This is a genomic window from Castellaniella sp. UC4447_H14, from assembly GCF_052978285.1.
In genome coordinates this window covers 2,538,617-2,596,287 of record NZ_CM129666.1, presented here as the reverse complement: position 1 = coordinate 2,596,287, position 57,671 = coordinate 2,538,617, and the positions used below count along the sequence as shown (strand labels likewise).

The window sequence follows — 57,671 nt, the reverse complement described above, 5'->3', positions numbered from 1 at the left end:
ATACTGGTGCCAGCGGATTACTTCCGAATACACTCGGTCGCTCGTCGACGATCTCGATTAACCCCTCCATCTCATAGGTCCGCAGCATAGTCATCATAGATCGATTATAGTCATTTAATTCAGCGTATCTTCTCCATAGCATCTGCAGCAACGAATCATTTGACCAATGCTCATAAATCGGCTCAATATGCACAACTGCGGCTGGCTGACGCCGAATAATCTCCTCCATCGTCCTGCGCGGGAACCCCTTCACGTAGGCCATGGCCCAGCATGTCAAAAAAATGGCATTTTCGGGTATTGCGAAGGCACTTAAGTTGAGGTCATTTAGATCGCAGTGGCCAGCCTGAACGGTAAGCCCTTGATTGGCAGCCAAAAGCTTGATACAAGAGACCCCAGCATCCGTGTATTCGCCAGCCGTATACGCAACTCGAGTAAAGCCACGGAGACTACATAATTTAAAAAGTAATGCTCCATAACCGGCGCCGAGTTCCACTAGGTGTCCGGTCTCCCCAACCACCGTCTGGAGCTCATCTCGAATCAATTGGAAATACTTATTCTGAACAACATCCGAATCCGCCACATAAAGGCCGCCGTTGGCGTAGAACGAGACCGACCTCCTTTCTCCACTACTTAGCCGATCGGCGTCCGCAATACTCGCATCTTTGATACGACGGAGCTGCCCAAGCAAAATACCCCATTTATTCCTTTCGTACTCCCTAAGCACGCTGTCGGCAGTCTTTCTCAGAGTGTGGGGGAAGGCCTCAAGACCTAATAAGTACGGAATCCAAGTTGTGTAGCGTGGTAGCTCGTCTAATCCTAGGATCCGGGGCTCGGACCGAACGTTCATAGCGTTGTTTCTCGAAATGACGTTATGAGATCACCTAAATTCGCCCAAACCTTTCTGATTGCCCGCACCACGAGGTCAATTTCTCCGTCATCAAGCTCGTGCATGCACATGGCAAAGCCAATATAAGTTTTCTCGTGCAATTCTTCCGCAACTGGGCAGATCCCTTTGGCATAGCTTACCTCACGTCGACAAATATCTGAACTCCAGGGAAAGCCACCCGGGCCATATGCAATCTTCTCCTGATACATCGGCAACATATGGATATTCGCGTATCCGCCGACGAGTCCTGCCACTCCTTCAGCCTCAAGAGCCTTGATAATTACAGATCTCGGCAATCCTAATGCGTCTGTATCCACTACCAACGGGTACATGTAATATGCGTGTGTGCAACCCGATTCGACCTCAGGTGTACGCAACCCATAAAGGCCCTTCAATCCTGCACTCAATCGCTCAGCAGCATGCTGACGCCCCGCTACGAAACTCCCGAGCTTCTTGAGCTGCTCAATGCCGATCGCGCTCTCAATCTCACCCATACGAAAGTTGTAGCCGATCATGTTAACCAAGTTGTTCTCGCCCTTGGCTCCCACAACGGCCTCAGCATGGTTTCTAATTAACCTAAGTCGCTCTGCGATCTGATCGTCATTGGTAATAAGGACGCCGCCCTCACCGGTGTGAACATGCTTATGATAATTTAGGCTATAGCTGCCGACGTCAGCCCAAGTTCCAGTCATCTTCTTCTTGTAATAGGTTCCGGGCGCCTGTGCAGCGTCGGATATTACCTTAAGACCATATCTTTTCGCTATCGCCATCAGACGTTCCATATCGGCAGAGTGTCCCAGAATATCCACCGCCATGATCGCCTTCGTATAGGGCGTGATGTTTGCCTCGACCGAGTCCGGATCTAGACAAAACGTGACTGGCTCGATATCTGCAAATACTGGGATCGCATTCCAGTGGAGTATTGCTGTAGCGCTTGCGCACATGGTCCAGGGCGTCACGATAATTTCATCGCCCGGCGCTATTCCCAAGGCGCCGACAGCCGCAATCAGGCCCGATGTCGCGGAATTGACAGTGACTGCATGCTTGACACCAAAATATGTCTCACATAGACGCTCGAACTCCTGGACCTTTGGGCCGCCGTAGAAATCAGCATGCCATGAACCCAAAAAACGTGATAGCACTCCACTCTCCATCACTGCCTTGGCCGCCTCGACCTCCTCAACGCCAATAGAGTTATATCTTTTGAACGCAGAGGTGATAGTCTTCTCGCCCCCTAAGATCGCCAATTTGCTATTGTTCATTTTCTGCTCTTTAGTATAGAACCCATTGCCTCAATTGTCCGTAGACCGTCACTCCCACTGCATAAATCTGCTCTGCTTCCTCGCAAGGCATTCTCTAATTGCTCCACGACATGCCATTGGTAATGGTCAAACATAGAGGGAACCTCCTCTGGATGCGAATCCAAGAATATATAGTCTGGGAGATTCCTGTCGGCCCTAGCTCCGTTCCATTCGATATACCGTCCGCCGTTTTCATAACGAAGTCGGCCATTCGCTGCAATCAGTTCTATTGCATTATGTGAGAACCTCCGATCTTCCGCCGCCAGAAACACAATTTCACCTCGTGCAAATCTTACGCGCACGTCTGGTTCTGCATCGTGGGCTGATAACGTCCTCCCCCGACTCAGCAACTCGAAGTGTTGCATTTCGCCCAGCCAATACTCCAACAAATTGAAGAAGTGTGATCCGTTATGAATAAACCCCTTTGAATACCATGTTACGCCCTTTATGGGCCCCGAAATTCGGTTGTTCTCAATACGTCGCTTTACTTCGATTGCGCCAGGCTCAGAACGACGCATGTAATTCACATATAAGGTCACTCTGTTTTCAACGCACAGTTCAAGTATCTTGCGCGATTCTTTGATGCCGTAAGACAGGGGCTTCTCACAGAGTATCACTTTAGGATTCTGATAAGCCAATAACCTGCCAATTAGCTCACCGTGCGTCACGGTGGGCGTTGCAATGACAACAAGATCAACGGGATGCGCCTCGAGCGCCTGTTCGATAGTCTTATAGGCTGGTGCGTTATAGGTGTTCTGAAAGGTATTTCTCTCATTTTGACTCTGGTCTACCGCCCCGACCAAATTGAACTCTCTGTGCAAACTCAGAGCCCTGGCATGAGAATACACGAAGTCCACCGGGGCTAGAGCGAGGTCATAGCCCATACCAATTCGACCTAAGCCAACTATCAGCGCATTCCAACTCATTACTCTTGCACCCCACCTTTGAACTATTCACTGGACTGTCGCAGTGTCCCGAAGCCTGGCGACCTTTAGCAATTTGCCGATTAAGCAATCGGTACGATCAAGGGCGAACCACATGCCGGGGCGCATACGACAGCATCTTGCCGCCCAACAGGCATGCCGACCGGAAGACATTTTGATAAAACAGTTGGCCGACGAAACGCCGTGCTACGCCCTGCCGCGTTCTGTTGGGAGGTTCCGCCTGCTCTGATGCGAAACCGAGCTTCTCGGGTCTTATTGCACGAACGCTCTGGCCCGTCGGGTCCACGCAGAGTCTCGCAGCCGGGACTGTTGTCTTCGCGGCTTACGGTAAGGCGCTTCTCAGCAGCCACTGCGCCGACAGCAATACCAGCGACCGAGACCGAAGTGCCACACGTATGATCGGACAAGGCAGCCACGACGGGGAATCGTTGAACCAATTCAGATATCTGACGCAAGTGTGCTTGATCCACTGGTGTCGAGTGACTGCTGACACGGTGCAGCAATAGAAGCTTCTTCCCGCCGGTCTCATGCTTCGCCGAAAAAGGATTCTTTAAGTTAGGTTTGCTGGATGGGGCGGTCTTCGGACTCAGACGATTGTCAGTATCCGCGACATGGCAGATTGATTGCATGTCAGTTGCTTCTAATGAGGTCATCTTATGCGCAAAGCAACTCACACTAAAATCTCCGCTTAGAATTCGGATTCCTCTGTCGGACGTTCGTTCATTTAAGCGGGCTTCGCCAAAGACAAATTAGATCTATCTAGCGCTGCCTCCGCCCAGACCAGATTTGTTGGCTTTTGCGACCCGCACGGGATGCATCTGGGCACAGCTCTCTAGCTGGAACATGGGTTGATCGGCAGCCTACCCATAACCCTAGACAACCCGCTTCATCGATCCAACTAACAGCTCGTAGTTGTCGATTCAACCGGTAGATGCAACATACTAGCAGCTGGGGTCGAGGCAAAGGACTGGCTGATCACAAGCGATTCACGCTGGCCACGGATATCAAGGTCTACTTCTGTGATCGACAGAACCCCCGGCAACGTGGGACGAACGAGAACACCAACGGCCTTGTGCGACAGTACCTGCCAAAGGGAATCGATCTATTCGGTTACTCACAGGCCAAGCTCAATGCTATCGCGGGGCGACCAAATGAGTGTCCGAGAAAAGCCCTAAACCACGAGACACCGGCGCAACGGTTCAACCAAACTCTTGCATCCACCGGTTGAATCCACAGTCAATTCCTATGTTCAATGCTATCAATCAGGAGTGCTATGCAGATTGTCGCCAAGCGACTTATAAATTAGTTCAGCTCTCGCCCAATCCTCGGTTGTATCTATATCCACAACACGCCAACTTGGAACAACGAGACCAGCCCCTCCACTATGCAGCCGAGTTTTTGTCAACCAAGCACGCATATCTCCCCAATAGAATTGGCCGGCGTCGTAATAGGCCGGCTCCAGGTCCTGCGTACGCGTCAATTCATATTTTGGATTCAGAGGGGTTGTACGTCCATCCTCTTCTCTCTTGAATGCTCGCTGAATAGCAGATGGAAACTCGGTGACCGGAAAGCAATAATCCGCCCCAGAATCCTTCAGCAATTGACGTGCTGCATTGAGATCAGCCATCTGAATGAACGGCACACCCGGATAAATACAGCATGCTAGGTCGATTTTCCAATCTAACGACTGGCAGACCTTGATGGCATGGGCGATTACGGGAACCGTAGGTGTATAGTCGTCCGCCAACGCAGGCGGGCGTACGAAGGGCGTTTCAGCTCCTAACAGGCGTGAGATGCTAGCAATTTCCTCGTCGTCGGTGGTGACGATTACGTGCTCGAATAAGCCAGAAGTCCTGGCTGCTTCAATAGCATAGGCGATGAGCGGCTTACCAGCAAAGGGCTTGATATTTTTGCGTGGAATGCGTTTGCTGCCACCACGAGCCGGAATAATTGCGATATCCATTATATGAGTACCTCCCGCGGAGTCCGGGCTAGCTGATCGTGTTGGGCATCCATTGGTCTGGGATACAACGCCAGTGTAGTAACCTCGTTGACGCAGCCCCTAGCTGCAGGACAGTGAGCAGAGAACAAGCCGAACTCCCCATAATAGCGTTGTAAATAGACTTGGATATAGTGAAAGGCTACGCCTACAGCACGATGGCGTAGCTCGTCAGACATGTGGCGGTGCATCCCAGATATTCTCCGCGGCTTTAAACGGTCCACATAGAGATTCTTAGGCGAATAGGTACTTGTCAGAGTTGCCGTAGCGGTTGTCGCACATTTACGAGTGCCCGCTCGTAGGGGCCGGCCAATGTATTATGCCGCGCCACAAGAGCGTGCAGGCGGCCCACCTGGCCACGGGCCGAGGCAGCATCAAGCTCAGTCATCCCCGCATCCGCGGGGCATCCGGCCTGTATGTACACGGGACACGCCTCAACTTGGCCAGCGAGCCCGACACCGTTTTCCTACCGGCGAGACCCTCAGTACCTGAGGTCAAGCCCCGGAGTCGGGATTATTATTGCGCTAATCATTCTGAATGGAAGTGTAAGCATCAGTCGGTTTGGACGCTACGGAGTTCGCCACTTTCTTTGGCCTTAGTTTGTTACCTCAATAGAGAGTGACAGGGTCTACTGTTGTAACCTTTCGAAGCTGGCAGCACTAGCTTGTTCCGCGCCTTCCGCTCGCGACGGTAGCGATCAACACGTTTGTGATTGGCCCCCTATTCTTATCGACTGATCAGCACCAGGTTACGCTAGAAACCGTACCGCACACGGATACCGGAAACTGCACAGGACAGCGAAAGGGTGACCATTGGACGGGCTCAATGGACCTACAAAGAACCACCAACCACGAAACGAGATCAGCCCTCCAGAACCTGCCATGTCACAGCGTCGCCTCGAGTGATAGGGCTAACGACCGTCTTTCCCACCACATCATCATAGTACTTGGGCGATAGGCCCATACCTGGTCGGATCCGCCTGACATCGCCTGGCCCAATCACCGCACCTACTGGCAGGTCTCTGACAAAATATAAGGATCGGCGAAATACCCGACTTCCAACCTCAGCTGCCTGGCGCTGAAAGCCGCCTTGCCCCAGTGCTGCCCAAGCAGCTTGCGTCTCCGCGCATAGGCGCCGCAGATCCTCTGGTTCCAACGAAAAGGTACTATCTGGCCCTTTGTCCTGGCGGCTCAAGGTGAAGTGCTTCTCAATCATGCAGGCACCTAAGGCAACTGATGCCACTGCAGCTGCCGTTCCCAACGTGTGATCAGAGAGTCCAACCACCACCCCGAACCGATCGGCCAATTCAGGGATGTGGCGCAGGTTCGCTTGGTCAATGGGCGCTGGATAGCTGCTGAGGCAGTGCAAAAGGATGAGACCTTTACATCCGCCAGCTTTGGCGGCCTCCACAGCCTCGGCAATCTCATCTTCGGACGCCATGCCAGTGGACATGATGATAGGTTTTCCGGTACTGGCCACATATCGGATTAACGGCAAATCCACAATCTCAAAGGAGGCGATCTTGTAGGCGGGTGCCTCCAAGTCCTCCAACAAATCCACAGCTGATTCATCGAACGGAGTCGAGAAAATGGTGATCCCCAAGCTGCGTGCGTGAGCAAACAATGGCTTATGCCACTCATAGGGCGTCTGAGCTTCCTTGTATAGATCGTAAAGCTTGTATCCATCCCATAACCCACCCTTAACCAGGAAATCCGGCCGATCACAATCGATGGTCATGGTGTCGGGGGTGTAGGTCTGCAACTTAATAGCATCAGCACCACATCGATGTGCAGCGCTGATCGTCTCGAGGGCGCGATCAAGGGAGCCATTGTGATTGGCTGAGAGCTCAGCGACGATGAATGGGCGCACACCCATACCAATTCGACAAGAATCTAATGACACTACTTTCGTTATCATCCTCGCCACACCCTATAGGCCGATTCGATCATCGGCGAAAAATACCCACTTCTGCAGGAGATGAGACATGTTCTGGCCCCAGATGCCACTCATGAAGCCTCATCTGTCCGCCGAACTCCAATCCAGCGTGCAATTCGAAATTGCCTTATATCCGCCACCGAGCCTGTCTGCACTGACAACAGGACCTACAGACGCATAATCCACCTTCGTACTCCAGCGATTCGATTCAGGAGGCATGTACCAATACCATCACGGCCCGATCTGAATCGATATCGCCATTAGACGCATAGCAAATGTCTTGAGCATGCTATTTCGCAGCATCAATTTTTACTATGTATTTCCTACCTCTATGAAAAAAAAATGCTGGATAACGCTCATTATCAACAACGCGAAGCAGGTTAAACTGCTCAGCAATACCCTTGTTTGGATCCAGTTCACTATCATCGGGGGTTCTTCGGGCATAATAACTAGCAGACCCCACCTGCGGTCTTGCGGCGGTGAGCACGTCGGGATATGTTCTAACCCATTCCTTACAAAGAAAAATAGTCCGGTCTCCGATGAGGCGCCGCCAATCGTCTACCAATTCGTTTCCCATGAGCTGTACTCGGCTTTGCAGATATATGTCGCCAGAATCAACTTGTTCAGCAGCCTCAAGCAGTTTGATTGGGATCTCGTCCGCTCCTTCTAATATCTGCCACACCATCGGTGACCAGCCCCTGCCATGAGGAAGGGCACTCGCATGAACTACGAGAGTATTCTTAAAATTCTGAAGAACCTTCGAAGATAGTATGTGTCCAAAAGACAGACAAAAGCAGAAATCGGAATGATGATTTTCATCGGGGACATGGGCGACGGCCACACGATGCCCTTCGTCCCGCCAATCGCTAGCCAAACGGCGCGCGTACGGGGTCATCCAATTGTCCCGCTCCGCCAAGATGGTGATGTCATAGCACACTTGTTGCAATATCCTTAATCAGCGATGTTTCTACCGCAGTAATGACCTGTCATCCAGCCGGTAACTCTCTTCGTACCGATTCCATCCACTATCCCCGAAGAGTTTGAAGTCAACTGGACTGTGGACATCCTAGCCTCACGGAGACACCTGAGCAAACGTTTAACGAAACCTTTGGAGCAGTCCAAGCAGATCGCCGCATGAGCGTCCTGCATCGCCAACGCGGCCGCTCGCTGGTTCTCTGCCAAGACAATCATCACCGTTGGCAATCCCAAGCAGCAGCGCTCCCAAGTGGTGCCGCCTCCTGCCCCTATCGACAGATCGCTATCGGTCATCAAACGCGCCATATCTGACACATCCACCAACACTTCGGCCGACCACGGCAGCGCGGCTGCCTGCCTGCGTACCGCATCCAACCAAGGCGCCTTCGGTCCCATCACTATAGTCAAGCGACAATCAGCAGGGAGGTCACTACTACGTAGTGCCCGCAACACTCTGCCAGTCACATTGTTCTCATCTATGCCGCCCAAACTGACCAATACGCGCTTCAATTCTGGCACTAGGCGTCGGGATAGGCTCTCGACCCGGCACCGCGCGAACTCTGGCCGCAGCAGTGCATACATCGGTCCGATCAATTTCGTGCACGCCTGCGGCAAAAAACGAAGATAATCCGACTCCTGCCGCCCCAGATTTTGGTCGAGTAGCACGTCGCAATTGTGCACCCTATCCGCCAAATCATCGATGACCATTAACCGCCGCGACGTCGACCGCAATAGTCCCTCCCATCGCTCATCCAACGCGTAGTGATCGACGATCAGCCAATCGTGGGGCGCCGAGCCGGCCAGCGCCGCGATCGTCTGCGCAGCATCTGTCTGCCAGTCGGCACCCAGCCATCGCTCATGGCGGACCGTATGATGCTCTTGCCGACCAACAGAGTCCAGTCCATGCACTGGCGATAGCAAACTTACGGCATAGCCTCGCGCCTCAATCGTCCGAGCTAGATGGCCATCATGCGCCCGGCAGACGAATCGACAATTTGCTCCCCGTTCACGCAAAGCGTCCGCCAGTGTAAGGCAACGAATGACGTGGCCCGTGCCAATTTGCAGAGAGGCATCCGCACGAAAAGCGACTTCCAAGAATCAAGCCCCCGCCAACTGTCGTGCCTTTAAAATCCACTCTAGCGGAACCCAGGCTTCTAGTGTATCGATGTTCTGGACTCGATAGCGTGGCGGTGTCACTAGAGCCGAGCGCGCTGAGAAGATAGACTGCCTCAACAGCCAAGCTCGGGCAAGGCCCCAATAGAACCAGCCAGCGTCATGCCATGCAACTTCTGGGCATTGAGGGCGAACATCAAACAATTTTAGGGGGAACATCTCTATCCTACAATCACCGACAATACGAAGTGCGCGCTGGATGGGAAATGGGAAATCGTACCTGAAAAGGAAAGATCTGCACCACTATTGATCTGCATATCCTGGCCCTTACAAACGCCTGCACGCTGCACGGCGCAGTTGCATATACCAGCAAAGCAGTAGCAGACCTCCGCAGCTTTGCATCTCCCTGATCCCCTGGGCAATCATGAGAACAGCGCCGGTATGATCCTCAGCCAGATTCGTCGGTCGCATGAACGGAATCAATGCACCGCACAGACGGGCAGTCGAGCGATCTCGTGATATCCGTCGATACGATGATCTAATCGAAACCGAAGACCTTTGCTGCCTCGCTCGACCAGGCGCTCATGGCCTCCTAACCACTGCCGCCAGATGATTGGCGGCATCCATATTGACTCTACCCTATGGATTTTTGATTTTGGTATAAAACTTGAAGCACACGCCCGTTCATGCCAGTGGTCGCGCCGAACACAATGCAGCATCTATCCCGCCTGCGTTTCTCAGTGCTCGAAAAAAGAAGCCAACGCTGGAATCCCGCGACTGAGGCCGCGTGTTGCGCAATATATATTCACAGCCAAAATCACCCGCCCCGGGGGGCATCTTGGCTGTTTTTTCATCGCCTTCTGTTCAACGATTTCGAGGATAGAAGGTGCTCACAGACGGCCCGACGAACCAGCCTTATGCCAGAGTGGTAATCAACGCTCCAACCACCTGATCTTGCATCTCCTCCGTCAGTCCCACATACATGGGCAAGCTGATGACCTCTACATAATACCGCTCTGCCTGCGGGAAATTTCCAGACGCGAATCCCATCGCTTGGTAATAAGGCTGAGTAGGCACCGGAATGTAGTGAACGTTCACTCCAACCCCCCGTTCCCTCAGCGCTTCGAAGACCTGCCGGCGGGTCGCCCCGATCCTGTTCAGGCATAGGCGGATCACATATAGATGCAGCCCCGAATAGCCGTCCGGGTGTTGCCACGGAGTAATCACAGGAAGATCGGCCATCCGTGCATCGTAGCGCGTGGCAATCGCGTGGCGCCGGGCCACGTACTCGTCCAGACGCGACAACTGGCTCAAACCCAAGGCGCCCTGCAATTCTGTCATCCGGTAATTAAAACCCAACGCCACCTGCTGGTAATACCATGGTCCATCCGGCGCATGGCTCATGAGCGCAGGATCGCGCGTCACGCCATGGCTGCGATATAGCGACATCCGCTCGGCCAGGGCCGCGTCATTCGTGACCGCCATCCCGCCTTCGGCGGTGGTGATGATCTTCACCGGATGGAAGCTGAAAACCGTAATGTCGCTATAGCGGCAGTTGCCGATGTATTCACCCCGATACTTTCCTCCGATGGCGTGTGAGGCATCTTCGATCACCTTGAAGCCGTAGCGCTGGGCGAGCTGATGGATAGCCACCATGTCGCAGGGCTGCCCGCACAGGTGGACCGGGACGACGATCTTGGGTAGCCGCCCTTCGCGCTCCGCCTGTTCCAGCTTTGCAGCCAGCGCCGCCGGGTCCAGGTTGTAGGTGCGCGGATCGATGTCCACGAAATCGACCTTTGCACCGCAATATAGAGCGCAATTGGCGGAAGCCACGAACGTGATGGGCGTCGTCCACAGCCAATCACCCGGCCCAAGTTCCAACGCCAGGCAGGCGATGTGCAAGGCAGAGGTCGCGCTGTTGACCGCCACGGCATGGCGGGCACCCACCTTTGCGGCAACGGCCTGCTCGAACGCCGGTACCTGGGGTCCCTGAGTCAGAAAATCCGACTTCAGCACCGCCAGCACGGCATCCACGTCCGCCTGGGTAATATCCTGATGACCGTAGGGAATCATGATGGTTCAGATCCGGCCGATCTTGGCCGCGTTCGCCGCCATCCAGGCCTGCAGCGCCTCGGGCAGCATCCACTCGGGGTTGGTGTCGCTGGCGTAGATGAAGCCCTCTGGCACCTTCTTGCCGTCCTTGATGCGCTCGGGGGAATTCGACCACCCGTTGATAGCCGGCAGAATCTTGTAGTGTTCGGGATACTCGTAGGTATGGAAGGAATCCTCAGCACCGATCATCTGCTCGTGCAGCTTTTCACCGGGCCGGATGCCAATGATCTTGTGCCGGGCCTGCGGGGCGACGACCCGCGCCAGATCCACCACCTTCATCGACGGAATCTTCTTCACGTAGATCTCGCCACCCACCATGTCGAGGAAGGCATGCCAGACCAGCTCGACGCCCTGCTCCAGCGAGATCATGAAGCGCGTCATGCGTTCGTCTGTGATGGGCAATTCGCCACGATCCTTGATCGACATGAAGAACGGGATGACCGAGCCTCGCGAACCCATGACATTCCCATAGCGCACTACAGCAAACCGTGTGCCATGAGCGCCTGAATAGGAATTACCTGCCACGAATAGCTTATCCGACGCAAGTTTGGTCGCGCCGTACAGGTTGACGGGGCTGCTAGCCTTATCCGTGGACAAGGCTACAACCCGCTTAACTCCGTGGTCTATACAGGCATCCACCAGATTCATGGCGCCCATGATGTTGGTCTTTACGCATTCGAATGGGTTATATTCCGCGGTCGGCACGATCTTGGTCGCGGCCGCATGCACCACGTAATCGACACCGTCAAGAGCCCGATACAGGCGATCCTTGTCGCGCACGTCGCCAATAAAAAACCGCACTCTGGGGTCATCACCGTAGAGCTTAGCCATCTCCCATTGCTTCATTTCGTCACGCGAGAGGATGATGAGGCGCTTGGGGTTGTAGCGCGTCAGCGTCATGGGTACGAAGGTATGGCCAAAGGAGCCAGTACCGCCGGTAATCAATATGGATTGATTGTCTAGCATATTCAAGAGTCTTGAGTTTTCATGTTGGAGCGCTCGGTGGGGGTTCATTAGGCGGCCGCCACGATCTGCGAGTAAGAGCCGATTCGATGGATTCGGCCATGCTGCAGCTCAATGATCTGGTCGCAGCGCTGCAGCGTCGTCAACCGGTGCGCGATCATCAGGACAGTCAAATTGGCACCCAGGCCATCGATGGCGTCCATGACGGCGCGCTCCGTCGCGTTATCCAGCGCGCTGGTCGCCTCATCAAAGATGATGACCTCGGCACGTTTGTAGAGCGCGCGCGCAATGCCGATGCGCTGGCGCTGACCCCCCGATAGCCGCACACCGCGTTCACCCACGTGCGCGCTGTATTGCTGCGGCAGCGACTCCACGTAATCCGCAATCTGTGCCTGCCGTGCCGCCTGCTCCACCCGATCGGTATCGATGCGGTCGGGCGGCAGGCCGAAGGCGATGTTTTCGGCAATGCTGGCGTCGGCCAGATAGATGGACTGGGGGACATGGGCGAGGCGGTGCTGCCAGGCGCGCTGTGTCGCGGGCTCCAGCAGCACGCCATCCACGAGGATCTGCCCGTCGGTGGGCGTGAGCAACCCCATGACCAGATCAAGCAGCGTACTTTTGCCGCTTCCAGTAGCGCCGATGAAACCTACGCGGCTACCGCGTGGGATGATCAGGTTCAGGTCGTGCAATACCTGCGGCGCCTGAGGCGCATAGTGAAAGCCCAGGTTGCGCAGTTCGATCGACTGGCGAAAAGGCAGCGGCCTGTGCGTGCTGCCGTAGACACTGAGGTCTATAGGCTGTGCCAACAATACCAGTGCGTCGTTCAGTGAATGCCGACCGGACTTCAACTGTACGAAGGACAGGTACCCCTGCTGGAGCACAGGCAGCAGGCGCTGCGCGCCCATGGCCAGCACACCCAGTAGCGTGATCGCTTTGGCCACGCCACCGTCTTGCTGGGAAATCGCATACGCCAGGATGGCGATCAATGCCATGCCCAGCGCCTCGGCGGCGAAGCGTGGCGAGCCTCCGATGAAGGAACTGCCGGCCTGTGCATGCCGCAGCGGAATATCTGCTTGGCGGTACTGCTGACAGTATGTTTCCTGAGTACCATCGATGAGCACGTCCCGGATGCCTCCCAAGCCTTCCTGTAGAACTTTTACGACTTTTGTGGATTCGGATGACATTTTCTGGCTGTACAGGGCCAGCCGCTTGCGGGTCATCAGGATCACTGCGCCATAAATGAGGCCGAACCCCAGAAACGCCGCCAGCGACATCCTGGGATCAACCGCCAGCAACACTCCCAGGATCGCCACCAGCATGACGGCGCTCCCGAAAAGCGTCAGCACGGGGGTCAGGAAATAGTTAATCACCGCCGAAACCTTGCTGGTGACCCCGCTGATTACCTCACTGCTGTTGCGCGACACATGCACCGCATAGGGCTGATACAGGGTCCGACGGTAGATCTGGAAGCTGAAATCCGCACCCACGGCGAATGACAACTTGGTGCTGGCATAGAGCAGCAACAGCCGCATGGCGCCCGCCAGCAGCGCCGCGACGATGAAGGTGACGGTGACCGGCAGCAGGAGCTGGGCTGGGCTGGTAATCCCCATCCACCCCAGTGCCGCCTGCAGGCCGGGATGGCGAAAGACGCGATCTGGTTGGGTCAGCACGCCCAGAAACGGCAGCACCGCCCCCAGGCTCAGGATCTCGGCGAACGAGGCCAACACCATCAGCGCCATCAGCGCCGAGAACTGCCGCTTCCGGCGGCGGGCCAGGTGCGACCAGAAGCCTGTCGCCAGATACATCAGACTCGGGGAGGCGACCGGCTGGCCGCCTCTGCCTGCGAATTTGGAGCGAATCACGACTCCTGCACCTCTTTCTGCAAGCGCTCGATTTCCTGGCGCAGCATTTCGTATTCCTCCTGCTTCTTCACCAGAAAGCGTCGCGCGAGATCTGCCTTGGCCGTGATCCCGGCGGGCGTCAGCAGGTACGCATAGGCCAGCTTATTGTCGCTGTTCCTGAAGTTCTGCATCTTGATCAGCCCCTTGTCCAGCAAGGCGCGGATGCAGTAATTCGTCTTGCCCAGACTCACGCCCAGCGCCTGCGACAGCTCGCGCTGGCTCAGGCTGGGATCGGACTCCAGCAGGCGCAGGACTTTCAGGTGGCTTTCTTCGTGCAAGGCTTCGGACAATTCGGGCACGCTACCGCCGTGCTGTGACACGGTCAGCAAGCGCAGTAAGGGCGTTCATTGATTGAACGTCATGATACTACAGGGAGATAAGTTGGGCTGGGCGTCTCGAATGCAATCAGATCGGTTCTGGCTTAGGCGCGCCTGTTCCGGGAGTAATCACAACCTCGGCGATCCGCATCGCCGCCCACAGCACGGCCAGCGACACCAGGAAGAACATCACGCCGTTGTTGCGGCCAAGGATGACCTGGGTCAGCGCGTAGGTCACGAACGACGCCGGCAGGGCCGCCCCGCAACAGGCTAGAACACGGACTCGAAGATCGGGCGATCGCAGGCGGCGCGCAAAGAACCAGAAGCTCGCCGCCAGCAGCGCGACGATCGCCACCAGCCCCAGCGTGCCCTGATGCAGCCAGATCTCGATGAAATTATTGTGCGTGTTGGACAGCGTAGCCACGAACGGATCCACACGCCCCGCCGCGATCAGATCGCGCAGATGGGCGTCGTACGCCGGGTGTCCCCAGCCCAGGAACGGCCGCTGCGGAATGCTCATGAACGCGGCCTTCCACGCCTCCAGCCTGGGACCGACGGTGTTGTTGGCGACCTCTCCCTGGCCGCTGTACTCCTGCCACTCAGTGAACGCCCCGATGTAGCGGCCATCGGCAAATTTGCCGGCCGGCATCATGACGAGGACAATCGACAGCCCGACCAGAACGACGGCGCCGCCCGTGAGCAACGGCCCCAAATGGCGCCGGCGCAGCAGCGCGATGGCCGCCAGCACGGCCAGGAAAGGGATCGCGAGCAGGCTGCCCCGTGTCGCCGACGCAATCACGGCGTACCCGCCCGCCAATCCCGACAGCAGGAACACGACCGCCCAGGCCTTACGCCCGCGAATGGCCGCCCAGGCGGCCGCCATCAGGCACCAGAATCCCATGGTGAGCGCAATGTCGCTGAAGGGGATGGCGCTGGTGACGAAACCGCTGGCACGATTGAATTCCTGATAATTGATCTGCCACCAGGCGATGGCCGCCGCTCCGATCGTCCCGGGAACCAGCGACGCCACAATCCAGCTCAGGCGCAACGACACGCGACGCAGGCCATAGACGATGGGAATGGCCAGCAGATAACGGCTGCCCTGGTCCAGATATTTGCTTTCGTCTCCATGCCAGATGACGGCTGCGGCATTGACGACGAAGACGGCGAGCAGCAGCCAGCACAGCGCGCGATCTTCGCGGGACCAGGGGGCTGTCACGTCGGTGGCCGCTCCGCGCGGCGCACGATGGTCCGCGATCCACACCGCCAGCCCGCCCACAAACAGCAAGGCCGCCCCCACGGAATAACCGGAGAACACGGTCAGCATCAGCAGATAGAACAGTGCCGCGCTGGCGGACATCCAGATGGACAGCCATGCAGGCGGTGAAGCGGGAGCGGCGGGCATGGAACGGGCAGCAAACTGAGAAGGCGGAATTGTAACCGGTGAATGGGCATGCCCGCACGCCGAAATCAGATCGCCACGCTCACGCCCACCCACACACCATGCTGGCGCTGTTGGGTGCCGTATTGGCCTGTATAGGCGAGCCTGGCCTGGGCATGCCGGGTGATGGGCGCCCGGACGCCGATGTCCAACCGCAAGGTATGGCGGGTCAGCGGGTGGCCGGCCGCATCGAACCGCCGATCGGGATCGGCATGGTAGATCTGCGGGCTATGCAGGCTGCGGCCTCCCCAGTGGCTTTGCATCCCCGCATCCACGGCCAGGACGGCCGGTCCGTGCGTGGTCGGCCATTGGCGCTGGAACCGTACCCCCAGATGACTGACCCAGCGCTGATCGGTCTGGGAGGCGAGCGAAACGACTGCGAGACTCCCCGATTCCTGCACACCGGGACGATGCAGCCGCAGCCAGGCCAGACGCGCGTAAGGCGTGATTCCCCAGTCCTGCACGGGCAGCGGCCGATCCGGACGCAGATCGACCCACGTCTGGGTCAACTGCGCGTGGGCACGGCTGCGCAGATCCGCCTCAAAGGGATCGGCCTGCCGGGTCAGCCGTGCATGATGCCAGCCATGCGCGGCACCGGCCGTCAGGCGCAGGCCGCGCCACGCATGGCTGGAGCCCAGGCCGATGTGGGTGGCGGTATCTCCGAGGCTGTAGCGGGCGGCTGACGGATCGTATTGGCTCGAAAGATCAGTGGTCTGAATGCCGGCAAAGGCGGACAGGAACCAGCCAGACGACGGACCGATCGGGCGGCTGATCCCGATCTGCAACCCGGCGATGTCCCGGTCGTCGCGCGGCAATCCATCCACCGCCGGACGCTCGGCATTCACCGCCCAGGTCTGCGCCCAAGCGCGGCCGCTGGCGGCATGCGCCAGCGCCGATTCGCGGGGAAACCGGCTATCTTCGATCAAGGCGCTGCGCCAGGCGCCATCGACGGTATTGAGACCGAGCGGGTTGAACTGCAGTCCGAGCAACACGCGGGTGGGCTCGTACGTCAGCACAGGATCCAGGTAACGGAGCGTGCTGGCGGCGCTGGCAAAGCCGCTCCCAGAAGGTTCAAGCCCGCCCTCGGCCTGTGCGATGACCCAGCGGGTCTGCGGGGTCCAGGCACCGGGCGTGGGTTCGACGCGCAACGCCCCGTCCAGCCGCATGGTGCCCCAGGTCTGCAGCGCGTCGGAGCTGCCGGCGGCATCGATCCGGATCCGGGTCTGCGCCGTCGGGGTCAGGGCCAGACCTTGATCGAAGAACAGCGTCCCCACCGCATCGGGGCTACCCGGCTGCAAACGACCGGCGACCCGTGCCTCGTGGATGTAGCCCTGTCCGGACAACACGGTGTTCGGCTCGGTATGGATGGGGCCGCGCAGCCACAGGCCGTCCACGCGCAGGCCGCCACCCCGCACCATCAGCGGGTCGCCGCTCGCGCTCTGGCTGAATTCCGTGAGCCGCAGGGTCCCCGCACCATCCTTCACGATGGGCGCGGTCGCATCGACATGGCCCGCCAGCGTTGCCTCGCCGGCCGCGACATGCCAGACGACGGGCCCACCGTCCGGCGCCGCCGTGAGCGTCCAGGCGTCGTTCAGCAGCTCTACGGGATCATCACGGCGGACTCGCAGCGACTGCGCGAGCCGCACACCGTCCGCCAGCTCCAGCCGGGTGCCGGCCACCATGGTCAGCGTGTTCGCGTCGGCGCCCAGCGCGCCGTGGCTGTTGACGCCCAGGCTGCCGCGCAGCAACAGCGTGCCGCCCACCCGTTCACTGTCTGCATGCAGGGCCAGGTGGCCGCCTCCCAGCTTGAACAGCGAACGAGTCGCGCCGGGATCAAAGGGATCGACCGGACCGACGACATCACTGTCTATGGATCCGCTCAGAGTGAGCGTGTGTCCCGCGGCCACATCGAGCGCACTATGGTCCGCCAGGATGACGGGGCCTGCCACATGGCGGTTTTCATCGATGACGACTTGCTCACCGCGCAACAGGGTTTCGGACCCATCCAAAAGAAAAGGCGCCGGGGAAGACTCCCGCAGCGCCTGCGTTTCCATCATCGTCGCCCCGCTGGGCGGGGGCAGCCCTACACAAAAACAAGCGAGTGCAGCATGCATCAATTTCATGTTGTCTCCTGTTTGGTCTGTAGACGTCACTGGTTGTGACAAAATGAACCATACGGGAAGACACGGAGCGCAATTCGTGCAAATGATGTCACGATCGTGCGCTGATCGTCGGCCACGCGCCTGAGAAAGTGGGTTAAAGTGCTGCCTTCTCAGAAAGGTGCCCCGCCGGCACCGAACCGGCGGACGGCGAGATCCTGGGGCAGTTCGGCCACACCGCAATGCGGGCACATCGCATCGGCGCCCCAGTATGCCGGCCCCTACAGCGGCGCGATCCGCCCGAATTCCACCTGCACGGATTGCGGCCGGCCGAGGATTTCCAAGAGCAGCGTGACACGGTCCTTGGACACGGATTGCACGAGCGCCTGCAGCCCGCCCAGCGCCGGGTCCAGCAGGCGCACGGCCATGCCGGGCTGGTACGGGCTGATGCGGTCCAGCGACGCGGTCTCGCGCAGTGATTCGGCCCGGTGGATCGAGCGGATCGCCTCGTCGGCCAACGTGGCTGGCTGCTGGCCGAACATGACCAGCCGGCTCACCCCGACGGTGGATCGCACCACGGACAGCGATTGCGTGGCGCGCGTGGGGCGCAGGAACAGGTACCGGGGGAACATGGGCTCGTGGACGACGGCGATGCCCGCCGCCGCTCCGGCAGAGCCTGGGACGCCTCCCGACGGCTCCCGATTCGCGGCAGTCGCAGCGGACATGGACGTCGCCGAGCTGGCTGTCGTCTGCCGCCCCGGCTTCCTCAACATCCGGAACAGCGGCAGGTAGACTTCGAAATCCTGGTGCTCGAGCTGCTCCAGCGCGACGCGCTCCTGGCGAGGTTTGGTGTAGACGACGTACCAGGCGGCGGGCGCCGCTGGTGGCCCCGCTGGTGCCGCCGCCGGGGCTGTCGCTGGGGCCGCTGAGGCCGCCGTTGCCGACGGCACGTGAGTCTGATGACCCGACGAATCTGTGGAAGTCATGGAGAGAAGCCAGGACACTGGACTTTCATTGTAAGGGCCTGGCGCGCGATCCCTAACCTTTCAGTTCGTCGATCCAGTGGCGGGTAGAAACGTCGTGAATCGGGGGAGCCGCGCCGGTTCCAGAGCCATGCTGCGGCGCCATCTGCCCCCCTCGCGGCGCGTCGCCAGGCGCATTAGGAGCAGCATCCACTGCCCCGCCCTGCAGCTCGCCGATGATGCCGCGCGCGAGCACCTTGCCGTATTCCACTCCCCATTGGTCGAAGGGATCGATCCCCCAGATCAACGCCTGTGTGAAGACGCGGTGCTCGTAGAGCGCCAGCAGGGCCCCCAGGGAATAAGGCGACAGGCGCGGGAGCACGATGAGGTGGTTGGCCCGGCCCCCGGGGTGCACGCGGTGGGCGGCCAGCGCATCGGCTTGGGCGGCATCCAGCCCCTCCGCGACGCATTCCGCGCGCGCCTGTTCCAGCGTCTTGCCGCGCATGAGCGCCTCGCGCTGGGCCAGGCAGTTGGCCAGAAGCTGCCGATGATGCGTCGGCCAATGATGATCAGCCTGGCGGCAGACGACGAAATCGACCGGAGCGCCGTCGCTGCCCTGGTGCATCCACTGGAAGAATGTGTGCTGCGCATCGGTGCCCGGCATGCCCCAGACGGCCGGCCCGGTCGGCACCCCGACGGGGCGCCCGCTCAGGTCCACGGATTTCCCCAGGGACTCCATGTCGAGCTGCTGCACGTACGGCACCAGATTCGCCAGCCGCGAATCATACGGGGCGATATTCAACGAACCGTGACCCAGCACGCTGCGGTTGACGATGCCGGCCAGCGCCATGCGCACCGGCGCATTGGCCGATAGCGGCGCCTGAACGAAGTGCTCGTCCATGGCGGCTGCGCCCATGCGCAGCCCGGCGAGGACGTCCGCCCCCACGGACAGCGCGGTGGTCAGGCTCACGGCCGACCACACGGAAAACCGGCCGCCCACCCAGTCCCAGATGCGGAAGATCTGCTCTTCGGGGACGCCCCAGGCCCGCGCCCGCTCCGGCTCGGCGGTGACCGCCACCATGTGCGCCGCCGGATCCAGGCCGGCTGACTGAAGCCACTCGCGGGCGCGGGCGCCGTTCTGCAGCGTCTCGGCGGTCGTGAACGATTTCGAGACCAGCACCACCAGCGTTTCGTGCGGGTTCAGGCCGGACAGCCCGCCCTCGATCGCATGGCCGTCGATGTTGGCGACGAAACGCACCTCGCGCCAGGTGCCGGCGTAGCCAAAGGCCGAGACGGCCAGGCGCACCCCCCAGTCCGAGCCGCCGATGCCGATGTGGACGATATGGCGCCAGCGGCGCTCGGCGTCGGCCTTGCGCACGAACCGGTCCATGCGCTCGCGCTCGGCCACCACCGCCTGAGGGCCCCGCATCGCGCGCAAGGCGGTGTGCCAGGCGGCCCGGTGCTCGGTGGTATTGACGGGCTCGCCCGCAAAGAGCCGCGCACGCTGCTCCGCGAACTGGCGCGCGCCCAGCAACGCCTCGCCCGCAGCCAGCAGCCCGGCCGAATGCCGCTGGCCGCTGGCATCCAGGGTAAGGCCCGGCGCGTCGATCAGGTCCAGGCCATCCGCGCGCGGCGCGCAGGTCTGCGCCGCCAGCACGAAGCGCTTCCATTCAGGGAGATCGACGAGGGCGGGAAAGGTCACAGTGAACGACGCAATGAGGGAATCTCACGGCAGTATATCGACAGCCGAGGCCGTCCGCGAAATCCGCACGGCATCATAGACCACGGCAAGGCTCCTTTCCCGCCACTTCAGAAACAAGGCCGAAGAGCGGGCAGCGTTCCGGGCCGCTAGCAGCGCTCGAAAATCCCCGCCACGCCCATGCCCGTCCCCACGCACATGGTGACCATGCCGTATTGCAGCTGATGCCGGCGCAGGGCGTGGATGGTGGTCGCCGACCGGATCGCGCCGGTGGCGCCTAGGGGGTGCCCCAGCGCAATGGCGCCCCCCATGGGATTGACGACCTCCTCGTTCAGCCCCAGATCGCGGATCACGGCCAGGGACTGCGCGGCGAAGGCTTCGTTCAATTCGATCCAGCCCATCTGGTCCAGCTTCAGTCCTGCCTTGCTCAGCACGGCCGGGATGGCTTCCTTGGGGCCTATGCCCATGATGTCGGGCGGCACGCCGCGCACGGCAAAGGACACGAAGCGGGCCAGCGGCGTGAGGCCATGCGTCTTCAGTGCCCGCTCGGACACCACCAGCAACGCGCCGGCGCCATCCGAAGTCTGCGAGCTGTTGCCGGCCGTGACGCTGCCGTGCGCGGCGAACACCGGCCGCAGGCGCGCCAGGGCCTCCAGGCTGGTATCGGGGCGCGGCCCCTCGTCCAGCGTCACGGTACGATGCGTCTCGCGGATTTCACCCGTCCCCAGGTCCGGGACGCGGCGCACGATGTCCACCGGCAGCATTTCGTCGGTGAATTCACCGGCCTTCTGCGCGGCGAGCGCTCGCTGGTGCGAGCGCAGGGCGAAGGCGTCCTGGTCCTCGCGCGAGACCTTCCAGCGCTGGGCCACCTGTTCCGCAGTCGCGCCCATGCCGTAGGCGATGCCGATGTTTTCGTCCTTCAGATAGATGTCCGGGCTGAAGGACGTGTTCACGCCCATGATGGGCACCATGCTCATGGATTCCGTGCCGCAAGCGAGCAGGACGTCGGCCTCGCCCACGCGGATGCGGTCCGCCGCAATCGAGATCGCCGTCAGGCCGGAGGCGCAGAAGCGGTTGATGGTGCAACCGGCCACGGACGGCGGCAAGCCGGCGAGCAGCACGCCGACGCGTCCCACGTTCAGGCCCTGTGGCCCTTCGGGCATGGCGCACCCCACGATCGCATCTTCGATGGCGGACGGATCCAGGCCCGGAGCCTGCGCGAGCACCCCGCGAATGGTGCGGGCCAGCAGATCGTCGGGACGGGTGTGAGCGTACATGCCGCGCGGCGCCTTGCCGATGGGCGTGCGCTTCGCGGCGACGATATAGGCTTGCTGCAATTCGGTCATCTTGAATCTCCTGATGCTGGAAGCGAATCTCCTGGTCCTGGATGCGCGCGTCCGCGTTTCAGTTGCGGACGGGCTTGCCGGCCTTCAGCACGCTCTCGATCCGCTCCTGGGTCTTGGCATTGGCCAGCAGCGACAGGAAGGCACCCCGCTCCAGGGCGTGCATCCACGCCTCGTCCACCAGGCTGCCAGGATCCACATCCCCGCCGCACAGCACCGTGAAGACCTGTTCCGCCACCTGGAAGTCGTAGTCGCTGATGTAGCCGCCCACCCGCATGTTGACGAGTTGCGCCTTCAGGGTGGCGATGGCGTCGCGCCCGGCCACTGGGAACCGGGGCGCCAGCGGCGGATGCCAGCCCTGGTCGGCCAGGCTGGCCGCTTCGCGCACGGCGACGTAGAGCAGTTCGGACCGGTTCATGACGATGGGGTCGGAATCACGCAAATAGCCCATGTCGCGGGCGTCAAGGGCGGATTTCGACACGCGCGCGGTGGCGATGTTGAACGCGAAGCGCTTGGCATACGCCAGCAGCGGCGCCTCCGGCGCGGATTGCGCCTGGATTTCGGCCGCGCGGCGCGCGCTCCACGTCAGGCCGCCCGCGCCCGGCACCAGCCCGATGCCGGCTTCGACCAGCCCGATATAGGTCTCGAAGTGAGCGACGCGCCGGGCGCAATGCACGGCGAGCTCGCAACCGCCACCCAGGGCCAGGCCGGCGAGGGCCGCCACCACCGGCACCTGGGCATAGCGCAGGCGCAGCATGACGGCTTGCATTTCCCGCTGCATGGCCGCCACGGCCTTGGGGCCGCCCGCCATGAAGGCGGGAAGCATGGCCTTCAGATCCGCCCCCGCTGAAAACGGGTCCTCGAGCTGGCCCACCACCAGGGCGCGGTACTGCCGCTCGGCCACGGTGACGGCGTGGTCCAGGCCATGCACCACGTCCGGGCCCAGCGTATTCATCTTGGTCTTGAAGGACGCGATCAGTACGTCCTGGGGATGCGGCGCCGGCAAGGTCCAGCACAGCAGGCCCGCGTTCTCGAACACCACGCGGGGAACGACGGAGAGGCCTTCGCCCGCCAGGCGCGGCCCGCCGATCTGTCGCTGATAGACCGGCAGCGTGCTGCGCGGCAGGTAGCGATCCTGCGAGGGGCTGAAAGAGCCTTGCGGCGTATGTACCGCGCGCTTGTCCCACACCGGGCCACTGGTGACCCAGGCCGGCAAAAGCGCGTCCGACAGCGTTTTGCCGGCGGCGATGTCGTCCGCGATCCAATGGGCGACAAGCTGCCAGCCGGCGGATTGCCAGATTTCGAATGGTCCCTGCTGGTGGCCAAACCCCCACTTCATGGCCTGATCCAGCTCGCGCGCGCTGTCGGCGATGTGCGCCAGATGCACGGCGCTGTAATGGAAGGTGTCGCGCAGCACGGCCCAGAGGAACCGGGCCTGAGGATGGGCCGAATCATGCAGCGCCTTCAGGCGCTTTCGGGGATCCGGCTCCTTCAGGATGGCCTTGACCTCGTCGGCCGCCTTCTCGGTCGCCGGCACGTAATCCGCCTTCTGGGGGTCCAGGCGCAGAATGGTCTTGCCGACCTTGCGGAAGAAACCCGCCCCGGTCTTCTGGCCCAGGGCGCCTTTGGCGATCAGTGCAGCGAGCATCGGGGGGGTCGCAAAATGCGCGCGGAACGGATCACCCGGAAGCTGCTCCTGCATGGTCCGGATGACGTGCTCCAGCGTGTCGAGCCCGACGACGTCGGCGGTACGGTAGGTGCCCGATTTCGCCCGCCCCAGCCGGGTGCCGGTCAGGTCGTCCACCAGTTCGTACGGCAGACCGAAGGCCTCGGTGTGATGAAAGACGGACAGGATGCCAAAGACGCCGATGCGGTTGCCGATGAAGTTCGGCGTGTCCTTGGCACGCACGACGCCCTTTCCAAGCCTCATGGTCAGGAACGTTTCCAGTTGGTCCAGCAGTTGCGGCTGGGTAGCGGCCGTGGGGATGAGTTCCACCAGCGTCATATAGCGCGGCGGATTGAAGAAATGCACGCCGCAGAAGCGATGACGCAAGGCTTCCGGCAGCGCCTCGGACAAGGCGGTGATGGACAGCCCGGAGGTATTGCTCGCCACAATGGCTTCCGGATTCAGGGCGCCCGCGATGCGGTGATACAGATCGCGCTTCCAGTCCAGCCGCTCGGCAATGGCCTCGATCACCAGATCGCAATCGGCGAGCAGCTCCAGGTCGTCGTCATAGTTGGCCGGCACGATGGAATCGGCCAGATCGGGAAGCCCCAACGGGGCCGGGTTGAGTTTCTTCAGCTGATCCAGCGCCCGATGCACGATGGCGTGGCGGTCGTCGCCGTCTTTCGGCAAGTCGAACAGCACCACGGGCACGCCGGCGTTGATGCAATGGGCGGCGATCTGCGCGCCCATGACCCCTGCACCACACACCGCGACACGGCGGATGAAGGGAGTAGCGGACTGACTGGTTGGCATGATGAAAGTCCCTCGTCTGGAATGTCCCTGGCCGGAGACGCCAGCGGCGCCACTGTCACTTCCTATAATAGGCCGATGGTCCTTCGTTGGCCGATGGTCCTTCGTCGGCCGATGGCCCTGCGTCGGCCGATGGTCCTTCGTTGGTCGATGGCCCTGCATCGCCCGATCAAGCTTCATTATGGCCCGATTACCCCGACTTTACGCCCCGCGCATCCCGCAATTGGTCCAGGCCCGCTTCGCGCGGCCGCTGGCCTTGCCGGACGAGCCCGCGCCGGCCGCCTCGCTGGACCGCATCCGGGACTGGCTTGCCGAGGCCACGCAGCCTGCGTCCGCCAACGCAGCTTCGGGGGTTTCGGGGGTTTCGGGGGTTTCGGGGGTTTCGGGGGTTTCGGGGGTTTCGGGGGTTTCGGGGGTTTCGGGGGTTTCGGGGGTTTCGGGAGCTTCGGGAGCTTCGGGAGCTTCGGGGGCTGCGCCGCTGCTGGCGCTGCACGCATGGGCCATCCTGCCGGATGCCATCACACTGCTCGCGACACCCGGAAACGCACGGATCCTGTCCGACATCATGCAGGCGATGGGCCGGCGACTGGGATCGGGCATGCTGCGGGCACGCGTCTACAACGGCCGCTACCACAACGCGCTGCTGGAACCCGGGCGCTGGGTCCTGCCGGCCATGCTTTGGGTGGAGACGCTGGCGGTGGTGAACGGCTACGTCGGCCACGCGACACAGTGGCCATGGTCGTCGGCGGCGGAACACTCGGGGCTGGCGGGCGGCGCGGGACCCGGCGTCCATGAAGCCCGCGGGTTGGCCGACGGATGGGCCGGCGGATCGGCCGGCGGGAAACCGACCCACGCCGGTCCGCCCGGCGGCAGCCCCGTGATGACGGATCACGCGGACTATTGGCACGTCGGGGATACGCCCTTTTCCCGCCAGGCGGCCTGGCGCCAGCGGCTGACGGCGGGGATCGCCGAGACGCATCGCGCCCAGATCGAGGCGGCGCTCCACGGGCAGTGGGCGCTGGGAGAAAAAATCTTCCTGGCGCACTTGGGCCGGCTGGCGTCCCGGCGCGTGACACCGGCTCCGCGCGGCCGCCCCCGGAAGGGCGATAAGCGCCGACGGTCGGGACAGCCCGGGCAGAAAGAACAGCAAGAACAGTGAGCGCGGTGGACGCGGTGGACGCGGTGGGCGCGGTGGGCGCGGTGAGGGCGGTGAGAACCGCAAGAACCGCGCGCCAAAGCGGCGGTCGAGCATGGCAGCCACCCGCGGTGGCGCGGGTCAATCCGGCGAAGAATCCCGGACCCGGCGCACCTTGCAATACGGGACATCACGCGGACGACGCGAACGACGCGAACGACGCGAACGATAACAGTAGCGCAACCATTCGTCCTCTACCCGCCACAGATCTTCGGGCGGCTCGGGGACCAATCGCGTCAGTATGCCCAGGCGGCCCATCGCCCTCATGTAACTGATCACCGAAACCATGGGATCGCCCTTTTCGACACGCCGCAACGTCGCCTCGGACACGCCGAGGTCCCGACAGAAGTCCTTGGCCTTCAGGCGCTGGTTCACACGCTGCGTTCGAATACAGCGTCCCCAGAAATCGAGCCTGATCTTCGGCACATAGTCTGGCTGCAGCTCGGCCGGTAATCGTCCGCATTCCCGCAGATCATCGACAACGCCGCGGTCCGCCGAATCCAGCAGGTCCTGGAAAATGCGATCGATCCGCGCGAAGGCCGCTCTCTGATCTTTGGCCCTTTTGGACCGCTGCTCCTGCGTCATGCGAGGCAGGACGGGATGGTCCAAAAGCCACCTCTCGCGCTCCTCGGCCACTCGCTTCGCCACCCAGAGCCTGGTCTTGACGTATTCCGCCCGAGCGTAACTGGCCCGCCGGTCCGCCTTTTGGGCCGCGGTCTCCTCAACATCCACGTCAGGAGGGTCCCTTTTTTCCCGCATACAAAACCCATCATAAAAGTTCGCTAAGCCGTTTAAGTCGTCTTCTGTGATCGCTTCTGCGATCTATTTTTATGCGGCACCCGGAGGGGCGTTGACCACTACTCCGACGCGTTGCCTCATCCCGGCAAGCCCGGAACATCCGCCAGGACCGCTGCGGGGATCCGCGCCCGCGAGCCGGAAGGGCGTTCCAAAAATTGGAGCATCAGGTTCGAAGCGAGGGAAATCGGGCTACGAAGTCGAACGCTTGGTGCCGAATCTCTCTGGTCGCCTCCGAGAGGGCGCCCAGTCGCCGAATATTTTTCGGTCGGCCCCTGAGCGGGCCCCTCGTTCTCCCTTCCTGCAAACACGATCGCAAACATTGGTTTATGCACATAATCCATCACGGAAGATTGGTTTTGCGAACTTTTCCGGGACAGGGGTCTCCCCCTCCAGGGAGAGGTTCCTGCCGCTCCGCTCGCCGGCTTTTTCCTGCTGGTTGCGCCGCACCATCGCGGTATCCTCAGCCCCGGCATCGCATCCGATTCCGCCTATAGCTTCCGGCCCACCCGGTTTGAGTCCGTCCGGAGCGGCAACTGCAGCCGCGCGGTCCCGACCCGACCCAGTCCGGATCCCGACCCAGTCCCGAGCCCGATCCCGATCCCGACCCGGTCCCGATCCCGACCACTACACGGCGAGAATACTGGGCCGAGGCCGGAAGGCCAACAGAATCAGGGCGCTTTCATCACACGACGCGCGGGGCGTCTGCCGCTCCCGTGAGCATGCTCGGCCTTCGCATGGAGCCGTGACATGCGGCATTCACGAGCGCGTACGGCTTTCACTTTCATGACGCGTACCTCTTTCGCGAAGGTGTACCGCTTTTGCAGGTGCGCGCCGGGTTTCCCACGAGGCCGCCCTCGGAAGGGCGGTCAGCCGGACCAAGTGTCCCGGCCACGATAAACGGCCTGCGCGGTCAGCCGCCACAGCGCCGATGCCAAAAAGACGCAAAACAGCTACCGACATCAGGGAATACCAGCACGTCCAGCGCTTCTGCAAAACCCCATAAAACACCAATCACACCCATGCACAACAACGCAGTACATATGTCCCCAATTTCATATAACAAATTCAGCTAACCAAAAAAAAGGGGACGCATCAACAAAAACCCTATTGCCAGCCGTCTGCGGCGGGCGTAACTTTTACTTCCCACGATGCGCCGCAGCATGACGCGGGGTCAACAGGCGTGATCGCAACGAACCGCCTCCGGCCAGCCTCATAAGAGGAGCCATGATCCTCATGCAGCGGCCCGTCGTGCCCCAATTTCAGGCCCAGGCTGGTGACCGCGTCGGCCACTGCCCTTACCAACCTTTCTTCGAGTGTCGTCATGATTGACTCCGCGACCCGCATTGCGTCCAGCACGCAAGGCCTCTATCACCCCGAATTCGAACACGACGCCTGCGGGGTGGGTTTCGTGGCCCACATCGAGGGGCACAAGAGCCACACCATCATCCAGCAAGGGCTGAAGATCCTGGAAAACCTGAACCACCGGGGCGCGGTGGGTGCCGACGAACTGATGGGCGACGGCGCGGGCATCCTGATTCAGATTCCGGACCAGCTCTATCGTGAAGAAATGGCGGCACAGGGAGTGACCCTGCCGCCCCCTGACGATTACGGCGTGGCCATGGTCTTCCTGCCCAAGGAAACAGCCTCGCGGCTGGCCTGTGAACGGGAACTGGAACGCGCCGTGCGCGACGAGGGCCAGGTGGTGCTGGGCTGGCGCGACGTGCCGATCGATCACGAGATGGAAATGTCGCCCACCGTGCGCGCCTGTGAGCCGGTCATCCGCCAGCTCTTCGTGGGCCGCGGGCCGGATATCATGGTGCCCGATGCGCTGGAGCGCAAACTCTACGTCATCCGCAAGACCGCGAGCCACGCCATTCAGCGCCTGAATCTGACGCACGGCCAGGAATATTTCGTGCCCTCTATCTCGGTGCGCACGGTCGTCTACAAGGGTCTGCTGCTGTCCGGTCAGGTGGGCCAGTACTACCGCGATCTCACCGACACGCGGGCCGTGACCGCCCTGGCCATGGTGCACCAGCGGTTCTCCACCAATACTTTCCCCGCCTGGCCACTGGCCCACCCCTACCGCATGATCGCGCACAACGGCGAAATCAACACGGTGAAGGGCAACTTCAATTGGCTGCGCGCGCGCGAGGGCGAAATGCGCTCGGCGGTGCTGGGCGAGGACCTGGCCAAGCTCTACCCTATCGTCTACGAGGGGCAATCCGACACGGCGACGTTCGACAACTGTCTGGAACTGCTGGTGATGTCGGGCTATTCGCTGCCGCACGCCATGATGATCATGCTGCCCGAGGCCTGGGAACAGCATGCGGACATGGATCAGTCGCGCCGCGCCTTCTATGAATACCACGCCGCGCTCATGGAACCCTGGGACGGGCCGGCCGCGATCACCTTCACGGACGGCCGGCAGATCGGCGCGATCCTGGACCGCAACGGCTTGCGCCCCGCGCGCTATCTGATCACGGACGACAATCTCGTGGTGCTGGCCTCCGAGGCCGGCGTGCTCCCGATTCCCGAGCACCGCATCGTGAAGAAGTGGCGCATGCAGCCGGGCAAGATGCTGCTGATCGACCTGCAGCAGGGCCGCATCATCGAAGACGAGGAAATCAAGTCGCAATTGGCCAACGCTCACCCGTATCCGCAATGGATCGATCGCCTGCGCCTGAAGCTGGACGACCTGCCGCCGCTCAAGGCCGAGGAACCACTCCCGTCCGTCGCCAATCTGCTGGACACCCAGCAGGCCTTTGGCTGGACCGAGGAAGACTTCAAGTTCATCCTGCAGCCCATGGCCACGAACGGCCAGGAAGCGATCGGCTCCATGGGCAACGACGCGCCTCTGACGGTGCTGTCGGACCGGCCGAAGCCGTTCTACAACTATTTCCGCCAGATGTTCGCCCAGGTCACCAACCCGCCGATCGACTCGATCCGCGAGCAACTGGTGATGTCGCTGGTCTCGTTCATCGGCCCCAAGCCCAACCTGCTGGACATCAACAACGTCAACCCGCCGCTTCGCCTGGAGATCAACCAGCCCGTGCTGGACCAGGATGACATGGCCCAACTGCGCCATATCAGCGAGCAGAGCAGCGACAAGTTCCGCTGCCTCGAACTGGACATCACCTACCCCGTCGCGTGGGGCGCGGAGGGCATCGAAGCCTGCCTGGCTTCGCTATGCGCGAGCGCGGCTGATGCCGTTCGCAGCGGCTACAACATCCTGCTGCTGAGCGACCGCAAGGTGGACGCCGATCGTGTGCCCATTCCGGCGCTGCTGGCCACATCGGCCGTCCACCAGCATCTGATTCGCGCCGGGCTGCGCACCCGCACGGGCCTGATCGTCGAAACCGGCTCGGCGCGCGAAACGCACCACTTTGCGCTGCTGGGCGGGTACGGCGCCGAAGCCGTGCACCCGTGGCTTGCGCTGGAATCGCTGGCGCAATTCCCCAACCCGCACGAGGCCACGCACAACTACGTCAAGGCAATCGGCAAGGGCCTGAAAAAGGTCATGTCCAAGATGGGCATCTCGACCTACATGTCCTACACCGGGGCGCAGATCTTCGAGGCGGTGGGCCTGCACAGCAGTCTGGTGAAGAAGTATTTCCCGGGCACGCCCAGCAACATCGAAGGCATCGGCATCTTCCAGGTGGCCGACGAGGCCCTGCGCACGCACCGCGCGGCATTCGGCGGCGACCCGGTATTGGCCACGCGCCTGGACGAAGGCGGCGACTACGCCTTCCGCATCCGCGGCGAACAGCACATGTGGACGCCGGACTCCATCGCCAAGCTGCAGCACTCGACGCGCTCGAACGACTATTCGACATTCAAGGAATACGCCCAGCTCATCAACGATCAGTCCAAGCGCCTGATGACGCTGCGCGGCCTGTTCGAATTCAAGGTCGACCCTGCCAAGGCGATCCCGCTCTCGGAAGTGGAACCCGCCCAGGAAATCGTGAAGCGGTTTTCGTCCGGCGCCATGTCGCTGGGGTCGATTTCCACCGAGGCGCACACCACGCTCGCCGTGGCCATGAACCGCATCGGCGGCAAATCGAACACGGGCGAAGGCGGCGAGGATCCCATGCGCTACCGCAGCGAAATGCGCAGCGGCAAGCCCACCGTGCGCAAGGGCGACACTATCGCCTCCGTGCTGGGCAAGGACCGCGTGGTGGCGAACATCCCGCTGGCAGCCGGCGACTCGCTGCGCTCGCGGATCAAACAGGTCGCCTCGGCGCGCTTTGGCGTCACCGCCGAATATCTGTGCAGCGCCGACCAGATCCAGATCAAGATGGCACAGGGCGCCAAGCCGGGCGAAGGCGGGCAACTGCCGGGCCACAAAGTCACGGACTACATCGCGCAACTGCGCTATTCGGTTCCGGGCGTGGGCCTGATTTCGCCCCCGCCGCACCACGACATCTACTCGATCGAGGATCTGGCACAGCTCATTCACGACCTGAAGAACGTCAACGACCAGGCCTCGATCTCGGTGAAGCTGGTGGCCGAAGTCGGCGTCGGCACGGTCGCGACCGGCGTGGCCAAGGCCAAGGCCGACCACGTGGTGATCGCCGGCCACGACGGCGGCACGGGGGCTTCTCCCCTGTCGTCCATCAAGCACGCCGGCATTCCGTGGGAAATCGGCCTGGCCGAAACCCAGCAGACGCTGGTGCTCAACCGCCTGCGCAGCCGCATCCGCGTGCAGGCCGACGGCCAGATGAAGACCGGGCGCGACATCACGATCGCCGCCATGCTGGGTGCCGACGAATTCGGCTTTGCCACCGCGCCGCTGGTCGTCGAAGGCTGCGTGATGATGCGCAAGTGCCACCTGAACACCTGCCCCACCGGCGTGGCCACGCAGGATCCGGTGCTGCGCAAGAAATTCAGCGGCAAGCCCGAATACGTCGTGAACTACTTCTTCTTCGTCGCCGAAGAAATGCGCGAGATCATGGCGCAACTCGGTATCCGCACCGTGGACGAACTGATCGGCCGTGCCGATCTGCTGGACATGCGCAAGGGGATCGAGCACTGGAAGGCGCACGGGCTGGACTTCAGCCGCGTCTTCTACCAGGTGCCGACCACAGACCCTGTGCACAACACGGACCTGCAGGATCACGGCTTGGCCAATGCGATGGATCACCAGTTGATCGAACGCAGCAAATCCGCCCTGGAGCGCGGCGAGAAGGTCTCTTTCATCGTACCGGTGCGCAACAAGAACCGCACCATCGGCGCCATGCTGTCGGGCGAAGTGGCGCGCCGCTTCGGTCACGAAGGGCTGCCTGACGACACCATCCACATCCAGTGCAACGGTGCGGCCGGACAAAGTTTCGGGGCGTTCCTGGCGCACGGCGTCACGCTGGACCTGGTGGGCGAGGCGAACGACTACGTGGGCAAGGGCCTGTCGGGCGGGCGGCTCATCCTGCGCTCGCCCAACGACTTCCGCGGCTTCGGGCCGGATCACATCATCGCCGGCAACACGGTGCTCTACGGAGCCACGGAAGGGGAAGCCTACTTCAACGGTGTGGCGGGCGAGCGCTTCGCGGTCCGCAATTCCGGCGTGGTAGCGGTCACCGAAGGCACCGGCGATCATGGCTGCGAATACATGACGGGCGGCACCGTCGTGGTGCTGGGCGAGACAGGGCGAAACTTCGCCGCCGGCATGTCGGGCGGCGTGGCCTACGTCTGGGACCCGGAGCATGTCTTTGCCCGGCGCTGCAACACCGAAATGGTGGCGCTGGAACCCGTGCAATCGGACGACGAGCAGTCGGCGGCCGGCGAGCGCCAATACTGGCACAGCCTAGTGCGCCACGGCGAGCGCGAAACCGATGAAACCATCGTGCGCCGCCTGGTGGAGAACCACTTCCGCTATACCGGGAGCTTCCGGGCCCGCGAAATCCTGGAAGACTGGAAACGGGCCTACCGCGCGTTCGTCAAAGTCACCCCCACCGAATACCGCCGCGTCCTGAGCCAGCTCTGGGAAGCCACCCAGGCCAAGGCCGCCTGAAGGAAAAACACATCATGGGAAAGATCACCGGTTTCATGGAATACGCGCGGGTCAAGCCGGCCACCGAGCCCGCCCAGGGGCGCGTCCACCACTGGAAGGAATTCATCAAGCCCCTGACCGAGGAAGAGGCGCGGATCCAGGGCGCCCGCTGCATGGATTGCGGCGTGCCGTTCTGTACCCACGGCTGTCCGGTCAACAACATCATCCCGGACTTCAATGACCTGGTCTACAAGTCCGACTGGAAGCATGCGCTGGACGTCCTGCTGTCCACCAACAACTTTCCGGAATTCACCGGCCGCATCTGTCCGGCGCCCTGCGAGGCAGCCTGCACCTTGAATCTGAACGACACGGCCGTGGGGATCAAGTCCATCGAGCACACGATCATCGAGCGCGGCTGGTCCGAAGGCTGGGTGGTGCCGCAGCCGCCGGCCCGCAAGACGGGCAAGAAGGTGGCCGTGATCGGATCGGGCCCGTCGGGCCTGGCGTGCGCGCAGCAGTTGACGCGCGTGGGCCATCAAGTCACGGTGTTCGAGAAGAGCAACCGCATCGGCGGCCTGCTGCGCTACGGGATCCCGGATTTCAAGCTGGAGAAGGTCAACATCGACCGGCGCCTGGCGCAGCTCGAGGCCGAGGGGATCGAATTCCTGCCGTCCACCTATGTGGGCCGGGCTGAAGACGCGCCCGAGGGCCTGACCGTGGTGACGCCCGACGAGCTGCTCGCGCAGTTCGACGCGGTGGTGCTGGCGGGCGGCTGCGAGCACCCGCGTGATCTGCCGATCCCCGGGCGCGACCTGGGCGGCGTGCACTTCGCGATGGAGTTCCTGCGCCAGCAGAACAAGATCAACCACGGTGACCGTATCGACAAGCCCATCAACGCCAAGGGCAAGCACGTGATCGTCATTGGTGGCGGCGACACCGGTTCGGACTGCGTGGGCACCAGCAACCGCCAGGGCGCGGCCTCGGTGACGCAATTTGAACTGATGGTGCGGCCCCCCGAGCAGGAAGACAAGATGCTCACCTGGCCGTACTGGCCCATCAAGCTGCGCACCTCGAGCTCCCACGAGGAAGGCTGCCAGCGCGACTGGGCCGTGGGCACGCAGGCCTTCGAGGGCCAGGGCGGCAAGGTCGAGAAGCTGGTGGCGTCGCGCCTGCAATGGACCAAGGACCGCGCCACCGGCCAGTTGAAAATGAAGGAAATGAAGGACTCGCGCTTCGAGATGCAGGCCGACCTGGTGCTCCTGGCCATGGGGTTCGTATCGCCCGTGCGGGCCGTGCTGGATGCATTCGGCGTGGACGTCAACCCGCGCGGCAACGTGCTGGCCAACACCGACGACTACTGCAGCAGCCGCGAGAAAGTCTTCAGCGCCGGCGACATGCGCCGCGGGCAATCGCTGGTGGTCTGGGCCATCCGCGAAGGCCGGCAGTGCGCACGCTCGGTCGACGAATACCTGATGGGCAGTTCGCTGTTGCCGCGCTGAGCGCGGGCGCGGCGGGCTGCCCCGCCCCGCCGCGCTTCAAGAACTCAGAAATTCACCTTGTCGCGGCCCTTCAGCTGCAGGATCTCGCGCGCCTCGTCCGGCGTGGCGATGTCGATGTTCAGGGCCTCGAGGATCACCCGGATGCGGCTGACCTGCTGGGCGTTCGAGGCCGCGAGCTGGCCCGGTCCGATCCAGAGCGAGTCTTCCAGGCCCACCCGCACGTTGGAGCCCATGGCAGCGCCCATGGTGGCCAGCGGAATCTGGTTGCGCCCCGCGCCCAGGATGGACCACTGGTAATCGTTGCCGAACAGGCGGTCGGCCGTGCGGCGCATGTGCATCAGATCCTCTGGGTCGGGGCCTATGCCGCCCAGGATGCCGAAGACGGACTGGATGAACAGCGGTCCCTTGGCAATGCCTCGATCGAAGAAGTGCTTCAGGTTGTAGAGGTGGCTGATGTCGTAGCACTCGAACTCGAAGCGCGTGCCGTTCTCGGTGCCGCGGGTGAGGATCGTCTCGATGTCCTTGTAGGTGTTCTTGAAGATCAGGTCGCGGCTGTTTTCGAGATGGGCGCGTTCCCAGTCATACTGGAAATCCTTGAACCGCTGCAGCATCGGGAACAGGCCGAAATTCATGGATCCCATGTTGAGCGAGGCGACCTCCGGCTTGAACGTCATGGCCGGCCGCATGCGCTCTTCGACGGTCATGTGCGGGCTGCCGCCCGTGGTGATGTTGATCACGGCGTCGGTGCTCGCCTTGATCTTCGCGAGAAACGGCCGGAACAGCTCCGGATCCTGCGACGGGTGTCCATCCTTGGGATCGCGGGCGTGCAGGTGCAGGATGGCGGCGCCCGCCTTTGCTGCGGCAATGCCGGCCTCGGCGATCTCGTCGGCCGTGACCGGAAGATGCGGCGACATGCTGGGCGTATGAATGGCGCCCGTGACGGCACAAGTGATGATGGCTTTACGTTTGTGGGCCATGATGTTTCCTCTTTCAGGGTATCAGTGATGAAACGGCGCAGGCCTTTCGCGGGCCGGCGTCTGCAGGTAGGGCATACGGTGCTCAGCGGGCTGGCGGCGAGGCGGCGTCCGCGGCTTCGGCCTGCCGCTTGTAGCGCAGCAGCGACATGAGCCTTTGGTCACGCCACAAGCGGCGCCGCAGCAGCTCGGACTCGGGCAGCCGCTCGCGCCGCTGCCGCTCGACCTCGCGTACGGTATCGGCGGACCACCGCTCGCAGTCCCGCTGCGACCGGGCGATCGAGGCGTACATGCCGCCGTAGCGGTCGCAATAGTCGGCCACGCCCTCGGGGGCATTCAGGTCGATGGTCTCGAAGGGGCCCATGAAGGCCCAGCGCAGCCCCAGGCCATCCTTCACCGTGACGTCCAGATCCTCCACCGTGATGGTGCCGTCCCGCACCAGGCGGAACGCCTCGCGCAGCAAGGCGCCCTGGAGGCGATTGAGGACGAAACCTTCCAGCTCCCGGCGCACGATCACCGGCTTCTGGCCGGCTTCGGACTGGATGCGGTGGGCCGCCTCCAGCGTCGTGGCATCCGTCCACGGCGCCCCGCACAGTTCGACCACCGGAACCAGGTAAGGCGGATTCACGGGATGCGCGACCAGGCACCGGCCGCGCCCGGGAAGGTCCTCGGTGAATACTGAGGCCGGAATGCTGGAGGTCGAGCTCGCGAGCACCGTATCGGCCGACGCCAGCGCGTCCATCCGGCGGAAGATCTCGCGCTTGAGGTCCGGTTTTTCAGGCAGGTTCTCCTGGACGTAGGACACGCCTTGCAGCGCTTCCTCGAGCGGGTTGCAGACACGCACCCGCCCGACCAGCCCCTCCGCGTCGGCCAGCAGTTCCTGCTGTTCGAGCAGCCGGGCCTGTCCCGCGATCAATTCCACCGCACGCACACGCGCCTGGGGATCGTTATCCCATAGCCTGACTCCGTACCCGGCGCGGGCGAAAACGATCGCCCAAGCCTGTCCGATAAGCCCGGTGCCAATGACAGCAACATCCATGTCCGCCTCCGGTCAGATCAGGGCCTGGGTCAGGCCGTCCACGGCCAGCGCCTGCCCGTTGACGCTGCCGGCCATGTCGCTTGCCGCGAACAGCACCATGTTGGCGATGTCGCGCGCCGAGACCATGCGCCCCATGGCCGACTGATCCTCGTAGGCGCGGGCGATCTCCTCGACGGGTGCACCCAGTGTCTTGGCCTTGGCGGCGATAACCGCGCGGATGCGCGGCCCCTCCACTGCCCCCGGAAGAATCGCATTGACCCGGATGCCGAATTTGCCCAGCTCGATGGCCAGCGTCTTGGTGAAGCCCACGACGGCCCATTTGGAGGCGGCATAGGCGGAACGGCCCGCAAAACCCAGGTGTCCGGCGGCCGATGACAGATTGATCATGGCGCCGGCCTTGGACTGCTTGAGCAGCGGCACCGCGAGCCGCGCGCACAGGAACTGCCCGGTGATGTTGACGGCCAGCGTCCGGTCCCAGTCGGTTTTGCTCAGCGTTTCCACGTAGCCGGTAGGCCCGGCCACGCCCGCGTTGTTCACCAGCACGTCGAGCCCGCCCAAGCGGGCGCGGACCTCCTCGAACAGCGCCGCGACGCTGGTTTCATCGGAGACGTCGGCGACCGTCGTGTGCAGGCCCGCGATCCCGGTGCGCGCCTGTGCCAGCGCCTGCTGATCCACATCGCACACCAGCACCGCCGCGCCAGCGGCCGAAAACACCTTCGCCATCTCCAGGCCCAGGCCGCTTGCCCCCGCCGTGACCAGAACCTTCCGACCCTTCATACCGTATTCTTCAAACATGCTTTCCTCGATTTGATTGCACTGCAAACCGCTGCCGTCAGACACCCAGCAGCTTCACCTGAAGTTCCTTGTTCTGCTGGAGATCGGCCGCTGCGCCCTCGTAAGCCACGTGGCCGTTCACCATGATGTAGGCCCGGTCCACCATCTGCAGGGCCAGATCGATGCGCTGCTCCACCAGGAGAATGCTGGTGTGCCTGCGGAGCTCGACCACCGCCTCCAGCACCTCACTGACGATCGCAGGGGCGAGGCCCTCGAAGGGTTCATCGAGCAGGATGAGCCTCGCGGGCGCCATCAGGGCACGCGCAATCGCCAGCATCTGCTGCTCCCCGCCGCTGAGATTGCCGCCCAGGGAGGTCTGAAGGGTACCGAGCTTCGGGAACAGCTCGAACACGTCCTTCACCTCCCGCCCGCCCGGCCGGCGCGCGATCAGCAGATTGTCCAGGATGGTAAGGTTGGGAAAAACACGCCGCCCCTGCGGGACGATGACCAGCCCCAGGCGGTTGATCTGATGGGTCGGCATCCGGGTGATGTCGGCCCCGCCGAATTGCAGATGGCCGCTACGGGCCGCCAGCAGACCCATGATGGTGTAGAGCGTGGTGGTCTTGCCCACGCCATTTCGGCCCAGCAGCGCGATCGCCTCGCCCTCGCGGACCTCGAGCGAGAGGCCGTCCAGCACGCTGCTGCCATCGTAGCCCGACACCACGTCCTTGAGCGCCAGGATAGGCCGGTCCGATGCGCCGGCCGGCTTCCCTGCAAGGGAAGGCGCAATGGTCCGGGACTCGGCATGCTCGCCCAGATAGGCCTTGACGACCTCGGGGTCGCTCACCACGGCCCGAGGATCCCCGTCGGCGATCAGGCGCCCCTGATGCAGCACCGTGATGCGGTCCGAGAGCGCCAGCACGCGGTCGATGTCATGCTCGATGAGCAGGATCGTGTAGTGCCCGGCCAGTCGGCGGATCAGCGTCCCGATGCGTTCCCGGTCCGCATCGGCCAACCCTGCCAGCGGCTCGTCCAGCAGCAGCAGTTCGGCGCTCGTCGCCATCGTGACGGCGATGTCCAGCAGGCGCTGCTCGCCGTGCGGCAGATTGCTGGTGATTTCACCCGCCTTGCCCGCCAGACCCACGGCCTTGAGCAGTCCCCAGGCCCGTTCCAGCGGCTCGGACAGGTCATAGGCATCCCGCCACAGCGAAGCCCTGTGTGCGGAGCTGGCCTGCGCCGCCACGCGCACGGCTTCCAGGGCCGTCAGGTTGGCCGGCAGGCTGACCACCTGAAACGAGCGCGACATCCCCAGCCGGGTCCGCTCGTGGACCTGCAGCGCGCCGATGTCGCGGCCCTTGAAGGCGATGTTCCCCTGGTCGTGGGGAATGAGACCGGTCAGCATGTTGAAGAGCGTGGTCTTGCCCGCGCCATTCGGTCCGATGAGGCTATGCACGGTCCCGGCGGTGATCTTGAGACTGATGTCGTCGGCGGTCACCACATGCCCGAACCGCTTGCTCAGGTGGCTGACTTCGAGAATGGTCCGATGCTCGACCGACCGCTGGACCGCAAACGGATCGGGCAGCGCCGGCGGCATGTCAGGCAGCGGCGTACGCGTCAGGCTCCATCGGCCGTGGCCTCGCAGCCGCGCGTAGACTCCGCTCAGGCCTTCGGGCGACAGCAGCACGACTGCGATGATCAGCGCACCGAAGATGAGCCACCAGTGTTCCGTGAAGGCGCTGAGCTGGTCGCTGAGGTTGATGTAGATGATCGCGCCCCACAGCGGCCCCAGGAAGTGGTGGATGCCCCCCAGCAGGGTCATCATGATGGGGTCGCCGGCGTGCTGCCAGTTCAGGTTGTCGGCGTACGCCCCGTGGATGAGCATCGACAGCATGCTGCCGCCCAGGCCGATGAAGGCCGCGTGCAGCACCATGGCGCTGAGCTTGTAGCCCCAGGGGTCGTAGCCCAGGTATTGCACGCGCTTTTCATTGTCGCGGATGGCCTGCAGCACCCGGCCGAACGGTGAATGCACGATACGGTTCAAGAGCCAGGCGCAGATCACCACGATGACGGCACAGAACAGGTAATACCACCAGCCGTTCTGCAACCCCGGGCGCAGCACGCCCTGCAAGCCGTTTTCCCCGCCGGTGAAACTCGTCCAGCGGAAGCAGATTTCATAGAAAAGCTGGGTGAAGGCCAGCGTCAGCAGGGCGAAATACAGGCCCCTGCGGCGCAGGGCCAGCCCGCCCACCAGCAGCCCCAGCAGCGCGGCGAATACGGTGCCGACGATGAGCGACAGCACCACGTTCTGCGACACGTGCAGCGCGAACAGCGCGCTCGCGTAGCTCGCCATGCCGAAGAAGATCGACGAGCCGAAGGAGACCATGCCGGTATAGCCCAGCAGCAGGTTGTAGGCGATCCCGTAGAGCGTGTAGATCACCACCTGGGTGGCCAGGCTCACGGTGGAACCCGCCGCCGTCATCGCCAGGGGCAGGAGGATGAAAACGATGGCCAGCACCACGACCGGGTGGGAGAGTCCGCGCGGCAGCCTTTTCATTCGAAACGCTCCCAGCGTTCGCCAAACAGCCCGCGAGGAAACAGCAAAAGGACAATGATCATCAGCACATACATGACGGACGTGGAGGCCACCGGCCAGAACTGGATGGTGAACGCCACGGCGATGCCCACCATCAGGCCGGCCACCACCGCGCCTCGCAGGCTCCCCAGGCCGCCGATCACGACCACCACGAAAGCCGGCATGATGGCCTGTTCGGCCATGGACGGCACCACGCTCCACAGGGGCGCGGCCAGCACTCCGGCGGCGCCCGCCAGCAGGCAGCCCAGCGCGAAAATGAACATGAAGACCCGTTTCAGGTTGATGCCCAGCATGCTCACCATCTCCGGGTCGCGCGAACCGGCCCGCACGATGCGGCCATAGGGCGTCTTTTCCAGAAAGAGCCAGGTCGCCACCAGGATCAGGATGGTCGCCACCAGGACGGCGAGCCGGTACTGGGTCACGAGCACGGGACCGAACGTCAGGAACCCCGACAGGAAATCCGGCGTGTCGAAAGGGTGACCCATGGCACCCCAGAGCGTGCGGATGAGCTCCTGGATGAAAAGGGCAAGCCCGAACGTGAGCAGCAGACTGAGCAGCGGCTCCTTGTCATAGAGCGGCCGCAGCAGCGTGCGCTCCACGATCAGGCTGATCGCGCCGACGAGCAGGGGCGCCACCACCAGTGCCCCGCCGAAGCCCAGGACGGGCCTCAGGCTCAAGGCGAGGTAGGCGCCCAGCGCAAAGAATGCGCCATGGGCAAAATTGACCAGGCCCAGCATCCCGAAGATGATGGACATGCCCACCGCAATGAGCACGTAAAGGAACCCGAGAACCAGCCCATTCATGAGCTGTGACGCAAGCAGCGTAGCGTTCATCGACAAATACCTCTGTGGCGGGCGGACGCCGGGGCCGTGCGCGTCACGGCCCAGGCGCGCCCAAGGGCCCGATTACAGTGCCGGCATCTTGCACAGGGACTCTTTTTGGGAGCCGTAAAGCGCGTCCATGGTCTGGCCCTTCGCCGGGACTTCTTCCAGGATGTCGAAGTAGTCGTACTTGTCGGTGATCTTGGATTTGACCTGCGCGATCAGCGTGGGCTGGATGAGCTGGTGATCCCAGGGCCTGAAGTACATGGCGTCCTTCTTGAAGCCGTCGAATTTGTGGCCTTCGAGGAATTCAACCAGCTTGCGGGCGTCAGTGGAGCCCGTCTCGCGGATCGCCGTGATGATGGCCGTGGCGCCGAACCAGTCCTGCCATGCCTCGGATTCCGGGGCCGACTTGAACTTCGCCTGGTACTCCTTGGCGAAGTTATGGCTCGCCTCGGTATTCTGCGCGCCCGTGCAATTCCAGATCTTCGGATAGATGCCGGTCGCTGCCTCGGGCCCCGCCGACCACAGGTCGGTGTCATTGCAGACCAGTGAAGAGACCGGGATCTTGCCGGTCAACCCCATCTGCTTGAACTGCTTGAGGAAATTGGTCAGGTCGCTGCCGCCCAGGCCCACGAAGATGGCATCCGGCTTCGCAGCGACGATTTTCAGGATGAACGAGCTGTAGTCCGTGGTCCCCAGCGGCGTCTGGTCGGCGCCGGCGATCTTGCCGCCGTCCGCCTGCAGCAGGGCGCTCATCTGCTTGAAGCCGTCGATCCCCCAGGCGTAGGAGGCGTAGAGGAAATACCAGTTCTTGCCATTCTTGGAGAACGCCGGGTAGATGCTGCGCACGGTTTCGTAATTGGGCAGGTCCACGCGGAACGTGTAGCGGCCGCACTTTTCGCCCGTGATCTCGGTGGCATTCGGACCCGTCGCCATCAGCAGCGTCTTTTCGCGTTCGGCCACCGGCATGATGGCCAGGATGTCGCCGCTGGAGATGCCGCCCTGCACGGCGACGACTTTTTCCTGCTGGATGAGGCGCAGCATGTTCTGCTGCGTGGTCTGCGGCCCATTCTCGTCCAGCCAGACCAGCTGGATCGGCCGGCCCAGCACCTCGCTTTTGGCGTCGGACACGGCGATCGTCGCGCCGTTGTAGCCCTGTTCGCCCTGCACCGCGTAAGTGCCGGATTTCGACAGCAGGACGCCGATCTTGATGGGCTCGGCAGCCAGTGCGTACCGCGCGAATGGCACAGCGCCCGCCACTCCCGTCACCAGACCCGCGGCGCCCGCCTTGAACAAGCCGCGCCGGCTGATGCCTTTGCGGCCGGGTGTCACTTCTTTGCCTGACATAGTCTTCTCCTGTGGATTTCGACGCATCGCGCCACGCCGTTCGAAACGTGGCAAGGATTGGTCAGTTGCCTGTCCGCTCGCACCCCGGATGTATTAACTACGCGCCTTGTCCGCCCCCGCAACAGGCTGCAAGAGAAACGTTCTCTTGCTGCGAACCGGTCTATCTTATTCATCTGTGATCACAGATTACAATAGGGTTTCCCCTTGCATTTACAATCCGATTCCAGGAATGCACGGCCCAGGCCGCATGCGCACCGCGAAACGCCGTGGGTCTGCACGGATCCCGACGAACCAAGGAAATCGTGCCGGCGGCACAGGTATTGCCGGGAAATCCGCTCACGTTGCGTTCGGCTGCGGATGCGCTGGGCGTGAGCATGAAGCCGGCGCGCCAGCCTCGTCTATCGGTCTGGTGGCCGATCATGCGCTGGAGGTCGCACCCGCCAATGGGGGTGCGTCCCTGTGCCGCCGGAGTGACATCTCCGGGGGATCAGAAGATCTGGCTTGAGGTGGGGGGCCTTGCGGGAATACGGCGGCGCTAACCGAAGCGCCTGTGCCGAGTCCGCAACCGGGCTGCAGACGGGGTCAGCGTGCGCCCTGCTGGTTCAGCGCCTTGATGAGGCCGTCGATGCCGCTACGGCCGATTTCCTGGGTGAACTGGTTGCGGTAGTTCTGGATGAGCCAGATGCCCTCGACGTTCAGGTCGTAGACGCGCCAGCTGCCGTCGCTTTTCTCCAGCCGGTAATCGACGCCAATGGGGGCGCCATTCGGCTGCGACACAGTCGTGCGCACCACGGCGTCATCGGGCTTGTCGCCCGCCCGGAACGGCAGCATCGTGATCTTGGTGTCCGGCGTAACCCGCGTGAAGGCGCCACTGTAGGTCCGGATCAGGGTGCCGGTGAACGCCTTGACCAGCTCGGCCTGCTGTTCGGGCGAAGCCTGGCGCCAATAGCGCCCCGCCGCCAGGCGCGTCGTCTTGTTCATGTCCACATAGGGCAAAGCGTACTTGCGCACGAGGGTCGTGATGTGCCCGGTGTCGCCCTGCAGGGCCTGAGGGTCGGCCTTCACCGCGTCCAGCATGTTGTTGGCAACCGCCGTGAGGAAGACGTCCGGTGCCGCCTTGGGGTCCACGGCGCGTTCGGCCGCCTGTGCGGAACCGGCAGCCGCTGCCCCGAGCGCGAGGCCCAGCAGCCCCGTGCGGGCCAGGCGGTACAAGGACGGCAGATAGCGAGACAAGATCATCGAAAGCTCCGGCGCCCCGCCGGCGGAGCGGGGCTCATCCATGCTGCGTCAATGCAGCGGTTGACTGTCCGGGTCATCATAGACCGGAAGATTCTGGTCCTGTGCAACCGGCTGTTGCTTCGGCTGCTCCGCGCCGGCGGTGCCGCCGTGCTCCCTGCGGTTGAGGCTGTCCAGCAGGGCCTTGCGGCGCTGCAGATAGGCGTCGCGGATGAAGCTGTACTTGTCCAGCGCGATCTGGTCCACGAGGCGGTCCGCCTGGAGCAGACCGGCACGCGTGTCCACGATGTACAGGCCGACGATGGAGTTGCGGACCGGCACGTTGTCGATGGCAAAGATTGCCGCAGTGGGCGAGATGGGCGAGGCCAGGCTCACGGCCGTACCGGCCGCGTCGCGCACCGTGCTGGGGCCCAGGAAGGGCAGGACGAAGTAGGGGCCCGCGCCAAAACCCCAGACGCCCAGGGTCATGCCGAAGTCGTTGGGAATCTTGCGCGCGCCGTTCATGGAGGCGACGTCGATGCAACCGCCCAGACCCATCGTGCTGTTGAACAGCACGCGGCCCAGCGTATCCACGAAGTCGCGCCCCTGGCCCTGGAGCAGGCTGTTGATGCCCGACCACACGTCGCCCAGGTTCCCGAAAATGTTATGGATGCAGGTACGCACGGGCCGGGGCGTGACCTTTTCGTAGCCCGTGGCAATCGGCTTGAGGAACGCACGGTCCACCGTGTCGTTGAAGGCGTACATGCCCCGGTTGTAGGATTCCCAGGGGTCATTGGGCGCCGGGTTCCGCACGTGGGCGCAGCCCGCCAACAGCGCGGCCGTCGCCAGCCCCAGGCACAGCCGGGTCAGCGGGCGCCGGGCGCCCGCTGGTTCAGGAGAAAGAGAGGGGGCGGGATTCATGATGCGTGCAATTCAAGGAGGATTGTCGCGTATTGTAACGGTTTCGCGCCCGATGCCGGTGACGTCTGGCCGTGGCGGGCGCGGCATGCGTGCTACTGGGCATGGGGGGCCGCGGGGGCGGCAGCGCCCGGTTGAACAACGGCGGCAGCCGGAGCGCCCTGGCCGGGCGGCTTCCCAGCGGCGGATGCGGCGGATGCGGCGGGCGCTGCGGGATTCGATGCCGGGCTGCCCGGCGCCGAGCCCTGCTTCTCGGCCGAGTTGTACAGGAACTTGCTGATCAGGTCTTCGAGCACGACGGCCGACTGGGTGAACTGGATCTCGCCTCCGTCCTTCAGGGACTTGTCGTCGCCTCCCGGCGTCAGCCCTATGTACTGTTCGCCCAGCAGACCGGAGGTCAGGATGGAGGCCGAGGTGTCGTCGGGAAACTGATATTGCCGTTCCAGATCCATGTCGACGGTCGCCTGGAAGCGCTTGTTGTCAAAGCCGATGGCGGCCACGCGTCCGACGACGACGCCGCTGCTCTTGATGGGCGCGCGCACTTTCAGCCCGCCCACGTTGTCGAAGTGAGCCGCGACGCGATAGGTCGGCGCAAAGGAGAACGAACTCATGTTGCCCGCTCGCAGCGCCAGGAACACCAGCGCAATCAGCCCCAGCAGGATGAACAGGCCTACCCAGAAATCGGTTCTTTCGCGTGTCATGGAGTCGTTCCGTCAATCGCTATCGTTTGCAGACAAATTTCACCCGTGGTCCGTTGTCGCGCGTCAGTTGGCGAACATCAGCGCCGTGAGCAGGAAGTCCAGCCCCAGTACCGCCAGCGCGCCATTGACCACCGTGCGCGTGGTCGCGCGGGAGACGCCCTCTGGCGTCGGCTGCGCGGTCCATCCCTGGTAGAGCGCGATCAAGGTCACCACGACGCCAAAGACGACGCTCTTGATGACGCCGTTCAGCACGTCCTTGATCACGTCCACGCCCCCTTGCATCTGCGACCAGAAGGCTCCCGGGTCGATGCCGATCAGCATCACGCCCACGAACCAGCCGCCGATGATGCCCACCATGGAAAACACGGCGGCCAAAACGGGCATGGCGATCACCCCGCCCCAGAAGCGCGGCGCCAGCACGCGCCGGACGGGGTCCACGGCCATCACTTCCATGGCCGAGATCTGTTCACCCGCCTTCATCAGGCCGATTTCCGCCGTGAGCGAGGTGCCCGCCCGCCCGGCAAAGAGCAGCGCCGTGACCACCGGCCCCAGCTCGCGGGTGAGAGACAACGCGACCAGCAAGCCGAGCGCTTCTTCGGAGCCGTAGCGGTTCAGCGTGTAATAGCCCTGGAGCCCCAGCACGAAGCCCACGAACAGGCCCGAGACGCCGATGATGAGCAGTGAATGGTTGCCGATGAAATGCACCTGCTGGGCGGTCAGGCGGGGGCGCCGCCACAGCACGCTGCTGCGCGCCACGATGGCGCCAAACAACCGGGCGAACGCGCCCAGGCCGGTGATCATGGCCACGAAGCCTCGTCCCAGGCCGGCGATGGATGGAGTCAGATTCATGCGCTGATGGCCCCGCGGCGGCCCGCCAGCCAGCGCTCGAAGGCCGGCGTGAGCGGGTAGTGAAAGCCGATCGGACCGTCCGGCCGCCCCTGCAGGAACTGCTGCAGATAGTCGTCCTTGGATGCGGACAGGTCGTCCGGCGTGCCGTGCGCCAGCAGGCGGCCTTGGCCGATCAGATACACCTGGTCGGCGATCGGGAAGGATTCCGCCACGTCGTGGGTGATCAAAATGGACGCGCAGCCCAACTGGTCGGTCATGTTGCGGATGAGCTGCGCGGTGATTCCCAGCGAGATCGGGTCCAGGCCGGCAAACGGTTCGTCGTACAGGATGAGATTGGGCTCCAGCACGATCGCGCGGGCCAGCGCCACGCGCCGCGCCATGCCGCCGGAGATCTCGGAGATGCGCAGGTGCGCCGCGCGGCGAAGACCCACCGCCTGCAGTTTGTCGAGCACCCGCTCCAGAATCTGGGCCTCGGAAATGCGCGTGTGTTCGCGCAACGGGAAGGCCACGTTCTCGAAGACGTCCAGGTCCGTGAACAGCGCCCCGCCCTGGAACAGCACCCCCATGCGCTGGCGGGCCTTCCGCAGCGCTTCGCCATGCAGCGTCGCGATGTCCTCGCCAAAGACCCGCACAGTGCCCGACCGCGCCAGCAATTGCCCGGTCGTCGCTCTCAGCAAGGTGGTCTTGCCCGACCCCGAGCCCCCCATCATGGCCACGACCTGGCCCGGCAAGACTTGGAGGTCGATGCCGCTCAGGACGGTGAAGTCGCCGTAGCCCAGCGAAACACCGTCAAAAGTCACAATGGGAGTGGAAGGAGGCGTCATGGGATCATGGAATCAGTCATCAGGGATTGTACCGGCGGTCATGCAAGCACGCTTACACAAGTGTGACAACGTTGCACGCGCTCATCGGAGCGCGTCAGGGTCCATCCCCCAGGCGGCTGCGTCCGCCGCCGCCCTGCGCCGGCTTCGGCACCGGCCCCCATGTACCGCTTATAATGCTCAATTGGGCTCATTTTTCGGGGCCCTCTCTTTGCTCATGCCTGCTCTTGACCTGCAACACGTCTCCAAGACCTATGCGCCCGCGCGCCAACGGCTGCGCGACCGCGTGCTCGGCCGTCCCGTGGCCCCCGGCTTCCAGGCATTGCACGAGGTCAACCTGACGGTAGAGCACGGCGAATTCTTCGGCCTGCTGGGACCCAATGGCGCAGGCAAGACCACCATGATCTCCATCCTGGCCGGGCTGGCGCGCGCGAGCCAGGGCCGCGCCGAGGTCTGCGGCTACGACGTGGTGACCGACTTCAGGCGCGCCCGCCAGTCGCTGGGCGTCGTCCCGCAGGAGATCGTCTACGACCCCTTCTTCTCCGTGCGCGAGACGCTGCGCCTGCAGTCGGGCTACTTCGGGCTGCGCAACAACGACGACTGGATCGACGAGGTTCTGGAGAACCTGGGACTGCTGGACAAGGCCGACACCAACATGCGGGCCCTGTCGGGCGGCATGAAGCGGCGCGTGCTGGTCGCCCAGGCGCTGGTGCACCGCCCGCCGGTCATCATTCTCGACGAACCGACCGCCGGCGTGGACGTGGACCTGCGCCGCGCGCTGTGGGACTTCATCACGCGGCTGAACCAGGCGGGGCACACCATCCTGCTCACCACGCACTACCTGGAAGAAGCCGAGGCGCTGTGCGGGCGTGTGGCCATGCTGAAAGCCGGCCACGTCGTGGCGCTGGACACCACCCAGGCGATCATGGCGCGCTTCGGCGGCGGCGATCTGGAGGAGGCTTTCGTGCACATCATGCACGATGACACCCTCCACGACGTCACGCTTCCCGAAGTCGCCCAGACTCCCGCCCTGGAGGTGGACCCATGATCCGGCCAACTTCGCAGGCGCGTCCGGAGATGGGCTCCGGCTTTCCCACCCTGCTGCACAAGGAGCTGATGCGCTTCTGGAAGGTCGCCACGCAGACGATCGCAGCGCCCGTGGTGACCGCCCTGCTGTACCTGCTCATCTTCTCGCACGTGCTCGAAGATCGCGTCCAGGTCTACGGCGCCATTTCATACACGGCTTTCCTGATTCCGGGGCTGATGATGATGAGCATGCTGCAGAACAGCTTCGCCAATCCCTCATCGTCGCTGATCCAGAGCCGCATCACGGGCAATCTGATCTTCGTGCTGCTGCCGCCGTTTTCCCACCGCCAGATCTTTGCCGCCTACCTGGTGGCTTCGGTCGCGCGGGGGCTGATGGTGGGCGCCTGTATCTGGGCAGTGGCCCTGTTCTTCGTATGGATGCCGGTGCACGAACCGCTGTGGCTGCTGACGTTCGCCGTGCTGTCGTGCTGGATCCTGGGCACACTGGGCCTGATCGCGGGCCTGTGGTCGGAAAAATTCGACCAGCTCGCGGCCTTTCAAAATTTTCTCATCGTGCCGGCCACATTCCTGTCCGGCGTGTTCTACTCGATCTATAGTCTGCCGCCTTTCTGGCAAGCCGTCTCGCGCTGGAACCCGGTGTTTTATATGATCGACGGCTTCCGCTATGGGTTCTTTGCCCTGTCGGACGTCTCTCCCTGGCGCGGCGTGGTCATCGTGCTCGCCGTTGCCGTCGCCCTGAGCCTGTTTGCCCTGCGCCTGCTGGCCAGCGGCTACAAACTACGGAGCTGAAATCATGCAAACCACTCCCGAACACGTCCGTGAATACATCGCCGAGCACCTGGAGTGCGAACACCTGGAAGTCCGGGGCGACGGTGCCCACTTCGAGGCGCTGATCGTCAGCCGGGTGTTCGAAGGCAAACGCACCCTGGAGCGTCACCAGGTGGTCTACCAGGCGCTGGGCGAGCGCATGCGCGAGGAAATCCACGCGCTGTCCATGCGCACCCTGACGCCGGCCGAATACGCCGACCAGCCCAAGAATGGATAAGCTGCTCATCCAGGGCGGCCATCCACTGAAGGGCGAAGTCCGCATTTCAGGGGCCAAGAACGCGGCCCTGCCCATCCTGTGCGCGGCCCTGCTCACCGACGAACCGCTGGAACTGACCAACGTCCCGGCGCTGCGCGACATCGCCACCGCGCTGTCGCTGCTCTCGCGCATGGGCATGCGCGCCGAACGCCACGATGACGAAAGCGTGACGCTGCGGGCCGACCGCATCCACAGCCAGGAGGCGCCCTACGAACTGGTGAAAACCATGCGCGCCTCCATCCTCGTGCTGGGGCCGCTGTTGACGCGCTTCGGCCATGCGCGCGTCAGCCTGCCGGGCGGCTGCGCCATCGGTCAGCGGCCCGTGGATCAGCACATCAAGGGGCTCGCGGCCCTGGGTGCGGACATCCGCATCGAACACGGCTTCGTAGTCGCCCAGGCGCCCCGGCTGAAGGGCGCGAACATCGTGACCGACATGGTCACCGTGACGGGTACCGAGAACCTGCTCATGGCGGCTGCCCTGGCCGATGGCCGCACGGTACTGGAGAATGCGGCGTGTGAACCGGAAGTCGTGGATCTGGCCAACGTGCTGATCGCCATGGGCGCGCACATCGAAGGCCACGGTACTGACCGCATCGTGATCGAAGGCGTGGACCGCCTGCACGGTGCCGGGCACCGCGTCGTGCCCGATCGCATCGAGGCCGGTACCTTCCTGTGCGCCGTCGCGGCCGCCGGCGGCGACATCACGCTGCGCCAGGTCCGGCCCGACATCCTGGGCGCCGTGCTGGACAAGCTGCGCGACACCGGGCTGGAGATCACGACGGGCGAGGACTGGATCCGGGCCCGCATGGCGGGGCGGCCGCGAGCCACGGGGTTCCGCACCAGCGAATATCCCGGCTTTCCGACGGACATGCAGGCCCAGTTGATGGCGCTGAACGCGCTGGCCGAGGGCACGGCCGTGATCACCGAAAGCATCTTCGAGAACCGCTACATGCACGTCCAGGAGCTCTGCCGGATGGGTGCCGACATCGAGATCGACGGGCACACCGCAGTGGTCAAGGGCATCCCGGGGCTGCTGGGCGCCACGGTCATGGCCACCGACCTGCGGGCATCGGCGAGCCTGGTGATTGCGGGACTGGCGGCGCACGGCCAGACCACGGTGGAACGCATCTACCACCTGGATCGCGGCTACGAGCGCATGGAACGCAAGCTTCAGGCTTTGGGCGCCGATATCCAACGAATTCAATGATCCGGCGCCTGCGCCGCCCCTACGGCGTTGCAAATCCTCGCGATAGTTGTACTATCGCTGCGGTTCGCGCCTTGTCCGGGCGCCGCATCCATCCGGATCTTTTCCATTTGGCAGGTAAAATCTGATGGCGACTGCACCGCTTACCCTCGCGCTCTCCAAGGGGCGCATTTTCGACGAGACCCTGCCGCTGCTGGCCGCGGCCGGTATCGGCGTGCCCGAAAACCCGGAATCGTCGCGCAAGCTCATCCTGCCGACCGACTCGGACGACCTGCGCATCATCATCGTGCGCGCCTCGGACGTGCCCACCTACGTGCAATATGGCGCGGCCGACTTCGGCATTGCCGGCAAGGACGTGCTCTATGAGCACGAGGCCCACCACCCGGGCGGGCTGTACCAGCCCATCGACCTCAACATCGCGCGCTGCCGGCTGTCCGTCGCCGCCCCGGAAGGTTTCGACTATGAAGGCGCCGTGCACCAGGGATCCCGACTGCGCATTGCCACCAAATACACACGCGCCGCCCGCGAGCACTTTGCCGCCAAGGGCGTGCACGTGGATCTGATCAAGCTGTACGGCTCCATGGAACTGGCTCCGCTGGTGGGTCTGGCCGACGCCATCGTGGACCTGATCTCGTCGGGTGGCACCATCCGCGCCAACCATCTGGTCGAAGTCGAGGAGATCCGCCCGATCTCATCGCGCCTCATTGTGAACCAGGCGGCGTTGAAAATGCAGGGCGCGCGCCTGCAACCCATCCTGGATGCCTTCGATCGGGCCTCGGCACAGATGGCGTAGACTTCGCGGGCATCGCGTCCGGGACCGCCTCGCGGCTGGCGCTGCCACCCTGCCGCAGCCGAGGAGAAATCCGGCTAACATAGGGGATCCGGGACATCACAGGCTCGCCGGCAACGATCATGCGCCAGCCGTGTCCCCCTGACTTGAATTCACCATGCCTCTCATCAACCGCCTGGACGCCCGCGCCGCCGACTTCGACGCGGCCCTGGCCCGCCTGCTGGCCTACGACGCTTCCCAGGACGATGCCATCGAAACCACGGTGCGCGACATCCTGGAAGACGTTCGCACGCGCGGCGATGCCGCCGTGCTGGACTACACCCGGCGCTTCGATCACGTCGCGGCCGACACCGTGGCCGCGCTGGAAATTCCGCGCGCCGACCTGCGGGCGGCCCTCGACAATCTCCCTGCCGACCAGCGCGCCGCGCTGGAAGCCGCTGCCGATCGTGTGCGCCGCTACCACCAACATCAGGTCGCCCAGACCTGGACCTACACGGAACCCGACGGCACAGTGCTGGGTCAGCAGATCACGCCGCTGGATCGCGCCGGGCTGTACGTCCCGGGCGGCAAAGCCGCCTATCCTTCGTCGGTGCTGATGAACGCCATCCCGGCCAAGGTCGCGGGGGTGCCGGAACTCATCATGGTCACCCCTACGCCCGGCGGCACGCGCAATCCACTGGTGCTGGCGGCCGCGATGCTGGGCGGCGTAGACCGCGTCTTCGCAGTCGGCGGCGCCCAGGCGGTCGGCGCACTGGCCTATGGCACGCGGACGCTGCCGGCCGTGGACAAGATCACCGGTCCCGGCAACGCCTACGTGGCCGCCGCCAAGCGCCGCGTCTTCGGCACGGTGGGCATCGACATGATTGCGGGTCCGTCGGAAATCCTGGTGCTGGCCGATGGCAGCACACCGGCCGAATGGCTGGCGATCGACTTGTTTTCCCAGGCCGAGCACGACGAGCTCGCCCAGGCGATCCTGCTGTGTCCGGATGCCGCCTATCTGGATGCGGTCGAGGCCGCCATGGCGGATGCGTTGCCGCGCCAGCCGCGGGTGGACATCCTGCGCGCCAGCCTGGCGCGCCGAGGCGCGCTCATCCACGTGCGCGACCTGGACCAGGCCTGCGAGATCGTCAATCGCATCGCCCCTGAACACCTGGAGCTGTCCGTACGCGATCCGCAGGCGCTGCTCCCCGCCATCCGCCACGCGGGAGCGATCTTCCTGGGCGCCTACAGTTCCGAACCGCTGGGCGACTACTGCGCCGGACCCAACCACGTATTGCCCACGGCGCGTACGGCGCGTTTCTCGTCGCCGCTGGGAGTGTACGATTTCCAGAAACGCAGCAGCCTCATCCAGGTGTCGCAGGCCGGCTCGCAGACGCTGGGCCGCATCGCCGATACCCTCGCCCGGGGCGAGGGCCTGTACGCCCACGCCCAAAGCGCCCGCCTGCGGCTGGCCGACTGACGAACCGACGGACGAAATCCTTCATGCGCACCGCCACTATCGAACGCAATACCCAGGAAACCCGCATCCGCGTGTCCCTTGACCTGGACGGGACCGGGCAACGCACGCTGGACACCGGCGTGCCGTTCCTGGACCACATGCTGGACCAGATCGCCCGCCACGGACTGTTCGATCTGGACATCCGCTGCCAGGGCGACACCCACATCGACGACCACCACAGTGTCGAAGACGTCGGCATCACGCTGGGCCAGGCTTTTGCCCGGGCCGCCGGCAACAAGGCCGGACTGCGCCGTTACGGCCATGCCTATGTGCCGCTGGACGAGGCCCTGTCGCGCGTGGTGGTGGACCTGTCCGGACGGCCGGGCCTGTTCTATCACGTGGACTACACCCGCGCGCGCATCGGCAGCTTCGACGTGGATCTGGCGCGGGAATTCTTCCAGGGTTTCGTCAACCACGCCCAGGCCACGGTGCACATCGACAATCTGCGCGGAGAAAACGCCCACCACCAGTGCGAGACGATCTTCAAGGCGTTTGGCCGCGCGCTGCGCATGGCCACGGAAATCGATCCGCGCGCGGGAGGAACGATCCCGTCGACGAAGGGCGCGCTCTAGGACGCCGCCCGGCTCATTCGATGTCGGGCGCACCCGCTGACCAGACAGCACACTACCCACCGACCGAGGACCCCGCATCGTGACACGCATCGCCATCGTTGACTACGGCATGGGCAACTTCCACTCCGTGGCGCGGGCCTTGCAGGCCGCCGCCCCGGATCAGACCATCGTCGTGGCCCGCAGCCCGGTTGAAATCGCCTCGGCTGACCGTGTCGTCTTTCCCGGCCAGGGAGCCATGCCGGACTGCATGCGCACGCTCGAGTCATCGGGCCTGTACGAAGCCGTGCTCGCCGCCGCCCGCGGCAAGCCGCTGCTGGGCGTCTGCGTGGGCGAACAGATGCTGTTCGAAGGCAGCGACGAGGGCGATACGCCGGGACTGGCACTGTTTGCCGGCAGGGTGCAACGATTCTCGGGTCCGGCTTTCCAGGCGCCCGCTGACGGCACCATGGCGCTCAAAGTGCCGCACATGGGCTGGAATGCGGTGCGGCAGACGCGCGACCACCCGCTCTGGCGGGGTGTGCCCCAGGATACGCCGTTCTACTTCGTCCACAGCTATTACGCCGTGCCCCAGGACGAAGCCGCGATCGCGGGTACCGCGCTCTACGGACATGACTTCTGCTGCGCGATTGCCGCCGCCAATATTTTTGCCGTACAGTTTCATCCAGAGAAGAGCGCTGCACCGGGTCTGCAGATTTACCGCAACTTCGTGCACTGGCAACCTTGATGTCCTGACCGGACGATCACCGCTCGTCCGAACCACCACTTTCCCGCACTGAACTCGACGATCATGCTTCTGATCCCCGCCATCGACCTCAAAGACGGGCGCTGCGTGCGCCTGCGCCAGGGAGACCTGGACGACGCCACTGTTTTTTCCGAGGACCCCGCCGCCATGGCCACCCAATGGGTGGATCAGGGCGCCCGGCGCCTGCACCTGGTGGACCTGAACGGCGCCGTGGCGGGCAAACCGCGCAACCGCGCCGCGATCGAAGCCATCGTGGCCGCCACGGACGAGGACATCCCCATCCAGATCGGCGGCGGCATCCGCGACCTCGACACGGTGGAATACTACCTGGACCATGGCCTGTCCTACGTGATCATCGGCACGGCGGCCGTGAAGGACCCCGGCTTCCTGAGCGACGCCTGCTCGGCCTTCCCGGGCCACATCATCGTGGGGCTCGACGCGCGCGACGGCAAGGTCGCCACCGACGGCTGGTCGAAGCTCACACGCCACGACGTGCTGGATCTGGCGCGCAAGTTCGAAGACTACGGCTGCGAATCCATCGTCTACACCGACATCGGACGCGACGGCATGCTGTCGGGCGTGAACGTCGAGGCCACGGTACGGCTGGCGCAGCACGTACGGGTGCCGGTGATCGCCTCCGGCGGCGTGGCTTCGCTGGACGATATCCGCGCACTGTGCGCGGTGCAGGGCGAGGGCATCGAAGGCGCGATCCTGGGCCGCAGTCTGTACGAGGGCACGCTGGACTTCGCCGCCGCCCAGGCGCTGGCCGACTCACTGGAAGACGCCGACGCCAAGTCCGGCGATGAACCGGAAGGAGGAACGGGGGACGGAACCACGAACGGCACCCGGCAGGAGCCCGCCGCATGACGGATGCGGCCCCCTCCGCAGCGTCCCGTTCGGGCCTGTGCTGCCGCATCATCCCCTGCCTGGACGTCAATGCCGGCCGGGTGGTGAAGGGCGTCAATTTCGTCAATCTGGCGGACGCCGGCGACCCGGTCGAGATCGCCCGCCGTTATGATGAGCAAGGCGCCGACGAACTGACCTTCCTGGACATCACCGCAACCTCGGACGGGCGGGGGCTGATCCTGCCCATCATCGAAGCCGTTGCCCGCCAGGTGTTCATTCCGCTGACCGTGGGCGGGGGCGTGCGCCAAGTCTCCGATATCCAGCGCCTCCTGGACGCGGGAGCGGACAAGGTCTCCATCAACAGCGCGGCGGTGGCCCGTCCCGAACTGGTGGCCGAGGCCGCGAGCCACCACGGGTCGCAGTGCATCGTGGTGGCGCTGGACGCACGCCGGGTCTCGGCCGCCGGCGAGCCGCCGCGCTGGGAAATCTTCACCCACGGCGGGCGCAAGCCCACCGGGCTGGACGCGGTGCAATGGGCGCGGCGCATGACCGACGCCGGCGCGGGCGAGCTGCTGCTGACCAGCATGGACCGGGACGGCACCAAGTCCGGATTCGACCTGGAACTCACGCGCGCGGTGTCGGATGCCGTGCCTATCCCGGTCATCGCCTCGGGCGGCGTGGGCTCGCTGCAGCATCTTGCCGACGGGGTGACGAAGGGGCACGCCAGCGCCGTCCTGGCCGCCAGCATCTTCCACTTCGGCCAATATACCCTCGCCGAGGCCAAGGCCCATCTCGCCGCGCAAGGCATCCCCATGCGGCGCGCGCCCGAACCGGTTGCATCATGAGCGTCCCGACCACTTCATCGTCGCCCGACTGGCTGGCCGAGATCCGTTTCGACCCCCAGGGCCTCGTTCCCGCCATCGCCCAGGACGCCCATACGGGCAAAGTTCTGATGATGGCCTGGATGGACGCCGAAGCATTACGGGAAACCGTGCGCACCGGCCAGGCGGTCTATTTTTCACGGTCTCGCGGGCGCTTGTGGCGCAAGGGCGAGGAATCCGGCCATACGCAGACCGTCCACGAAATCCGGCTGGACTGTGATGGCGACGTGCTGCTGCTGTCCATCACCCAGACGGGGGGCATTGCCTGCCACACGGGGCGCGAGAGCTGCTTCTTCCGCCGCCTTGACGACGCGCCGCCGGCCCCGGGCTGGACGGTGACGGATCCGGTCCTGAAGGACCCGCACGACATGTACGACCACCCGGGGCACACCGACAGAACGTCCTCTTGACTGACCGCCCCCTCATTTTCGACGCGCCGGAACGCCCCGCGGCCGGCCCCCTGACCCATGACTGCTTCTGATACTCCCTCCGACCTGCTCGCCCGCCTGGCGGACACCCTGGCCACGCGCCGCCCCGATCGCGGCGGCGATCCCGCCACATCGTACACGGCCCGGCTCTTGTCGCGGGGCCCGGATGCCTTCCTGAAAAAGGTCGGCGAGGAGGCCACCGAGCTCGTCATGGCCGCCAAGGACGGAATCCCCGACCGCATCATCGCGGAGACCGCCGACCTGTGGTTCCACTGCCTGGTCGCGCTTACTTATTTCAACTTGCGCCCAGAGGACGTGCTGGCCGAATTGGCCCGCCGCGAAGGGCTGTCCGGCCTGGAGGAAAAGGCGTCGCGCAATCGCGTCTGAACGGCCCCCTCCCAGCAGCCACGCAAAATGTGGCAAGATACGAGTTTGACGGGTCGATGTCCGGCCCACCTTCCGAAGCCCATGAGCCACGATTGCCTGTTCTGTAAGATCGCCCGGCACGAGATCCCGGCCCGGATCGTGCACGAGGACGACGAATTCATCGCCTTCCACGACATCAATCCCGCCGCCCCCGTCCACTTGCTGCTGATTCCGAAACACCACGTGGCTTCGCTTGCCGATATCGGTCCGGAAGACAGCGAGTGGCTGGCGCGCATGATGCAGCTCGCGCCCAGACTGGCATTCAAGAACGGGGCTAACCCGCTGCCGGCCGGCGGCTTCCGTCTCGTGGCCAACGCGGGCACCGAAGGCGGCCAGGAAGTCGATCATTTGCATTTTCATATTCTGGGCGGCGCGCGCCCCTGGAACAAACGTGCGGCCCCGGCTGCTTAGGAGATCCCATGGGAAGTTTCAGCATTTGGCACTGGCTGATCGTGCTGGTCATCGTCGCGCTGATTTTCGGCACCAAGAAACTGCGCAACATCGGTGAGGATCTGGGGGGCGCCGTAAAGGGCTTCAAGAAAGGCATGAAGGACGCCCACGACGAGACGACGCCTGTCGCTCCGTCCGTGACCCAGAAGGTCGAGGACGACAACACGGTTGACGTCCAGGCCCGCGAAAAGACCGACGCCTAGGCCCCCGAACCGGAAGCTCCATGTTCAACATGAGTTTCAGCGAGATGATGGTGATCGGCGTCATCGCGCTCATCGTCATCGGCCCCGAACGCCTGCCCAAGGTTGCCCGCACGGTCGGGCATCTGCTGGGCCGTGCCCAGCGCTACGTGAATGAGGTCAAGACCGACATCCAGAAGGAAATGGACCTGAAGGACATCGGCGACATCAAGCACCAGATGGAGGATGCCGCGCGCTCGGTGCAATCATCGCTGACCGCCTCGGCCGAAGAATTCAAATCCGCCGTCGATGCACCGGCGCAAGCACTGAAGGGCGACCTGGAAGAAGCGCGCCAGGCGCTGAACGTAGGGTCGCCGACCGAACCGGCGGGCGCCCCTGATGCGGCGGCGCCACCGGTCGCGGCCCCCGCGGCGGCGCCGGCGCCGGCCCTTCCTGTTGCGGATACGCCATCGGCATCCCAGCAACCGGGTCCGGTCGCGGCGGCTGAGCCCGCAGCACCCGCCCAACCGGCGGCGCCCGCCGCACCGGCAACCGCCGGATCTTCCGGGGAGTCGGCGGCTACCAGCCCCACCTCCGATCGCGCTCCCTCGCCTGCGGCGGCGGCGCCCGCCCCGACATCCACCGAATCCAGCCATTGAATGCCGGCATGACAGACGCTTCCGAAGACACGCAGGACTCCTTCCTCTCCCACCTGATCGAACTGCGCTCCCGCCTGATGAAGGCGGTCCTGTCCGTGCTGGTGGTAGCGGTGATCCTGTTCATCTTTCCGGGATCGGACCGGATCTATGACCTGCTGGCGCGACCGATGCTGGCGGCGCTTCCGCAAGGCTCTCACATGGTGGCCATCGGCATCACCACCACGTTCATCATTCCCCTGAAGGTCACCCTGCTGGTGGCCTTCGTGATCTCCCTGCCTTTCGTGCTCTACCAGGTCTGGGCGTTCGTCGCTCCAGGCTTGTATCGCAGCGAGCAGCGCCTGGCGCTGCCGCTCATCATCTCCAGCACGGTGCTGTTCCTGACCGGGATGGCTTTTTGCTACTTCATCGTGTTCCGGACAGTGTTCCGGTTCTTCGCCAACATCGCCCCATCGTCGATCGAGATGATGCCGGACATCGAGGCCTACGTGGACTTCGTCATGACGCTGTTCCTGGCGTTTGGCGTGGCGTTCGAGGTTCCCATCGCCGTGGTCCTGCTGGTCAAGACCGGCATGGTCACCGTGAAGAAGCTGCGGGAAGTGCGCGGCTACGTGATCGTGGGTGCATTCGTGCTCGCGGCCATCATCACGCCACCGGACGTCCTGAGCCAGACCATGCTGGCCGCGCCGCTGTGCCTGCTCTACGAGATCGGCATCCTGGCCGGCGCCGCCATCGAAAAGCGCAAGACGGCCGAAGCGCAGGACGAAGCCGACATCGCCCGCGACGTCACCACGACCGACAGCGCCGACCATACCGGCGATTGACCTAATCTCGCTCCATCTATGGGGCGCTCGTCCGCATCCGTTCACCGA

50 protein-coding genes and 2 pseudogenes (1 of these 52 cut by a window edge) are annotated in these 57,671 nt (G+C 63.3%); 20 read left to right on the top strand and 32 right to left on the bottom strand.

The annotated features are described in order from the left end of the window. From ACVCMJ_RS12535 to ACVCMJ_RS12520, 4 genes are all read right to left on the bottom strand, one after another. A protein-coding gene (locus ACVCMJ_RS12535; RefSeq protein WP_447081729.1) for a hypothetical protein crosses the window boundary here: on the bottom strand, positions 1-847 show its 5' portion. The gene continues 29 nt to the left of window position 1, outside the view; the window shows 847 of its 876 coding nt (coding positions 1-847); the start codon lies at positions 845-847; its stop codon lies beyond the left edge, outside the window. Next, positions 844-2,148, bottom strand: coding sequence for a DegT/DnrJ/EryC1/StrS family aminotransferase (locus ACVCMJ_RS12530; RefSeq protein ID WP_447081728.1), 1,305 nt, complete (start codon positions 2,146-2,148; stop codon positions 844-846). Before ACVCMJ_RS12530 ends, ACVCMJ_RS12535 begins: the two co-directional genes overlap by 4 nt. Next, complete coding sequence (locus ACVCMJ_RS12525; RefSeq protein ID WP_447081727.1) at positions 2,145-3,113, bottom strand: Gfo/Idh/MocA family protein; 969 nt, start codon at positions 3,111-3,113, stop codon at positions 2,145-2,147. The genes ACVCMJ_RS12530 and ACVCMJ_RS12525 overlap by 4 nt, the downstream gene beginning before the upstream one ends. 80 nt (positions 3,114-3,193) lie before the next feature. Next, the gene (locus tag ACVCMJ_RS12520; protein WP_447082732.1) at positions 3,194-3,760 is read right to left on the bottom strand and encodes an N-acetylneuraminate synthase family protein; all 567 of its coding nucleotides are present in this window, start codon (positions 3,758-3,760) and stop codon (positions 3,194-3,196) included. 317 nt (positions 3,761-4,077) lie between these two features. Between ACVCMJ_RS12520 and ACVCMJ_RS12515 the strand changes: the two are divergent. Next, a pseudogene (locus tag ACVCMJ_RS12515) lies at positions 4,078-4,359 on the top strand (IS30 family transposase); the annotation flags it as partial. 30 nt (positions 4,360-4,389) lie between these two features. On the opposite strand, the gene pseF reads toward ACVCMJ_RS12515, so the two are convergent. From pseF to ACVCMJ_RS12445, 14 genes are all read right to left on the bottom strand, one after another. After that, a complete protein-coding gene (gene pseF, locus ACVCMJ_RS12510) occupies positions 4,390-5,094 on the bottom strand; it encodes a pseudaminic acid cytidylyltransferase (RefSeq protein ID WP_447081725.1) in 705 nt (234 codons plus the stop codon). An 897-nt stretch (positions 5,095-5,991) separates the two neighbouring features. Beyond that, entirely contained in the window at positions 5,992-7,005 is a 1,014-nt protein-coding gene (pseI, locus tag ACVCMJ_RS12505; RefSeq protein ID WP_447081724.1) for a pseudaminic acid synthase, read from the bottom strand. Positions 7,006-7,354: 349 nt separating this feature from the next. After that, on the bottom strand, positions 7,355-8,002 hold the full coding sequence (locus ACVCMJ_RS12500; RefSeq protein WP_447081723.1) for a formyltransferase family protein: 648 nt from the start codon (positions 8,000-8,002) through the stop codon (positions 7,355-7,357). 14 nt (positions 8,003-8,016) lie between these two features. Next, a complete protein-coding gene (gene pseG, locus ACVCMJ_RS12495) occupies positions 8,017-9,135 on the bottom strand; it encodes a UDP-2,4-diacetamido-2,4,6-trideoxy-beta-L-altropyranose hydrolase (RefSeq protein ID WP_447081722.1) in 1,119 nt (372 codons plus the stop codon). A gap of 933 nt (positions 9,136-10,068) precedes the next feature. Continuing rightward, a complete protein-coding gene (gene pseC, locus ACVCMJ_RS12490; protein WP_447081721.1) occupies positions 10,069-11,226 on the bottom strand; it encodes a UDP-4-amino-4,6-dideoxy-N-acetyl-beta-L-altrosamine transaminase in 1,158 nt (385 codons plus the stop codon). Positions 11,227-11,232: 6 nt separating this feature from the next. After that, a complete protein-coding gene (gene pseB, locus ACVCMJ_RS12485; protein WP_447082588.1) occupies positions 11,233-12,231 on the bottom strand; it encodes a UDP-N-acetylglucosamine 4,6-dehydratase (inverting) in 999 nt (332 codons plus the stop codon). Positions 12,232-12,278: 47 nt separating this feature from the next. Then, a complete protein-coding gene (locus ACVCMJ_RS12480) occupies positions 12,279-14,090 on the bottom strand; it encodes an ABC transporter ATP-binding protein (protein ID WP_447081720.1) in 1,812 nt (603 codons plus the stop codon). Further along, positions 14,087-14,428 (bottom strand): MarR family EPS-associated transcriptional regulator, encoded by a 342-nt coding sequence (locus ACVCMJ_RS12475; protein ID WP_447081719.1) that lies wholly within the window; start codon positions 14,426-14,428, stop codon positions 14,087-14,089. Before ACVCMJ_RS12475 ends, ACVCMJ_RS12480 begins: the two co-directional genes overlap by 4 nt. Before the next feature lie 106 nt (positions 14,429-14,534). After that, positions 14,535-15,851 carry an O-antigen ligase family protein gene (locus ACVCMJ_RS12470; RefSeq protein ID WP_447081718.1) on the bottom strand — a complete coding sequence of 439 codons (1,317 nt, stop codon included), beginning with the start codon at positions 15,849-15,851 and terminating at the stop codon, positions 14,535-14,537. Between the two features lie 65 nt (positions 15,852-15,916). Further along, the gene (locus ACVCMJ_RS12465) at positions 15,917-18,010 is read right to left on the bottom strand and encodes an autotransporter outer membrane beta-barrel domain-containing protein (RefSeq protein ID WP_447081717.1); all 2,094 of its coding nucleotides are present in this window, start codon (positions 18,008-18,010) and stop codon (positions 15,917-15,919) included. A gap of 257 nt (positions 18,011-18,267) precedes the next feature. Beyond that, complete coding sequence (nusG, locus tag ACVCMJ_RS12460; RefSeq protein WP_447081716.1) at positions 18,268-18,972, bottom strand: transcription termination/antitermination protein NusG; 705 nt, start codon at positions 18,970-18,972, stop codon at positions 18,268-18,270. 52 nt (positions 18,973-19,024) lie between these two features. Then, positions 19,025-20,650: a glucose-6-phosphate isomerase gene (gene pgi, locus ACVCMJ_RS12455; protein ID WP_447081715.1), complete on the bottom strand. Its 1,626-nt coding sequence runs from the start codon at positions 20,648-20,650 to the stop codon at positions 19,025-19,027. Positions 20,651-20,796: 146 nt separating this feature from the next. After that, a complete protein-coding gene (locus tag ACVCMJ_RS12450) occupies positions 20,797-21,993 on the bottom strand; it encodes an acetyl-CoA C-acyltransferase (protein ID WP_447081714.1) in 1,197 nt (398 codons plus the stop codon). Between the two features lie 58 nt (positions 21,994-22,051). After that, positions 22,052-24,469 (bottom strand): 3-hydroxyacyl-CoA dehydrogenase/enoyl-CoA hydratase family protein, encoded by a 2,418-nt coding sequence (locus ACVCMJ_RS12445; RefSeq protein WP_447081713.1) that lies wholly within the window; start codon positions 24,467-24,469, stop codon positions 22,052-22,054. 178 nt (positions 24,470-24,647) lie between these two features. Between ACVCMJ_RS12445 and ACVCMJ_RS12440 the strand changes: the two genes are divergently transcribed. Then, on the top strand, positions 24,648-25,625 hold the full coding sequence (locus ACVCMJ_RS12440) for a hypothetical protein (protein WP_447081712.1): 978 nt from the start codon (positions 24,648-24,650) through the stop codon (positions 25,623-25,625). Positions 25,626-25,742: 117 nt separating this feature from the next. On the opposite strand, the gene ACVCMJ_RS12435 is transcribed toward ACVCMJ_RS12440, so the two are convergent. Both ACVCMJ_RS12435 and ACVCMJ_RS12430 read right to left on the bottom strand, forming a co-directional pair. After that, on the bottom strand, positions 25,743-26,420 hold the full coding sequence (locus ACVCMJ_RS12435) for a helix-turn-helix domain-containing protein (RefSeq protein WP_447081711.1): 678 nt from the start codon (positions 26,418-26,420) through the stop codon (positions 25,743-25,745). A 1,143-nt stretch (positions 26,421-27,563) separates the two neighbouring features. Further along, positions 27,564-27,782, bottom strand: coding sequence for a hypothetical protein (locus ACVCMJ_RS12430; protein ID WP_447081710.1), 219 nt, complete (start codon positions 27,780-27,782; stop codon positions 27,564-27,566). On the opposite strand from ACVCMJ_RS12430, the gene ACVCMJ_RS12425 reads away from it, so the two are divergent. Beyond that, positions 27,781-32,463 (top strand): glutamate synthase-related protein, encoded by a 4,683-nt coding sequence (locus tag ACVCMJ_RS12425; protein ID WP_447081709.1) that lies wholly within the window; start codon positions 27,781-27,783, stop codon positions 32,461-32,463. The two genes, ACVCMJ_RS12430 and ACVCMJ_RS12425, sit on opposite strands and share 2 nt — an antisense overlap. 14 nt (positions 32,464-32,477) lie before the next feature. Continuing rightward, complete coding sequence (locus ACVCMJ_RS12420) at positions 32,478-33,941, top strand: glutamate synthase subunit beta (RefSeq protein WP_447081708.1); 1,464 nt, start codon at positions 32,478-32,480, stop codon at positions 33,939-33,941. A 44-nt stretch (positions 33,942-33,985) separates the two neighbouring features. On the opposite strand, the gene ACVCMJ_RS12415 is transcribed toward ACVCMJ_RS12420, so the two are convergent. The 12 genes and pseudogenes from ACVCMJ_RS12415 to ACVCMJ_RS12360 all read right to left on the bottom strand — a co-directional run bounded on the left by ACVCMJ_RS12415 (position 33,986) and on the right by ACVCMJ_RS12360 (position 45,999). After that, complete coding sequence (locus ACVCMJ_RS12415; RefSeq protein ID WP_447081707.1) at positions 33,986-34,918, bottom strand: 3-keto-5-aminohexanoate cleavage protein; 933 nt, start codon at positions 34,916-34,918, stop codon at positions 33,986-33,988. An 82-nt stretch (positions 34,919-35,000) separates the two neighbouring features. Continuing rightward, positions 35,001-35,954, bottom strand: coding sequence for a 3-hydroxyacyl-CoA dehydrogenase (locus ACVCMJ_RS12410; protein WP_447081706.1), 954 nt, complete (start codon positions 35,952-35,954; stop codon positions 35,001-35,003). 12 nt (positions 35,955-35,966) lie between these two features. Beyond that, positions 35,967-36,749, bottom strand: coding sequence for an SDR family oxidoreductase (locus tag ACVCMJ_RS12405; protein WP_447081705.1), 783 nt, complete (start codon positions 36,747-36,749; stop codon positions 35,967-35,969). A gap of 37 nt (positions 36,750-36,786) precedes the next feature. Then, positions 36,787-37,575: an ABC transporter ATP-binding protein gene (locus tag ACVCMJ_RS12400; protein WP_447082764.1), complete on the bottom strand. Its 789-nt coding sequence runs from the start codon at positions 37,573-37,575 to the stop codon at positions 36,787-36,789. A gap of 231 nt (positions 37,576-37,806) precedes the next feature. After that, a pseudogene (locus ACVCMJ_RS12395) lies at positions 37,807-39,207 on the bottom strand (ABC transporter permease subunit); the annotation flags it as partial. A 71-nt stretch (positions 39,208-39,278) separates the two neighbouring features. After that, positions 39,279-40,154, bottom strand: coding sequence for a branched-chain amino acid ABC transporter permease (locus ACVCMJ_RS12390; RefSeq protein WP_447081704.1), 876 nt, complete (start codon positions 40,152-40,154; stop codon positions 39,279-39,281). Positions 40,155-40,226: 72 nt separating this feature from the next. Next, positions 40,227-41,492 carry an ABC transporter substrate-binding protein gene (locus ACVCMJ_RS12385; protein WP_447081703.1) on the bottom strand — a complete coding sequence of 422 codons (1,266 nt, stop codon included), beginning with the start codon at positions 41,490-41,492 and terminating at the stop codon, positions 40,227-40,229. Positions 41,493-42,074: 582 nt separating this feature from the next. Next, positions 42,075-42,731 (bottom strand): MlaC/ttg2D family ABC transporter substrate-binding protein, encoded by a 657-nt coding sequence (locus ACVCMJ_RS12380; protein WP_447081702.1) that lies wholly within the window; start codon positions 42,729-42,731, stop codon positions 42,075-42,077. Positions 42,732-42,779: 48 nt separating this feature from the next. After that, positions 42,780-43,628, bottom strand: coding sequence for an MlaA family lipoprotein (locus tag ACVCMJ_RS12375; protein WP_447081701.1), 849 nt, complete (start codon positions 43,626-43,628; stop codon positions 42,780-42,782). Between the two features lie 92 nt (positions 43,629-43,720). Beyond that, on the bottom strand, positions 43,721-44,326 hold the full coding sequence (gene mlaD / locus ACVCMJ_RS12370) for an outer membrane lipid asymmetry maintenance protein MlaD (RefSeq protein WP_447081700.1): 606 nt from the start codon (positions 44,324-44,326) through the stop codon (positions 43,721-43,723). A gap of 63 nt (positions 44,327-44,389) precedes the next feature. Further along, on the bottom strand, positions 44,390-45,175 hold the full coding sequence (gene mlaE, locus ACVCMJ_RS12365; protein WP_447081699.1) for a lipid asymmetry maintenance ABC transporter permease subunit MlaE: 786 nt from the start codon (positions 45,173-45,175) through the stop codon (positions 44,390-44,392). Continuing rightward, a complete protein-coding gene (locus ACVCMJ_RS12360; protein ID WP_447081698.1) occupies positions 45,172-45,999 on the bottom strand; it encodes an ABC transporter ATP-binding protein in 828 nt (275 codons plus the stop codon). The genes mlaE and ACVCMJ_RS12360 overlap by 4 nt, the downstream gene beginning before the upstream one ends. Positions 46,000-46,213: 214 nt before the next feature. Between ACVCMJ_RS12360 and ACVCMJ_RS12355 the strand changes: the two genes are divergently transcribed. The 16 genes from ACVCMJ_RS12355 to tatC all read left to right on the top strand — a co-directional run bounded on the left by ACVCMJ_RS12355 (position 46,214) and on the right by tatC (position 57,623). Next, positions 46,214-47,044 carry an ABC transporter ATP-binding protein gene (locus ACVCMJ_RS12355; protein WP_447081697.1) on the top strand — a complete coding sequence of 277 codons (831 nt, stop codon included), beginning with the start codon at positions 46,214-46,216 and terminating at the stop codon, positions 47,042-47,044. After that, positions 47,041-47,832 carry an ABC transporter permease gene (locus tag ACVCMJ_RS12350; RefSeq protein WP_447081696.1) on the top strand — a complete coding sequence of 264 codons (792 nt, stop codon included), beginning with the start codon at positions 47,041-47,043 and terminating at the stop codon, positions 47,830-47,832. Before ACVCMJ_RS12355 ends, ACVCMJ_RS12350 begins: the two co-directional genes overlap by 4 nt. 4 nt (positions 47,833-47,836) lie before the next feature. Next, entirely contained in the window at positions 47,837-48,088 is a 252-nt protein-coding gene (locus ACVCMJ_RS12345; RefSeq protein WP_447081695.1) for a BolA family protein, read from the top strand. Further along, on the top strand, positions 48,081-49,334 hold the full coding sequence (gene murA, locus ACVCMJ_RS12340) for a UDP-N-acetylglucosamine 1-carboxyvinyltransferase (protein WP_447081694.1): 1,254 nt from the start codon (positions 48,081-48,083) through the stop codon (positions 49,332-49,334). Before ACVCMJ_RS12345 ends, murA begins: the two co-directional genes overlap by 8 nt. Before the next feature lie 124 nt (positions 49,335-49,458). After that, the gene (gene hisG / locus ACVCMJ_RS12335; RefSeq protein ID WP_447081693.1) at positions 49,459-50,124 is read left to right on the top strand and encodes an ATP phosphoribosyltransferase; all 666 of its coding nucleotides are present in this window, start codon (positions 49,459-49,461) and stop codon (positions 50,122-50,124) included. A 154-nt stretch (positions 50,125-50,278) separates the two neighbouring features. Continuing rightward, a complete protein-coding gene (gene hisD / locus ACVCMJ_RS12330) occupies positions 50,279-51,580 on the top strand; it encodes a histidinol dehydrogenase (protein ID WP_447081692.1) in 1,302 nt (433 codons plus the stop codon). 23 nt (positions 51,581-51,603) lie between these two features. Next, positions 51,604-52,191 carry an imidazoleglycerol-phosphate dehydratase HisB gene (gene hisB / locus ACVCMJ_RS12325; RefSeq protein ID WP_447081691.1) on the top strand — a complete coding sequence of 196 codons (588 nt, stop codon included), beginning with the start codon at positions 51,604-51,606 and terminating at the stop codon, positions 52,189-52,191. 79 nt (positions 52,192-52,270) lie between these two features. Next, entirely contained in the window at positions 52,271-52,915 is a 645-nt protein-coding gene (gene hisH, locus ACVCMJ_RS12320; RefSeq protein ID WP_447081690.1) for an imidazole glycerol phosphate synthase subunit HisH, read from the top strand. Positions 52,916-52,978: 63 nt separating this feature from the next. Next, positions 52,979-53,800 (top strand): 1-(5-phosphoribosyl)-5-[(5-phosphoribosylamino)methylideneamino]imidazole-4-carboxamide isomerase, encoded by an 822-nt coding sequence (gene hisA, locus ACVCMJ_RS12315; RefSeq protein ID WP_447081689.1) that lies wholly within the window; start codon positions 52,979-52,981, stop codon positions 53,798-53,800. Then, positions 53,797-54,624, top strand: coding sequence for an imidazole glycerol phosphate synthase subunit HisF (gene hisF / locus ACVCMJ_RS12310; protein ID WP_447081688.1), 828 nt, complete (start codon positions 53,797-53,799; stop codon positions 54,622-54,624). The genes hisA and hisF overlap by 4 nt, the downstream gene beginning before the upstream one ends. Then, the gene (hisI, locus tag ACVCMJ_RS12305; RefSeq protein WP_447081687.1) at positions 54,621-55,070 is read left to right on the top strand and encodes a phosphoribosyl-AMP cyclohydrolase; all 450 of its coding nucleotides are present in this window, start codon (positions 54,621-54,623) and stop codon (positions 55,068-55,070) included. The genes hisF and hisI overlap by 4 nt, the downstream gene beginning before the upstream one ends. Before the next feature lie 57 nt (positions 55,071-55,127). After that, on the top strand, positions 55,128-55,475 hold the full coding sequence (locus tag ACVCMJ_RS12300) for a phosphoribosyl-ATP diphosphatase (protein ID WP_447081686.1): 348 nt from the start codon (positions 55,128-55,130) through the stop codon (positions 55,473-55,475). An 81-nt stretch (positions 55,476-55,556) separates the two neighbouring features. Beyond that, on the top strand, positions 55,557-55,925 hold the full coding sequence (locus ACVCMJ_RS12295; RefSeq protein WP_447081685.1) for a histidine triad nucleotide-binding protein: 369 nt from the start codon (positions 55,557-55,559) through the stop codon (positions 55,923-55,925). 8 nt (positions 55,926-55,933) lie between these two features. After that, positions 55,934-56,167, top strand: coding sequence for a Sec-independent protein translocase subunit TatA (gene tatA, locus ACVCMJ_RS12290; protein ID WP_447081684.1), 234 nt, complete (start codon positions 55,934-55,936; stop codon positions 56,165-56,167). Between the two features lie 20 nt (positions 56,168-56,187). After that, positions 56,188-56,802, top strand: coding sequence for a Sec-independent protein translocase protein TatB (gene tatB / locus ACVCMJ_RS12285; RefSeq protein ID WP_447081683.1), 615 nt, complete (start codon positions 56,188-56,190; stop codon positions 56,800-56,802). Positions 56,803-56,810: 8 nt separating this feature from the next. Continuing rightward, the gene (gene tatC / locus ACVCMJ_RS12280; protein ID WP_447081682.1) at positions 56,811-57,623 is read left to right on the top strand and encodes a twin-arginine translocase subunit TatC; all 813 of its coding nucleotides are present in this window, start codon (positions 56,811-56,813) and stop codon (positions 57,621-57,623) included. The last annotated feature ends 48 nt before the right edge of the window (positions 57,624-57,671 follow it).

Bases quoted from the DNA above. Each gene is read 5' to 3' on its own strand.
- murA (WP_447081694.1), top strand. From the start codon at position 48,081: ATGGATAAGCTGCTCATCCAGGGCGGCCATCCACTGAAGGGCGAAGTC.
- hisD (WP_447081692.1), top strand. From the start codon at position 50,279: ATGCCTCTCATCAACCGCCTGGACGCCCGCGCCGCCGACTTCGACGCG.
- hisB (WP_447081691.1), top strand. From the start codon at position 51,604: ATGCGCACCGCCACTATCGAACGCAATACCCAGGAAACCCGCATCCGC.
- mlaE (WP_447081699.1), bottom strand. From the start codon at position 45,175: ATGAATCTGACTCCATCCATCGCCGGCCTGGGACGAGGCTTCGTGGCC.
- ACVCMJ_RS12360 (WP_447081698.1), bottom strand. From the start codon at position 45,999: ATGACGCCTCCTTCCACTCCCATTGTGACTTTTGACGGTGTTTCGCTG.
- ACVCMJ_RS12380 (WP_447081702.1), bottom strand. From the start codon at position 42,731: ATGATCTTGTCTCGCTATCTGCCGTCCTTGTACCGCCTGGCCCGCACG.
- ACVCMJ_RS12355 (WP_447081697.1), top strand. From the start codon at position 46,214: ATGCCTGCTCTTGACCTGCAACACGTCTCCAAGACCTATGCGCCCGCG.
- ACVCMJ_RS12420 (WP_447081708.1), top strand. From the start codon at position 32,478: ATGGGAAAGATCACCGGTTTCATGGAATACGCGCGGGTCAAGCCGGCC.
- tatC (WP_447081682.1), top strand. From the start codon at position 56,811: ATGACAGACGCTTCCGAAGACACGCAGGACTCCTTCCTCTCCCACCTG.
- pseB (WP_447082588.1), bottom strand. From the start codon at position 12,231: ATGCTAGACAATCAATCCATATTGATTACCGGCGGTACTGGCTCCTTT.
- ACVCMJ_RS12405 (WP_447081705.1), bottom strand. From the start codon at position 36,749: ATGTTTGAAGAATACGGTATGAAGGGTCGGAAGGTTCTGGTCACGGCG.
- ACVCMJ_RS12445 (WP_447081713.1), bottom strand. From the start codon at position 24,469: ATGCCAACCAGTCAGTCCGCTACTCCCTTCATCCGCCGTGTCGCGGTG.
- ACVCMJ_RS12525 (WP_447081727.1), bottom strand. From the start codon at position 3,113: ATGAGTTGGAATGCGCTGATAGTTGGCTTAGGTCGAATTGGTATGGGC.
- ACVCMJ_RS12415 (WP_447081707.1), bottom strand. From the start codon at position 34,918: ATGGCCCACAAACGTAAAGCCATCATCACTTGTGCCGTCACGGGCGCC.
- ACVCMJ_RS12345 (WP_447081695.1), top strand. From the start codon at position 47,837: ATGCAAACCACTCCCGAACACGTCCGTGAATACATCGCCGAGCACCTG.
- hisF (WP_447081688.1), top strand. From the start codon at position 53,797: ATGACGGATGCGGCCCCCTCCGCAGCGTCCCGTTCGGGCCTGTGCTGC.
- tatA (WP_447081684.1), top strand. From the start codon at position 55,934: ATGGGAAGTTTCAGCATTTGGCACTGGCTGATCGTGCTGGTCATCGTC.
- hisA (WP_447081689.1), top strand. From the start codon at position 52,979: ATGCTTCTGATCCCCGCCATCGACCTCAAAGACGGGCGCTGCGTGCGC.
- ACVCMJ_RS12410 (WP_447081706.1), bottom strand. From the start codon at position 35,954: ATGGATGTTGCTGTCATTGGCACCGGGCTTATCGGACAGGCTTGGGCG.
- ACVCMJ_RS12435 (WP_447081711.1), bottom strand. From the start codon at position 26,420: ATGCGGGAAAAAAGGGACCCTCCTGACGTGGATGTTGAGGAGACCGCG.
- ACVCMJ_RS12295 (WP_447081685.1), top strand. From the start codon at position 55,557: ATGAGCCACGATTGCCTGTTCTGTAAGATCGCCCGGCACGAGATCCCG.
- ACVCMJ_RS12430 (WP_447081710.1), bottom strand. From the start codon at position 27,782: ATGACGACACTCGAAGAAAGGTTGGTAAGGGCAGTGGCCGACGCGGTC.
- ACVCMJ_RS12390 (WP_447081704.1), bottom strand. From the start codon at position 40,154: ATGAACGCTACGCTGCTTGCGTCACAGCTCATGAATGGGCTGGTTCTC.
- ACVCMJ_RS12425 (WP_447081709.1), top strand. From the start codon at position 27,781: ATGATTGACTCCGCGACCCGCATTGCGTCCAGCACGCAAGGCCTCTAT.
- mlaD (WP_447081700.1), bottom strand. From the start codon at position 44,326: ATGACACGCGAAAGAACCGATTTCTGGGTAGGCCTGTTCATCCTGCTG.
- ACVCMJ_RS12470 (WP_447081718.1), bottom strand. From the start codon at position 15,851: ATGCCCGCCGCTCCCGCTTCACCGCCTGCATGGCTGTCCATCTGGATG.
- hisI (WP_447081687.1), top strand. From the start codon at position 54,621: ATGAGCGTCCCGACCACTTCATCGTCGCCCGACTGGCTGGCCGAGATC.
- ACVCMJ_RS12520 (WP_447082732.1), bottom strand. From the start codon at position 3,760: ATGCAATCAATCTGCCATGTCGCGGATACTGACAATCGTCTGAGTCCG.
- ACVCMJ_RS12440 (WP_447081712.1), top strand. From the start codon at position 24,648: ATGGCCCGATTACCCCGACTTTACGCCCCGCGCATCCCGCAATTGGTC.
- pseI (WP_447081724.1), bottom strand. From the start codon at position 7,005: ATGGGTGTGCGCCCATTCATCGTCGCTGAGCTCTCAGCCAATCACAAT.
- pseC (WP_447081721.1), bottom strand. From the start codon at position 11,226: ATGATTCCCTACGGTCATCAGGATATTACCCAGGCGGACGTGGATGCC.
- ACVCMJ_RS12350 (WP_447081696.1), top strand. From the start codon at position 47,041: ATGATCCGGCCAACTTCGCAGGCGCGTCCGGAGATGGGCTCCGGCTTT.
- pseF (WP_447081725.1), bottom strand. From the start codon at position 5,094: ATGGATATCGCAATTATTCCGGCTCGTGGTGGCAGCAAACGCATTCCA.
- tatB (WP_447081683.1), top strand. From the start codon at position 56,188: ATGTTCAACATGAGTTTCAGCGAGATGATGGTGATCGGCGTCATCGCG.
- nusG (WP_447081716.1), bottom strand. From the start codon at position 18,972: ATGACTTCCACAGATTCGTCGGGTCATCAGACTCACGTGCCGTCGGCA.
- ACVCMJ_RS12385 (WP_447081703.1), bottom strand. From the start codon at position 41,492: ATGTCAGGCAAAGAAGTGACACCCGGCCGCAAAGGCATCAGCCGGCGC.
- ACVCMJ_RS12375 (WP_447081701.1), bottom strand. From the start codon at position 43,628: ATGAATCCCGCCCCCTCTCTTTCTCCTGAACCAGCGGGCGCCCGGCGC.
- ACVCMJ_RS12450 (WP_447081714.1), bottom strand. From the start codon at position 21,993: ATGACCGAATTGCAGCAAGCCTATATCGTCGCCGCGAAGCGCACGCCC.
- ACVCMJ_RS12300 (WP_447081686.1), top strand. From the start codon at position 55,128: ATGACTGCTTCTGATACTCCCTCCGACCTGCTCGCCCGCCTGGCGGAC.
- ACVCMJ_RS12530 (WP_447081728.1), bottom strand. From the start codon at position 2,148: ATGAACAATAGCAAATTGGCGATCTTAGGGGGCGAGAAGACTATCACC.
- hisG (WP_447081693.1), top strand. From the start codon at position 49,459: ATGGCGACTGCACCGCTTACCCTCGCGCTCTCCAAGGGGCGCATTTTC.
- ACVCMJ_RS12465 (WP_447081717.1), bottom strand. From the start codon at position 18,010: ATGAAATTGATGCATGCTGCACTCGCTTGTTTTTGTGTAGGGCTGCCC.